The organism is Neobacillus sp. PVCKKU3, from assembly GCF_058323225.1.
Map to the genome: position 1 here is coordinate 1 of NZ_JBLVQN010000020.1, position 56,073 is coordinate 56,073.

The window sequence follows — 56,073 nt, forward strand, 5'->3', positions numbered from 1 at the left end:
ATGAAAAATGGTTTAGAAGTTAGAAAGAACATAAAAATAGAGAGATGCATCTCTATTGAGGAAGATTTGAACGAACTCTCAGCACTTCTTATTCAAGTTGTTGAAGATGGTGCTTCGATTGGATTTTTACCGCCATTAGAGGAAAACGAGGCAAGGAAGTATTGGGAATCTGTCTTAAATCCAATGGTAATCTTATTTGTTGCTAAGATAAATAATACCATCGCCGGAAGTGTTCAATTACATCTATGTTCAAAGCAGAATGGCAAACATAGGGTTGAAATTGCCAAGCTCATGGCTCATCCGAATTTTCGCCGAATTGGTATTGGTCGTTTACTAATGGAGAAGGCTCATGAAACCGCCATTCAAATGGGGAGAACGCTAGTCGTGCTTGATACCAGGGAAGGTGATCCATCTAATAGACTTTATAATTCCCTTGGTTACATTCAAGCTGGTCGGATTCCAAACTTTGCAATGTCTGAAAATGGAAAATTAGATACGACGGTTATATACTATAAAAATCTTAATTAATAGTTTAGGTAAGGATGGGGGCGAAAAACTTTCTTCGCTCCTTTTGTTTGATCTAAAAGAAATGATGAAAAATAGCTGCAATCAATCTTCCTAAAAGCTGAAAGATCCCTACAACCAATCTCCAGAACAGACCTAAAATGCCTTCAAAAACAAACTCAATAATTTCTTCAAACACATAATGACGTATTTTTTTCTTATGTTTTTCTTTTTCTTTAAATGGTTTCATATGTAAAACCCTTTCTAGAGCAAATTAACTGGTTGAATTGTATTTATTCGAATTTCGGTTCCTACATATGATGTGCTGTGGGAGATGATTCAAACTTCCTTGCCACAATTTTGCTACGGCAAATAAATTTATATTAAACCTCAATAATTCAAAATATTATTAACAAAAAATAAAAGCCTAGCATTTGCTAGACCTCATAGATGTTAGGAGCATGTTTAAAGGTCTTGACAAATTCGGTCAGGCAGGTTTCACAGAGATTGAATTTCCATACCTCTTCATCAAACATTGAACCATATCCAAAGGACAGGGAGAAAGATTGGAGTTCTCCACATTCCCAGCCATCTTTGGATATTTTTTTCGATTTACCACATTTGTTGCATGTTATGCCGATTGTTATTTTTTTCTTTACTTGTATTTCTTCAAATTCTTTCATAATTAAATGACTTCCATCCTATGATTTGATATGTATTTGCTTCATTTTTCCATATTAATAGAATATCCTCTTAATTAGTTATTTGGCTATTCCTGAGCATTTTGAAGTGCACCTCATAAGCACCGACCGAACTTTCGATTCGAAAATTTTTAAAAAAAATCTTGTACATAGATTTTCTATGTATTAACATATTAAATATACATAGAATTTCGATGTATATAGTGTAAGGAGGGATGAAATGCTAGTTGGTTTCATGATGCTCATATTTTTTTCCATTCCCGTTTATGCTTTCATTAGAATGATCCAAAGTTTTTCAAAGAAAGCAAATAAAAAAGCGGCAAATGGCGGTTCTGTAAAAATAAAAATTATAGATGCTATGTATTCAGCAGCCATTTTTTGTTTATGTTTGGTGGGGTTCTTTCTCAATTCTCTAGGACTGGAGGCTGGCGAGCCGATTCAGATTTATTCGATTGGCAGTGCGAAAGCCAATGGCTATGCCTCCCTCGCAAACGAGCATGTATTGTCAGTGGTCGTTTTATTGATTTTAGGAATGTTTAGCTTTTGGCTGATTGGTTCCTATCAAGGGGTACTTTCGCCGATTGTATATGTAATCTGTAGCACGGTTGTAATTGGGAATATCTTGTTTGCTATTGTCTATCTGACTCATACATTCTTGCCTGAAGATGGGATGGAATTTTCGATTCCTCTCTTACAGGCAAGTTTCGTATCGTTACTATTTTTGTATATCGCTCGGTTAAAGGAATCACTATCTTACTTTCTTGAAAAACAGAAGGAAGCAGCGGTAGATTACAAACAACCGATATTAGTTTACTTATACAAAGTCAGTTCAAGCTATCAGAAAATGCCTAAGCTATGGGCCATTTTCCTGTTTCCTGTGCTCATCGTAATCCAGCTACTTCTTGTTTTGTTGGGACAACGTCCTGATAGTTTTATCCGCGTGTTTCTTGACACAAGCTCTTTTCATTATTCGAATATTCCTACGCCGGAACCAGTGATGATTGAGGGAGACGGCCATTACTTGTGTACAGTTTCAGCAAGGGGGCATCAAAAATTGGTGAAGCCAATCAGGGCAGGAATAAGGGGAGGTAATCGAATTGTGGTAAACCGGCAATTATTGATTGCCAATGCCTTTGAAAACATTCTTGAGCAATATACACCAGCCTGCCATAAAGTGATTCGCCACTTTTACGACAAGTACGGATATCCACTTAGCAGGCATATTAACACAAAGTGGTCTGCAGACCTTGTCTACCTCATCATGAAACCATTAGAATGGTTCTTTCTAATCGTCCTATATACCGTCGACCACAAACCGGAAAACCGGATTCATATTCAGTACAGTGAGATAAGAAAATGAGGCATGGGGACGGTTCTCGTGCCTCACTTTCACTAGAAAAATGGGGGGGAGAAGAACCGTCCGAGACTAGTGAGAAATACATACAAAGAAGCTTGAGTGGTCTTCTTTTCTTAGGGTGCACGGGCAAAATAAGTGGCTTATTTTTACCGGAGGGACACTTTTATTGTGCTCGCGGGAAGAATAGCTGGCTTATTTTTACCAGTGCTCCATTTTTCTTGGATTCATGGGAAGAATAGGCGGCTTATTTTTACCAATATGCTACTTTTCTTACGCTTTCAGGAAGAATAGACCGGTTTATTTTTACCGGATGACTGCTTTTCTTGCGCTTACGGGAAAAATAGCAGGCTTATTTTTACCAGAGCGCTGTTTTTCTTGCACTCACGGGCAAATAGAAAGCCAATTTTTACTTTCACCTTCAACCGAGGCCGTTTTATCTTTATGAACCCAAACATAGGAGTGTTTTTCAGCGGTCTCGGACGGTTCTCGTGCCTCACATTCCCAGAAAATGAGGCAAAAGAACCGTCCCCATGCCTCATTTTTTTGGGATTATGGGAAATGCTATTGAATGTGCTTTAGGAAAGGTGGCACGAGAATGAGTTATTTTTCTTATAATTTGAGGAGGTTTGCAATGGGTATTTTGAGTGGAAATCCTAAGGAAGAGCCAATGCATTATGGAGAGGTATTTGATCTTTGGGCATCTGTTCTAGCTGGTAATGGTATGATTGCGGGTTATCAAACGATGATAAACCATGCGGGTGACGACGATTTAAAAAAATTATTAAAAGAAGCCATTGAACTTTGCCAGCAGGAAAAGAAACAAGTGGAAGAACTTTTAAAGGAAAATGGAGTTGGTTTACCTCCAGCGTCACCCGAACCGCCGGAAGCTTGCTTAGAGGATATTCCGGTTGGAGCGCGTGTTCCGGATCCCGCTATTGCTGCCGTACTTTCGGCCGATATAGCTGCAGGATTAGTGACTTGCAGCCAAATTATCGGTAAATCCATTAGGGAAGATATAGCCATGATGTATGTGCAAATCCATAACCAAAAGGCAGCGCTTGGCGGAAAAGTTCTTCGGTTAAACAAAGAAAAAGGCTGGCTGATCCCGCCGCCATTACATCCAAATAAACATGGTGATTGTTAAGGTTGCAGGATGAGGACATGGTCTTCATCCTTTTTTAATTTTTATGCCTGAAAAATAGAATATTTTTAATTTTATAACATATTAGATGAATTTCAGAATTAGAAAAAGTATAATTAGGCCATATATGGACGAAGCGTTTTCCAAGGAGTGGATATACATGAAAACAAACCTGTTATATGGCCAAACCGGAATGGACATAGAAGTACCTGAGTATTCATTTATCGTAGAACCTAAAGACCTTCCTGCAATGGAAAATGAAGTGGAAGCAATTGAACAGGCATTAAGGAATCCGATTGGAACACCTCCTTTAAAAAAAATGGTCAAAGCGACGGATACTGTTGCCATTATCATAAGCGATATTACGAGACCGACCCCAAACCATATCCTTGTCCCAATGTTAATAGAAGAATTGAACCATGTGCCTTTGGAGAATTTCGTGGTGATCAATGGAACAGGGACTCACCGCGATCAAACCAGGGAAGAGTTTGTGCAGATGCTCGGTGACTGGGTTGTCGACAATATCCGGATTATCAATAATAACTGTCATGAAAAAAGCACACAGGTCAACCTTGGCAAAAGCAAATTTGGTTGTGATGTGTATCTCAATAAAGACTACGTAGAAGCCGATTTCCGGATTGTCACAGGATTTATTGAACCGCACTTTTTCGCCGGTTTCTCCGGTGGACCAAAAGGAATCATGCCAGGTATTGCCGGGATTGATACGATCATGACGTTCCACAACGCCAGAATGATTGGCGACCCTCTTGCTACATGGGGAAATATGGTCAATAACCCAGTCCAGGACATGACACGGGAAATTAATGGTCTTTGCAAACCGCATTTTATGTTAAATGTTACACTGAATAAACAAAAAGAGATCACAAACGTATTTGCCGGAGAACTTTACGAGGCACACGATCAGGGATGTGCCTTCGTCAAAGAACACGCCATGGTCCGGTGTGATGACCGGTTTGATGTCGTCATCACCTCAAATTCCGGCTACCCGCTTGACCAGAATCTGTACCAGGCCGTTAAAGGAATGAGCGCTGCACAGAAGATTGTCAAAAAAGGCGGGGCCATTATTGTTGCTTCAGAATGCTCAGATGGACTCCCAAGCCATGGGAATTACGCGAAAATTTTTGAACTCGCCGACAGCCCGCAAGGCTTGCTTGACCTTATCAATAGTCCAGAATTTAAAATGTTTGACCAATGGCAAGTGCAAAAACAGGCTGTCATCCAAGTTTGGTCTGATGTCTACGTCTATTCTAAGCTAACAGACGAACAGGTGAAGGGTGCCATGCTTAAGCCGACACACAATATTGAGAAAACCCTTGAAAAACTTAAACAGATTTATGGCGAGAATATGACAGTGGCTGTTTTACCGCTTGGGCCGCTGACAATTCCATATGTGGAAGAGTAGTAGTTTGATATAAAAAAGTCACAAAATGTTCACAAAAAATAAGAAATATGTTATCTTATAAAATGTTATGAAGAAATAGAATGTTCATTGATGAAATGTAACATGGTGTTGCACTTTCATTCTGTTATTCTGTTATAATGGCGGGAAGGATTTCTAGTATTTTTTAATGCTTAGATATTAGCCCATCATAAACGGTTTATGTCAATTTATTTGCATGAAACCGCTTTATGGTGGGCTATTTTTATTTTTAAAAAAGTACATAATGGAGGAAAACATATGGCATTTCATAGTCCTGATCAAATTGCCCGAAAAGTAGTTGAAGCGGGCGCGAAGAAAGCAGTAATGCCGATTCGTCATGCCCTGCTGTTAGGTTTCTTAGGTGGAGCGTTTATCGCATTGGGCTTTCTATTAGACATACGTGTGATTGGCAATTTACCAAAAGAATGGGGGTCATTTGGGTCATTTCTCGGTGCTTCGGTGTTCCCGGTCGGCCTCATGCTGATCATTATTGCCGGCGGTGAACTGCTGACGGGAAATATGATGGCATTGCCGTTGGCGGTATTAGCTAAGCGGGCAACGACCATACAGCTGCTGAGAAATTGGCTGCTGATTGTTGTCAGTAACTTTGTCGGTGCTATCTTTGTGGCTTATTTCTTTGGCCATGTAGTCGGCTTGACAGAAACAGGACCATTTTTGGAAAAAACAGTGGCAATCGCCCAAGCAAAAACAAGCGAAACCTTTGTTCAAGCATTAATTTCTGCAGTCGGCTGTAACTGGCTAGTCTGTTTAGCGGTGTGGATGGCATTTGGTGCTGAAGACATTGGTGGAAAAATGTTTGCGATATGGTTCCCAATCATGGGATTCGTTGCGATCGGTTTCCAGCACGTCGTGGCCAATATGTTCGTGATTCCAGCGGCTATTTTTGCCGGCAGTCTTAGCTGGACCGATTATTTTGCTAACTTAGTTCCAGTATTTATTGGCAATGCCATTGGCGGAGGAATATTCGTCGCTTTGATCTACTGGATGGTATATAAAGAGGCATTACGGACTAATGCTTCGCAAGCATTAAACAACATAAAGAAAGCCGTCTAGCAATCTAACATGCTTTAGTTCGCAAAAAATACAAATTTATGATATATTCATAGTGTTAATGTTTAAAATTAGTGAAGAATGCATTGAAATCAGGTAACAGTTGTTGCTTTGATTTCCTGCGTGCTCACAAATAATATGGCGGGAATGATCGCTAGTATATAAAATATGCTCAGAAATTCTCCCCCCATGAAACGGTTTATACCAATTAGGTATAGCAACTGTTTTATGGGGGGTTTTTTGTTTAGGAGGGACGTATTTTGTCGGAAAAAGTGAATGTGTTTATTAATGGAACCGCCCGTGAGATTGAGGCGGGAACTCGAATCTTGGATTACCTTATTTCACAGGATATCCAGCATCCACATGTTTGTTATTCAGAAATTCTTGGGCCAGTCCAAAGCTGTGATACCTGTATGTGTGAGGTGAACGGCAGCATTATGCGGGCCTGTTCAACTGTCGTGGAGGAAGGAATGAATATCCTGACCGCTTCTGAAGTGGCAAAAAAGGCTCAGGAAGAAGCAATGGACCGGATTTTAGAAAACCATTTATTATACTGTACGGTCTGCGATAACAATAATGGGAATTGCCGTGTCCATAATACAGCGGAAATGATGGGAGTCGAGCATCAAACACGTCCGCACCGCTCAAAGGGGTATGAAGTGGATATGTCTCATCCATTTTATCGCTACGACCCGGACCAATGTATTTTGTGCGGACGCTGTGTAGAAACCTGCCAAGACCTTCAGGTCAATGAAACATTGACGATTGACTGGGAGACCCAGCAGCCACGTGTATTATGGGATGGCGGTAAAAGCATCAATGAATCCTCCTGCGTTTCCTGCGGTCAGTGTGTCACGGTTTGTCCATGTAATGCCTTAATGGAAAAATCCATGTTAGGTAATGCTGGATTCATGACAGGAATTGAAGATGATTTACTGACACCAATGATTGACCTTGTCAAAGCGGTAGAGCCGGATTACCAAACCATCTTTGCTGTTTCCGAAGTCGAAGCTGCCATGCGAGAAACACGCATTGAAAAAACAAAAACGGTTTGTACCTTCTGCGGCGTAGGCTGCACATTTGAAGTGTGGACAAAAGATCATGAGATTTTAAAAATTGAACCATCTGAAAATGCACCAGTTAACAGTGTATCTACATGTGTAAAAGGGAAATTCGGCTGGGATTTTGTTAATTCAAAAGAACGGATTACAAGCCCATTGATCCGCAAGGGCGATGTGTTTGTTGAAGCCTCTTGGGATGAAGCCTTAGATCTTGTGGCAGAAAAATTGGGCGGCATTAAAGATACGTACGGCAGCGATGCACTTGGATTTATTGCTTCTTCAAAAATCACGAATGAAGAGAATTACTTGATTCAAAAATTAAGCCGGCAGGTATTCGGCACTAACAACGTGGACAACTGCTCCCGTTACTGCCAATCGCCTGCTTCTTGGGGCTTGCAACAAACCGGCGGCATTGGTGGTGACTCCGCAACGATTCAAGACATCGCGGGCGCGGGACTAGTCATTTTAGTAGGCTGTGCTCCCGCAGAGGGACACCCTGTTCTTGCTACACGGATTAAGCGTGCGCATAAGCTTCACGGACAAAAGCTAATCACCATCGATGTCCGCAAACATGAAATGGCCGACCGCGCTGATTTGTTTGTGCGTCCAAGACAAGGGACGGATTATGTATGGCTGTCTGCTGTAACAAAATACATCATTGACCAAGGCTGGCATGATGAAGCGTTCATTCAAAAGCATGTCAACCATTATGATGAATTCTTAAATATGATTACTCCTTATACGCTCGAAGAAGCAGAAAGAATGACTGGCATCTCGCAGGAGGCATTAATCCAAATCGCTGAAATGATTCATGAAGCAGACGGGACCGCCATTTGCTGGGGAATGGGCGTCACTCAAAATATCGCTGGTTCGCATACATCTGTTGCCATTGCCAACCTTCTTCTTGCAACAGGAAACATGATGCGCCGTAATGCAGGGGCATTCCCACTCCGTGGTCATAACAACGTCCAAGGTGCAAGTGACATGGGAACCATGCCAAATATTTTCCCAGGGTATCAGCAAGTAGCTAATGACGAGGTTCGTACCAAATTTGAAAAGGCTTATGGAGTAACACTGCCAGCACAGCCGGGGCTCGATAATATCGAAATGCTTGAAGCAATTGATAAAGGCGAATTAAAAGGCATGTATATTGTCGGTGAGGATATGGCCTGGGTGGATGCTGATTCCAACCATACACAAGCGATGCTTGCGAAGCTTGATTTCCTTGTGGTTCAAGAAATCTTCTTAACGACAACGGCTCAATTTGCTGATGTGATTTTACCAGGGGTGCCTTCCCTTGAAAAAGACGGGACGTTCACCAATACAGAGCGCCGAGTCCAGCGTTTGTATAAGGCGCTAGAAACAACAGGCGACAGCAAGCCTGACTGGTGGATCCTCATGCAGGTTGCGAACCGCATGGGCTTTAACTGGAACTACACGCATCCAAGTGAGATTTTTTCTGAAATGGCTGGCTTAAATCCATTCTTTACACATTGTAATTACGACGTTCTTGAAGGCTGGAACAGCTTTACATGGGGATCGCCGGACGGAACTGACACACCTGTTCTTTATCTGAACGGCTTTAACTTCCCTGACAAGAAGGCTCGGTTTGGTTTGTTTGACTATGTACCTCCGGTGGAATTCCCGGCTGAGTTCGACTTGTCGCTTGATAACGGGCGTTTGCTGGAACATTTCCATGAAGGGAACCTAACGCATAAATCTGAGGGGCTTCAGTACAAGTTCCCGAAAGTCTTTGTCGAGGTTTCACCTGAGCTTGCCAAAGAGCGCGGGGTGAAGGATGGCACGCTTGTCCGCCTTGTTTCACCGTATGGTGCGATTCGTCTGCCAGTTCTCGTCACAGACCGGGTGGAAGGAAAAACTGTGTATGTTCCAATGCACTCCTCCAGTCATGAGAGTGCGGTTAATTTACTGACGGGCGGGGCAGTCGATGTCGTGACCCATACACCTGCATATAAACAAACGAAAGTGCGAATGGAAGTGCTGGAAATCAAGGGAGAAAATCCGCTTCCAAGATTCAACCCGCGCAACGCCACACGGACGCCGCAGCTGGGTCTTGAGATTTACCGGAAATGGGAACGCGGCGATTATGTGCCAATTTCAAGCGTCAATGAACATGTACAGCCTGGCCTGTATGACAGGAGGAACGCATAATGGCTCAGCCAATTAAAATCATTAAAAAGGTAGAATTGACAGAAGAGCAACAAAAAGCGCAATCCTTGGAGAGTCTTATCTCCGAGGTTGCGCAAAATAAAGATTCCCTGCTGGATACACTTCAACTGTTGCAGGAGCTTCACAACAGCGGCATTTTAGAGGCCATGAACAGTCTCGTCAAAGCCAAAGAGAAAGTGGCAAAAATCGCGGTTGGCCAAATGACGCGAGAGCCTGTCACGAATCTCATCAATAATGCGATGGCAGCAGGCGGCGCTTTGACGACGCTTGATCCCGAAATGACACAAAAGCTGATGAATGGCGTTGCAAAAGGGTTGGAAAAAGCAGAACAAGGGCTTCAGTCTAATTCAAAAGTAGGTATACTAGATTTATTGAAGGTATTGAACGATCCGGATATCAATCGAGCAATTGGTTTTGGTTTGAATCTCTTGAAGGGTGTCGGGGAAGGCTTAAAGGATTAAAAGGAGGGGGAAACCCATTTGATGATTTTAAAAAGAAGGGGTTTCCTTGTTTTAATCGAAAACTATTCTGAGACGACAAATGAAGGGGAAGTCGATAATGGGTAAAAATTTAGAACACCAATTTAGTATGCTAGTTCGGGAAATCAGAAAAGAGTACGTTGGAAATGGCCCAAAAGAAATTAGCACCCGATTCGTGGAAAACTGGGCGATTAGTGAAATGAAAGGCAACCTTACGAATGTAGAGAAGTTTATGATTAACTCTGAACAAGGAAAGCAAACCGTTCATGAGGCTCGGACCAAGTTGGTAAAGGAAATCTATAAGAGACAAGAGGTTGTGGATAAGTTTGAAACCTTAATGGGAGCAAAAGTGCTGCGGCTCTTTTCCGATATTAATATTGATGAAGATATCGCCATGACTGTTTTTGTTTTTGATAAATCAATTGATCAAAAAGGTAAATGAGGGAATAAGGGAGACAGGAGTATGGACCAGCAAATGCAGGTAACAAACCAGGTGCTGCGATATGAAAATGGTGTCGTGCAGCTTGTCGAGGATGTGGTTGTGACGGAATATCCGATCACGATTATGTTAAATGACCAAGAATTTGCCACCCTCGTATGCAGCCCGGAGGATATTGAGGAACTTGTCGTCGGATTTTTGGCGTCAGAGGGGATAATCAACCGCTATGAGGATATAAAGGAACTGCAAGTGATTGAAACACTAGGGAAAGCAATCGTAACAACACATCGAGTGAATAAGTTGAATGAAATGTTCCACTCCAAGCGCATTGTAACATCGTGCTGCGGGAAAAGCCGGCAGAGTTTTTATTTTTATAATGATGCCAGAACAGTTAAGCCGATTGAAGTGAATAATGAAGTCCTTTCTGTAGAAGATTGCTTCCGTCTCATGGGAATGCTTCAGGAATCATCGACCATTTTTCAAGATACAGGCGGTGTCCATAATGCGGCTTTATGTGACGAGAATGGCATCATTGTTGCGAGAACCGATATTGGCAGACATAATGCCCTGGATAAAATTTATGGTTATTGTCTGAAGCATCACATTTCCATTGAGGACAAAATTATTGCCTTTAGCGGCCGTATTTCCTCGGAGGTATTATTAAAGGTTGCAAAAATTAAGTGCGGAACGGTCCTGTCCAAATCGGCCCCTACCGAACTGGCATTGCGGATGGCAGAAGAGCTTGGCATTACTGCAGTCGGCTTTATCCGCAACAACGCCTTAAATATATACACAAATCCAGAAAGAATAATAACGCCTGAATTAGCGTAATAAAGATACCGCTCTGTTGTGCAAAGCGGTATTTTTTATCAAGAGAAAATGGTAAATCATTTTGACTTTTTGGGCTTTTGGGCTTTTTTCAGGGCTTGTGGGGCTGCTCCCAAACCGTCTACGACAGGAGGGACTTCAAATATACTTAGATATAACTTACCGCAAGACTCATCAGAATAACCGCTAGCTTTGAAGAAATAGGTTTGTCCCTGAATGGCATCAAAGAAAACAACGGAGGTTTGTTGGACGCCGCTGTCGTCATCGCATGCTACCTCAACTAAAGCATCACAGTTCCCTGTGTAGACACCTAATGTTGTATCATAATTGCTAAGAATGGTATTGGCACTGATTCTCATATTTCGAGGAGCTTTAAACCCGAACCAGACAGAATGGGTATCACCCCCTGCACAGACTGGATCTGCTGGGTTTGCTGTTGCAGAACATGTAAGTTCGATGGCAGAATAGGGCAAATGACGAATTTTGATGGCAGTAGTGCACTCATCATTTTCCGGACAAGCAATAAATCTCGGTTTACAATCAGACATAATTGCACCCCCTTCCTTTTAGAAAAAATTTTTACTAGAAATATAGATCGAAGCTCTCAAAAATGAGTTTATTCGATCGGCAAAATCGTAAGATAAAGTGTTCCGCACGACTTCCTAGAAGCACCGCTTACCTTAATGAAATAGGTTTCTCCTGCTACTGCATCGAAGAATAACAAAGATGTTTTACAAGCACCGCTGTTGTTATCACAGGCAACCTTGGTTAAAGTACCGCAGGTTCCTGTGTAGACACATAATCTTGTATCATAGTCACTATGTGCTGTGCTTACAGCCAAAGGGCCAGTCGTATCGGAAACTAATCTATACCAAACGGAATGAGGGCCATCCCCGGAACTGCTTGAACCAGAGGACCCATTGGAATCAGAATCTTCAGAATCGGCTCCGCATGTCATCGCAATCGCGGCAAAAGGTGTCGTTTCAATTAAAGTTGCATCGTCGCACTCGTCATTAATAGGATCACAATGTTTACTATCAGACATCATTTTTCCTCCCTTCATAATCATACTGAATACTATGAAAGAAGTAGTTATGTTGACAAGGCTAATCCACTATACTTGTCCAATTTTTTTGAACATTGGTGCACTCAAATTTTGACTTTCGTTTTTTAAAAAGAAATATCCTTATGATAAAATCCATCTAAGAGTTCATAACGGGGGTGTTTTCAATGGAATTACGTCAATTAAATCTATTTATGGAGGCAGCGAAGCATAAAAGTATTACCAAGGCAGCGGAGAGTGCCCATATTTCACAGCCTGCTTTGAGCAAATCAATTATGTCATTGGAAGAAGAGTTGGGTATGACCTTAATCATCCGCGGCAATAAGACAACGAATCTGACAGACGCAGGGAATGTGGTGCTGGAGTATGCCCAGAAGATAACCGGCCTGCTTGATGAAATGACAAAGACGTTAATTGACATGACAGATTTGAAGAGAGGCGAAATAAACATTGGACTGCCGCCGTTTATCGGAAGTTTATTTTTTCCAAAAGTGATGGCTAAGTTTCATCAGGAATTTCCAAATATCAAATTAAATATTACCGAGTACGGTGGAGCGAGGGTGGTCAAGAGCGTTGATGAAGGGGAATTTGAGCTTGGTGTTACCGTTCTGCCTATTGATGAGCAGGATTTTCAAGTTTACCCGATTGTAGAGGAAGAAATGATGCTGGTGGTTCACAAAGACCATCACCTTGCTGCCCGTAAACAAGTAGAGATCAAGGCATTAGCAGATGAGGAATTTATCTTTTACCATGAAGAATTTTCATTAAATCAGATCTTAAGGAATCAATTCTTTATAGCTGGTGGTTTTGAGCCGAAGATCTTATTTAAAAGTACGCAATGGGACCTGATGTCGGAAATGGTGGCAGCCAACCTGGGGATCACCGTTCTACCGCAATCCATTTGCAATCGGTTAATGAATAGGGATTTAAAAATCATTACCCTCAGGCCAGTCATCCTATGGAAGCTTGCCGTCATTACCAAAAAAGACCGCTATATTTCCAGTGCAGGGAGAACCTTTATTGACTTTATTTTGAATGAATCATTATAACTTTGAGTTATGAAAACCATTCTAAATATGTATTTTACGAATGGTAAAATTCGTCGTAACATTACTCTATAGTTTAAATCGAGAAGTAAAAGGAGCATGAAGAAATTTCCTTTTTCTTCTTTTGGAGAGGATTTTTACGATGAAAATTGGGGTTATTATTTTACAAATATTATTCATACATGTCTTTTTATTTCTCGGAGCCGCACTAAAAGAAATCGTTCCACTGCCGATACCTGCTTCGATGTTTGGCTTGTTCCTTTTGTTTTTGGCACTTTGCCTTCACATCATCAAGCTGGAATGGATCGAAAAAGGAGCCAATTGGCTGCTGGCAGAGTTGCTGCTATTCTTCGTACCGTCTGCAGTCGGGATTGTGAATTATGATGAAATTATTAGCTTTCAAGGGGCCGAAATCGTCGTATTGATTGGGGTCAGCACCGTCATTGTGATGGGAATAACGGCCTTAATTGCTGAAAAAGTAACAAAAAGGAAAGGAAGTGAGCAGCTATGATGATGGTAATTTGTATTGTAGGAACTTACCTTATTTATCGGTTATCCAAGAAAATTTATGCTAAATGGGCGTTTCCTTTATTCCATCATTTACTGCTTGCGCCAATTCTGTTAATCGTGTTAATTTCAATCATGCATGTGTCCGCAAATCAATATTTGGATGCAACGAAGTGGCTGACACATATGCTCGGGCCAGCTACAGTTGCGTTCGCGGTACCGATATATAAGCACTTGCCAACGGTGAAAAAATATTTAGGAACAATCATTCTCAGTACCATAACAGGCTCGTTGGTGGCGATTTTTTCAACATTTGCTTTATCAAAAATCATCCATTTGAAATATGATTTTATGACGTCCATTCTTCCAAGGTCCATTACAACGCCATTTGCCATTGAGGTTTCCAAAGAGATTGGCGGCCTGCCAACATTAACAACCGTGTTCGTCATCTTGACCGGCGTGATTGGCGGTGTTGTCGGCCCTTCTGTTATCAAATGGCTGTCAATCCAGACGCCGATTGCCAAAGGTCTAGCGCTTGGAATGAGCGCACATGGTGCCGGAACGAGTAAGGCGCTGGAATATGGGGAGCAGGAAGCGACATTTTCATCCCTGGCGATGATTTTCGCCGCCTTTATTACCCTGCTGTTGGGGGCACTGCTGATACCTGCGATGATTTAGTGGCAATCCCCCATAAAGAGAGCATTCCTTACGAATATGTTTATATGTAAAAAAAAACATGGGGACGATTCTTCTGCTGCTGAAGCAGAAGAACCGTCCCCATGCATCATCGGAGAGAAGAATTATGACAGAAGAAAACTATCAATCTCGTGAGGAACGAAGGAAAGCGGAGAACACAAGGGAAAGCCGCCAAATAAGCAAAAAATTGCCCGTAAAAGGGTCGTTGTTAAGAAAAGTCCTTATTGTCTGTTTAGTGATAGGGCTTGTTTCAACCGGGGCAGGGGCGATCACGTTCGCATCGATGGTGAAGGGTACACCTGAACTGGATGCTTCCAAATTAATCGACCCTCTATCGACGAAATTTTATGATAAAGATGGAAACTTCATTTATGAATACGGGAAGGAAAAGCGGACAAAAATCTCGTATGAGCAAATTCCGGAGGTGCTGGAAAATGCGTTCATTGCCACGGAGGATTCCCGCTTTTATGACCATCATGGCATTGACATCAAAAGGACGGCCAAAGCCATTTTTGTCAATGTAACCGGTGATTTCGGATCTCAGGGCGGGAGTACGATTACGCAGCAGGTTATCAAAAACTCATTTTTGACACCTGAAAAAACATTGAAGCGGAAGGTGCAGGAATGGGATTTGGCGTATCAGCTGGAGAATAAGTATTCAAAGCACGAAATCCTAATGATGTATTTGAACAAAATCTACCTGGGCAACCGCTCATACGGAGTGGCGGCCGCAGCAAAGAACTACTACGGGTTAGAGCCAAACGAATTGAAAAAGTTAACTCTAGCGCAGGCCGCCATGCTAGCCGGACTGCCGCAGAGTCCCAATAATTACGACCCAAGCAAGCAGGAAAACAAAGAAGCGGCTACCAACCGCCGAAATCTAGTCTTAAGCTTGATGCACCGGCATGGCTATATTACGGAAAAACAGATGGAAGAAGCCTCAAAAGTTCCGGTCACAGAAGGGCTTGTCCCAAAAAGTGAGCAGCAGGGAATGCCGTATGAAGCATTTTTGGATGCAGTGGTAAAAGAGATTAAAGGAAAGCTGAAGGATGTTGACGTTAGTGCAGATGGGTTATCGATTTATACGACACTGGACCCGAGAGCACAGGACTATGCCGACAAAATGATGAACACCAATGAAATCATTGCTTACCCGGATGCGAAGTATCAGGGGGCGTTCGTTTTTATGGATACAAAAACGGGGGAAGTCAGGGCGATTGGCAGCGGCCGAAACGACTATCAAGCCGATTTTCTTGGCCACAATTTGGCGGTTGATATCAATCGCCAGCCGGGTTCCACCTTTAAGCCGATTCTTGATTACGGTCCCGCAATTGAAAATTTAAAGTGGTCCACGGCCCATTTAATCAATGACCAGCCGACAACCTATTCAACTGGCCAGCAGATTTCTAACTGGGATCATCAATATCATGGAATGCTGACCATCCGCTCCGCGCTGCAAAATTCTTATAATATCCCAGCCCTTCTCACACTCCGGGAGGTTGGTCTTGATAAAGCGAGGAGCTTTGCCGAACAGCTTGGCATTACGTTTAAGAATAATCAGGTCTATGAGTCTTATGCAATTGGAAGCAATACCGTCAGCCCTCTAGCCATGGCAGGTGCCTACAGTGCCTTTGGAAACGGCGGAATCTACAATAAACCGCATTTTGTCCAAAAGGTTGTCTTGGCAGATGGCACAACGGTAAATTTCGCAGAGAAACCAAAGCGAGTGATGCAGGATTACACTGCCTATATGGTGACTGATATGTTACGGACTGTCGTTGATGCCGGAACAGGTACAACCGCTAATATCTCTGGTTTGGATGTCGCGGGAAAAACGGGTACAACCAATTTTGATGCCCACACACGTGCGAAATATGGATATCCCGACAACGCGACAAATGACAGTTGGTTCGCCGGGTATACACCACAATACACAATGGCAGTCTGGACCGGATATGCACAAAACGGTTCTGGCAACTATCAGGCTGGAAATACGACGAAAATTGCCCAATATATGTTTAAAGCGATGATCCAATCATTTGGAACGGATTCATCAAACTTTAAGCAGCCAAGCAGTGTATATGAAGTAAATAATGAACTGTATATAAAAGGTGTCGCTTCTGCAGAAGTACCGCCAAAGCCAATTGAAAAAGTAAAAACAGAAATTGAAAATGGCTGGAATAATTGGAAAGAGAAACATAAAAAAGATGAATGGAAAAAGGAAAAAGAAAAGGGAAAAGAAAAGGGAAAAGGCAAGGGCAAAGGGAAAAATAAAGAAGATTAAGATTGTACTATAAGGATTTTCGGGGCTGTCGACTAAGTCGGCAGTCTTTTTTGTTTTAATGCTTAAATTCAAAAGCCAATAAAAAAGGACCGTTCCCAATTAACGATCCTTTCATTAATCATGTTCCTCATCAAGAGGCAATTCGATGAAAATTTGAATGACTTGATTTTTATATTCAACATGAATGGTCCCTTGATGCAATTCAATGATACTTTTTGTGATGGCTAAGCCTAATCCAGCCCCAGACTTGTTGGAGGAGCGTGAGGGATCCACACGGTAGAAACGATCAAATAATCTAGCAACCTCCTCCTCAGAAAGGGAATCACATGGATTTGAAACAGAAATCTGAACAGAATGTTCGTTTTGGACCAAATGAACATTAATTTTTCCAGGAGGGGTACTATATTTGATGGCATTTGTTAATACATTTTCCAACGCGCGTACCATTTGATTCGGATCAATCTCCATCAGGATCGGTTCTTTTGGGAGGTTGCTGCTAAACATGACATCGTGATCTTTTGCAATCGGGTCAAGTTCATCCATTAGCTGTCTGAGCATTTGGTTTAGGCTAACCTTTTCTCTTTTGAGCTGGTTACCTTCATACGTTAGAAGGGTAAAATCGAATAAATTCTCGATTAAATTCTTTAATTGCTCTGATTTCCCATAAGCGATATCAACGTATTCATCCAATTGTGCCTGGTTTTTATACTGATGGTCTTTTACTAGTCTCATATAGCCCATGATCGAAGTTAGGGGTGTACGTAAATCATGGGAAACGTTGGTGATCAGCTCATCCTTTAATTTTTCAGTATGTCTTTGTCTTTCCATCATTTCGGTTAATTCAAAAGCCATGTAATTAATGTTGGTTGCAAGCGAACCTACTTCATCTTGACTTTTCTCCCGTATCCGATAATGCAAATTTCCCTTGGCGATTTCCGTTAAACCTAGCGCAATCTCCTCTATTTCCCTCATCTTTCGTTTGGTTATGAAATAATAACAGAGAATAAACGCGATAAGTCCAAGTAGGTAAGGGGTAACTCCCGTTTCTTTTTCATAAACAGATGTGGCTTTAGGGACGCCGCTTACAATTAAATAGCCTTTCCCGCCAGCATTGGTAATTGGATACATTCTTGTAATAATGGGCTGCTCATCATGCACCTTTTCACCAAGAGTCTTTTTGGCACTTTTCATTTCTTCGGAAAGATTTACTTGAGTATCATGTGCTCCTGCTGATTTATTCACAACCTTACCATCCGAATCCGTAACCAACACTTTGAGATTATTTTGTTGCTTTGGTGTGTTAATTAAATATTGGATTAATTCATTCTTGGTTATTTGATAGAAAGCTTTCCCATTGTAAGGGACGATTAACCAGTCGTTTTCTTCTTTCACAGAAGGCGGTGCAGGCTGAAGGAATTGACTTTTAAAATCAGGATCTTGATCCCCTAATTCCCTTACGAGTTCGTTGATATCCTGGTTCATTTGGTTGAATTGTTTCACCAAATCACGTGCACTTTCCTCAATGGTGACAACTCCTTCGGTAAAATCGAGCCTGCGGTCCTCGCTAACAAAGAAGGGGCTTGTGGCAAAACCGACCAATAAGGAAACAAGCGTACAAAAGGCAAATGCCATGATCAACTGAATGCGAATGCTTGTCTTTACTAAATGGACAAGTTTGCCAGAATGCCTGCCATTTCGATACGAGGAAGGGAACTGGTTCTTATTGTTCAATTTTATAGCCCACCCCCCAAACCGTTTTGATATACCGTGGTTTCCGCGGGTTATTTTCCAGTTTCTCTCGCAAATTTCGAATATGAACCATGACGGTGTTTTCCGATTCATAAAACGGCTCATTCCATACCTGTTCATAGATTTTTTCGGTACTAAACACGACTCCAGGATTGCGGGCCAACAGCTCTAGAATGGCAAATTCCCTTGGTGTTAGCTTTATGTCTTTCCCATCCACTTTAACCTCGTGTGTAGGAATATTAATGACAAGCTCATCAATCGAAATGACATCCTGCTGTTGGACTGTAGTTGCTTGTAGGCTTCCGTCCGTTTGATTTAACCGAAGATAACGACGAAGCTGCGACTTGATTCTTGCGACTAATTCCAAAGGCTGAAACGGTTTTGTGACATAGTCATCCGCTCCGGTAGTTAACCCCATGATCTTATCCATATCCTGCGATTTCGCAGATAACATGATAATCGGAACATTTCTGCTTTCTCTTATTTTCATGCAGGCTTGAATTCCATCCAGCCGCGGCATCATGATATCCAATACAACCAAATGAACATTGTTCTCCTCTAGGTACTGTAACCCCTCGATCCCATCTGCTGCTTTTAAAACGTGATAACCTTCATTCGTAAGATAAATCCCGATTAAATCACGAATTTCCTTTTCATCATCAATAACGAGGATGGTTTCTTGAGCCATGTAAACCTCTCCTTTCTAACTTCCTAAAGTTTACTCCATTCCCCTTAAGAAAAAACAATAGAAATTCTGAAGAATTTCTGAAGTTTACCTTTATATCTTAAGAAAATCTTCAGAAGGAATGGCATTTTTCCTTAAGAAGTTTTTTGTAACATTATTGGTGTGATAGCCCGCTAATTGATGTGGGCACCTAAAATCATAGAACAAAAACACTTCAACAATATAAAGGAGTGGAGATGAATGAAAGATAAAATTTTAATTTTAACAGGTAATTATGGTGATGGACATATTAAAGTAGCTCAAGCGCTGCATGAAGCGATTGCGGTTCGATATCCTGATTTAGAACCGGTGATTGTTGATTTTATGGAATGGGTTCATCCTTATTCTAATCAAGTGAGTCGGTTTCTCTACCTACAGGGCGTGAAAAAATTCCCGCAGCTGTATGGCTTTATTTATCAAAAAACACGCAAGGCGAACACTTTTTCTAAAATGATGAAATCGATTTTCTCTACCGGACTCGGGCGGATGTTAGCATTGCTGGAGGAAGTGAAACCGACTGTTGTAGTCAGTACATTTCCTTTGGCAGCGGCAGTGATGTCCAAGTTGAAATCCTTCGGTTTAATTGATATTCCAATCGTCACAGCTATTACAGACCATACCAATCATAGTTGCTGGATTTATCCCTATACGGATCAATATATTGTTGGCTCTAAGCTGGTCCGTGATTCTCTGGTTGGTTTAGGAGTTGAAGAAAATCGCATCGCTGATACGGGAATTCCGATTCGGCAGCAATTTTCTCAGTTCATCGAACAGGAGGAAATTTTTCGAAAATATGATTTAGATCAGCACCTTCCTACAGTATTAGTCATGGGCGGCGGCTGTGGAATGATTGGTGATGGAAATTCCACCATACAGGAGATTGATGCATTACCGAATCCGGTACAATTAATCATTGTTTGTGGGCATAACGACAAGCTTCGTTTGCAATTAAAGGAAAAACTGAAGAATTCCAAGCATCGTATCCATCTCACTGGTTATATTAACTACGTTCATGAGTTAATGGCTATTTCTGATTTAATGATTACAAAGCCGGGTGGAGTCACAACGTTTGAAGCATTTGCAATGGAATTACCGATGCTTCTGTATAAACCAATCCCCGGTCAAGAACAGGATAACGCCAGATTTTTAGTTCAAGCAGGGGTGGCCGTTCAAGCTAATACGGACCGTGATTTAAGCAAGCATTTGTCAAAATTACTAAGCAATCACGACCTGCTTCAACAGATGAGCGAGAATTCAAAACGATTTCATCCGAAAGAATCTGCGTTTGCATCAGCCGAAGTGATTAAGAAAACAAAAGAAAACAATAGCAGCCTGCAGAATCTAATCTATCTTTTTGGTTGATTAGCCGCTAAGAAGGTGAAACATGGAGAATGTAATGAAAGAATCATCCAACATAAAAAATCCAATGGCTCGTTTACTATCATTTGGAAGTTTGTTGATCTTTTTACTACTAACCGGACTTTATTTATATTTCCTTCATACAGGAACGGCAAAAGAATGGCTGGAATCTATCCGCCAGCTAGGGTTTTTCGGAATCATCCTGGGGATTATGATTCAAACAGTTGTCAATGTCATACCGGCACCCGGCGAATTCGTTTCGCTTTTTCTGATTGAAATATACGGACCCGTTGCGGGAGGTTTGTATTCCTGGATTGGCGGAATCGCTGGGGCAGTCCTTGCCTATTATCTAACTAATTGGATTGCCCGGCCAATTATTGAACCTTTGGCCAAGCCTTACCTGGAGAAAATAGATCGCTGGCTTCAAAGACGAGGCGATGCTGGACTTTTGTTCATCCGTTTTGTCCCATTGGTGCCGTATCATTTTATTAACTATGCGGCAGGTATATTAGGAGTAAACAAAAGGGCTTTTATCTGGACAACAGCCTTGGGGATATTGCCCTATACGATTTCGGTAAGCAGCCTATTTGCAGGGCTGCGATATGGAAAATTGATGCCGTTTATCCTTGGCGGCACACTGTTTATTTTATCAACTGTGTTAAGTTTGGTTTTTAAAAGAAAGTTGGATTAGAAGGGGCGATTGAAGGATGTTTAACCTCGTTCTTCTCATTTGTAGTTTTCTTTTTATATATTGGTTAATTCCTTATTTTCTAACGGCGGGATTTGGGATTGGTGTGTTAAAACGGAAATGTGCCTCTGAAAAAATTGCCTTTACCTTTGACGACGGTCCGAATCCGATTTATACCCCACAGCTCTTGGACTTGTTAAAAATAAATAATATAAAAGCAACATTTTTTGTCGTGGCATCGAAAGCAGAACAATACCCGGAGTTAATCGAAAGAATGCAAGCAGAGGGACATTTAATTGGCATTCATAATTACGTTCATAAGTCTAACTGGATCATGGATCCATGGATGGTTCGGCGCCAGTTAGACAAGAGTGCTGCCGTCATTGAAAGAATTACAGGAGAAAGGCCGATCTATTATCGTCCGCCGTGGGGATTGTTAAATGTATTTGATTTTTTTCTTTTGAATCGATATAAAATCATTCTATGGTCGTTGATGGCAGAGGATTGGCGCAGTAAAGGCGGCAGTGAGAAGGTGGAAAAAAGGCTTTTACATGGAATGAAAAATGGTGACGTCATCCTTTTACATGATTGTGGAAAAACCATTGGTGCCGATGAAGAGGCTCCCGTGAATACCATTCATGCATTAAAAGCGGTTTTTAAAGAGGTCTCAAGCCGAGGTATTTCTTGTGTAAGAATTGATCAAATATAGCCGGAAATATCGACCAACTCCATCGGTAAGAGTTGGTTTTTTCGTTACCCAAATCATTTGCATACAAATCACTTGTATACAAATGAATTTGGATATGTTATATTCTTGCTAATCAGAAAATTTGAATAATAATGGTGGTGAATTATGGAAAAAGCCGATATCTGTGTTCATTTTCTACTTGGAAAAGCATTGCAAAAGGTGAATCAAGTAAGTAAATCCAAATTATCCCCGTACGGTGTGACACCAGTTCAATATGCACTGCTTCGTCAGCTGTGGAGAAAGGATGGACAATTTGGTTTTGAATTAGCTGAACGACTTCTGCTAGACAGTGCGACCATAACAGGGATTATCGACCGCTTGGAACAAAACGGTTTTATCGAAAGGCAAGTGGACTCCAATGATCGTCGCAACAAGCTAGTTTTTCTGACGGAAAGAGGAAAATCGCTGGAAGTACCACTATGTCAGAAGATGGATGAGATGAATGAGGAAGTGATGTCTAGTATAAAGGTTGAAGAGATTCAGCGATTTAAAAGAATACTTTATGACATTGGAATTGCGAACAAATAAAGAAGTTTTGAAAAATAGAAATTTAATTGCAAAGGATGGTTTCAACTTGAACGATAGAATTATTATCCCCGTATGGGCAATCGGGTCATTTTTGGTCCTCATGAATACGACGATGTTCAACGTTGCCCTGCCAACCATCATACACGAATTACACATAACAGCCGGTGAAGGCTCCTGGATTGTGTCAGGGTATTCCATTGTGTTTGCCTTATCAACAGTAATCTTCAGCCGATTATCCGATTATGTGCCGATTCGGAAGCTGCTGTTCGTTGGTCTAATCCTACTAGGGGCGGCATCCATCGTAGGCTTTTTCACGCATAGTTTTGGTATTCTTATGGCTGCTCGTTTGATACAGGCAAGCGGTGCCGGTGCCGTGCCAGGATTAGGTATTGTCTTGGCAAGCCGTTACGTGCCGTTCGAGCGCCGTGGACGGGCAATTACAATTATCGCATCAGGGACATCTCTTGCTTTTGCTTTGGGACCAGTGATTGGCGGAGTAATCACCCAGTTTATTGGCTGGAATGGACTTTTTCTTATCACCTGCATGGTTATTCCATTGGTACCGGTATTGTGGAAGCTATTGCCACCAGAAATCCCCACTGAATTCAGATTTGATATTTCCGGCGCAGCCCTTACTGCCATTGCAGTGGTATCGCTGTTGATTTGCGTCATGCAATTGTCCCTATGGTTTCTACTCCTAAGTTTTGGTGCACTCGCCGTGAACATATGGCACTTACGCAAGGCGAAAAATCCATTTGTACTCCCCAAACTGTTTCTGCATCATGGTTACCGAAAACTTCTTGTGGTTAGTTTTTGTGCTTTTATACTGAATATGTCAATGCTCTTTATGCTGCCTTTATTGTTGGCAGATGGGTTTCATTTGCCTGCAGGAGCTGTAGGATTGATGATGTGTCCAGGATCACTATTATCTGCCATTATGATTAGGCGGGTCGGAAGTTGGATTGACCGGTATGGCAATTATCGCTTCCTGATAATCGGGCATTTTCTCATGGCCGCAAGTATGATCTTTATGACAATGCTGGTACAGGTATCGCCTTACATCGTAATGTTTGGCTATATCATATTCGCTCCGGCTCTTTCAACGATAATATCCGCCTTGTCAAATGAAGTATCTCGCATTTTAGCCAAAGACCAAATTGGTTCTGGTATGGGGTTAAGTCAACTCAGCCAATTTTTTGGAGGCTCTTTAGCTGTCGCAATATGTGGCGTATTAATCAGCTTTCAAGCTAAAATACCTTTTATTTCCACATTTCAGCACATCTATTTGCTGCTAATAATCGTTCTCGTAGGTTCTCTCTTCATCCTTATCTGGTATGGAAAGAGGGCACATAAAGGAGAAATCAATATTCAAGTTTAATAGAATTAAATCTTTAAAAGTATATTTGGAAGGTGAATAGTATGAGTCGCTTAGAAGGTATGAAGAAAATGATGACAGGTGAAGTACCAATTTCACCAGTTGCGGAAGTCCTTGGGTTTCAAGTGGTAGAGGTGGAAGAAGGCAGAGTTGTGATTGAAATGGAAGCTTCTGATCGATTACATAACCCAATGGGGACGCTGCACGGCGGGATTCTGTGTGACATTGCGGATGCTGCGATGGGATATGCTTTTGTCACAACGCTCTCAGACGACGAACTGTTTACGACAGTTGAAATTAAATTTAATTTCCTTAAACCGATTTTTAAATCGAAGCTTCGAGCAGAGGGGAAACTCATTAAGAAAGGCTCTACAGTGGGATTGCTGGAATGTCATGTATATGATGAAAAAGGAAGTCTAGTCGGGCATTCTACTAGTACATGTATGATATTAAAAGGAAATACGGAACGAAAGCGAGTTCAGCTAAAATAAAACATGGGGACGGTTCTCATGCTTCCAAAACATAAGAACCGTCCCCGTGCGTCACCACTTGTGAATTTTGGTGGGGATTAATCGTAGCGGACTTGGTCTTCTCCCTCCAGAATTAACTCCAATTCTGTTAAAAAGTTGAGTTGAAGCGGTGCCGGTAAACGCTCGATTATATCACTGATTTCAGGAAGATTTTCTGCATCATCGATAGTGGCTGGCGGTTGGACCAATTGCTGATACCAAATCTTTAATTCGTCAATAAACTCATAAAAATGCCTTTCAAACCGTTCGGCACATTCTTCGCTTTCATCCTCTGAAGCGGTCTTCATCATTTCCCAATCCAGAAGGGCAGCCTCCAATTTCTCGTAAACACGATTTATCACATTATCACTCCTTGGCTATTAGTATCTAAGCGAAAGCCTAACAACAAGGCGTTCCTTGAACAAATACTGCTATGGTTTTGAGTATACAGAAGCAAGCCTTTTAAGACAAAGGATTCGTCACTTGTTATGACTTTTGGTCTAATTCGTAATGGAATTTCCTTCATGTAGGAGGTTCAGGGGCTCAAATGTTTCAAGCACTGACGCTGGGGCCTTGGTTCTCCCTCTTTGGAAATAAAAAGATGGGCAGCTTTTTACAGAGGCAGAACCAAAGTGATTTAAATTTGATAAAAGGGCTTATCGAAGCTGGAAAAATTACACCAGTCATCGATAAAAGGTTTAAATTAAGCGAAATTCAGGAAGCATTCAAGTATTTCGAACAAGGGCATGCTCAAGGTAAGGTAGTTATTACAATTTGAAAACTATTAATTAAAAAATGCACCGTTTTGGCTGTGCTTTTGAATTCTAATTCTGTTTAATAGGAAATGTAAGTTGAAAGGTAGTTAAGTGATTATCTGACATACATTCTATTTCACCGTGGTGTTTCTCAACAATATTCTTACAAACGAATAAGCCGATACCTGTGCCTAGTTTCTTAGTAGTGAAGAAGGGTTCGAAAATTAAATGTACTGCTTCAGGATCGATAGTAGGGCCATTATTAGAAATACGAATCTTAATTTGGTGATCATCTATATTTGTTTGGATATTAATTTTCCGCAGATTTTCTTCTTCCCACACAGCGTCAACTGCATTTATTAATAGGTTTAGAAAGACTTGTTTTAACTCATTCCGATCGCCAGTAATACAAATATCAGCATCGATATTTGTATGAATTTGGACATTGCCATCGACGATGCTTGGATAGAGGAAATCAAGCACTTCTTCTATTAATAAATGGATGGTAATGTCTTCATTCTGGCTTTCTGCCAGCATGTTCAGTTTAGATGTATGAAGGAACTGAGTAATTCTGAACTTAAGTTGATCTAATTCTTGGCTGACGACATCTAAATACGGTAGATTAGGATGCTCGTGTTTTAATAGTTTTATAAAGCCCATAACGGAAGTGAGCGGGTTGCGAAATTCATGAACAAAGCTCGAAGACATTTGTCCAAGAATCGCCAACCGGTCCTTATGTGTTTGGGAAATAAATAAATTTTGTTCTTGTAGTTTCTTATCTTTGATTTCGGTGTACTTAGAAACAGCAAAGTAACAGAATAAATCGAACTGTTTATTGACCAAATCAATAATTGCCTGGAGATCTTCTGGCATGAGTCCAGATTGGTTTAAGTATTTAATAATAATACTCCTACCCAGATTAACATTATAAACAAACTCCCCAATATTGATATTAGCCTCGACCCGTTCTAGGGCTACTTTGTGCGCCAGTAATTTAACATCTTCTTCCGAAAATCCATTTAACATAGAATTAGTTATAAGATGGTACATTAAATGACCGTTCTTTAATATTAGCTCTGGATTATCCCGGTAATAATGGATAATAATTTGCTCTTCCCAAAAATGTATAAACTTTTGTTCATTCTCAATTAGAAATTGGCCTACTTTTTTATCCATACACAGCCTGCTTTCCACTATATTAAAGTGATTATAGCATAAAAATTTGATGCATGGGGACGGTTCTCGTGCCTCAAAATAGGTGTAAATAAGAAATATTTCAAAGCAATTTGATGAAATGTACGAGCAAATAAAGTTTGAAATGTTTGACTTTTTAGAATAAAATGTTACCATATATCCATATAAGGTAATCTTTTCAAATGAATATGAATCAAATCCGCTAGAGGTGCCTTTTTGAAAAGGCTGAGATTGAAGTGTGACTTCGGGACTCTATGAACCTGATCTGGTTAATGCCAGCGTAGGGAAGTGGACAACGGGATTTTTGGAGAGCAAAATTTTTATTTCTAAATTTCGGCCACTTTCTTACAAAAGGAAGTGGCTTTTTGTTTTGCCTGTTTTGCGCTTCCTTAGACCAGCGAAATCCATTCAAAGGGGGGAGTTGTATTTTTACTAGTCTAAAAGAAAAAGAGTTGCATCTTATATCCAATGGTAAAATGCCGATCGACCAATTGGCTGAAATAGCGAAGGATATTCATCCATTTGTAACTGCGCTACACTTGCGGGAAAAACAAAAATCAGCAAAGGAGCTTTTTCAAGCAGTCGAACTTTTAACAAATGCAAACGTCCCTCCATCAAAAATCGTGATTAACGATCGGGTAGATGTTGCAATCGTGGCAAAAGCCCTTGGTGTTCAATTAGCCTATCATAGTTTAGATACAGCCTGTGTAAAAGAACATTTTCCTCAACTTAGGGTCGGGACCTCCATTCACTCCTACGAGGAAGGACAAAATGCAAAGGAGAAGGGTGCTGATTTCGTTCTATACGGTCATGTCTTCCCTTCGCAATCAAAACCAGGAAAGACCCCAAAAGGGCTAGAGGAATTAACACGGCTGTCACAGCTGAACATTCCGGTGATTGCCATTGGCGGGATAACGCCGGAGAATACGGAAGAGGTCCTACAGGCAGGGGCAACGGGTATCGCTGTCATGTCAGGTGTTTTAGATGCTCGTGACCCCTTATTAGCCGTAAAGTCTTACATACATGCATTTTGAGATGGAGGTGGGAAATATGGATCATACATTTGATGTTGCCATAATTGGAGGTGGTGTTAATGGAGCCTCGATTGCCTATCAGTTATCAAAGCAAGGAAGAAAAGTCATCATTATTGAGAAAGAACAAATCGGCTGCCAAGCATCAAGTGCTGCCGCCGGAATGCTGGCTGCGCAAGCTGAACTTGAACATGAAGGTCCATTATTTCAGTTGGCGATAAAAAGTCAAGCAATGTTTTCGGCTCTCGCAAATGAATTATTGGAAACGACTGGTGTGGACATCGAGTTTGTCAATAAAGGGATGTTAAAAATTGCAGAAACCGAAGACATAGTAGAAGAAGTAAAAAAACAGGTCACCTTTCAAAAGAAATGGGATCCAACCATAAAATGGCTGGATGCGAAGGAATTACGAGAAATGGAACCGTCACTTTCACCAAGCGTACCTGGAGCGATGTATCTACCGAACGACGGGCATGTACAGCCTGCAAAGCTAACGCAGGCGTTCGCAAAAGCGGCGGTCCATTTTGGTGCTAAAATACTTGAAAATACCGAAGTGCTATCCTTTCTTTATCAAAACGGTCAGGTGATAGGGGTGCAAACCACAAACGGAACCATCCTTAGTGATAACTTTGTTGTTGCGGCCGGTGCTTGGGCGGCCCAATTAATGCGTGAATTTGATTTAGAGATGAACATGTATCCTGTTAAAGGTGAATGCTTTTCCGTTAAAACAGAAGGGCCAATTATCAATAGAACCATTTTTTCAGATAAACGCTGCTATCTTGTACCAAAAAAGAATGGAGAAATTTATATTGGTGCGACCATGATTGAACATACATTCGATAAAAAGGTAACAGCAAAAGGGATTGCCACTTTGCTGGAAAGAGCAACCCAAATCATACCGCAAATTAAAGAGGCAGCGTGGGAGCGGGTGTGGGCTGGAATTCGGCCACAGACAGGTGATGGACTGCCTTACATTGGCGCACATCCGAGGTGGAAAAATTTGTTTGTGGCAGCAGGGCATTTTCGCAATGGGATTCTACTTAGCCCGATTACAGGGAAACTAGTGGCTGAATTAATCGAAGGCAGACTGAAAGATGAGAATCTGCTATCAGCTTTCCGGCTCGACAGAAATATGTTGGTAGGAGGTAAACCATGAAGGTATTATTAAATGGCGAATGGACCCAATTATCAGACAGTATGGTATTTGTGTCAGATGTTCTTCAGCATTTTGAAATCCATGATAAAGTCGTTGTGGTCGAAGTAAACGGTGAAATTTTAACCAAGCTGGAACACCAAAGTACTAGACTAGCAGATAATGACCGAATTGAAATAGTCCATTTTGTAGGAGGCGGTTGATATGTTAAAAATTGGTCCATTATCCTTCCAATCTCGTTTATTGCTTGGGACAGGGAAGTATCCAAGCTTTGACATCCAAAAGCAGGCGGTCGAAGTGTCAGAAGCAGAAATCCTTACATTTGCAGTTAGACGGATGAATATTTTTGAAGCCAGCCAGCCGAATTTTTTAGAGCAGCTAGATACCAATAAATATACGCTGCTGCCAAACACAGCAGGAGCGAAAACAGCTGCAGAGGCTGTCCGAATCGCTAAGTTAGCGAAAGCATCAGGCTTATGCGACATGATTAAAGTGGAAGTGATCGGCTGTGATAAAACGTTACTTCCTGACCCGATTGAAACGCTAAAGGCCACCGAAGAATTGGTGAAGGAAGGCTTTATTGTACTCCCTTATACCTCTGACGATGTGGTGCTAGCCCGGAAACTTCAAGAAGCAGGCTGCCATGCTGTTATGCCAGGGGCTTCGCCAATCGGTTCTGGTCAAGGGATTATCAATCCGGTAAACCTCCAGTTTATTATCGAACAATCCGTTGTACCAGTGATTGTTGATGCGGGAATCGGCTCACCAGCCGATGCCGCTTATGCGATGGAGCTAGGAGCAGACGGTGTGTTATTAAATACCGCAGTTTCAGCAGCAAAGGATCCGGTTAAAATGGCAAATGCGATGAAATTGGCGATTGAAGCGGGAAGGCTGGGTTATGAAGCGGGCAGAATCGAGAAAAAGCGATATGCGACAGCCAGCAGCCCTAAGGAAGGAATGAGTATCGGGTGAATAATCGATACTCTAGGCAAGAGTTATTTCCGCCGATAGGAAAAGACGGCCAGCTGCAAATTTCCAATAAACATGTCCTCATCATTGGAGTTGGAGCACTTGGATCTGCAAGTGCCGAAGCACTCGTCCGGGCTGGCATCGGCAAAATCACCATCGTGGATCGTGATTATGTCGAGTGGTCCAATTTACAGCGGCAGCAGTTATTTACAGAGGAAGATGCGAAAAATCGAATTCCAAAAGTGATCGCCGCCAAAAATCGGTTAACAGCGATAAACTCATCTGTGAACATTGAGGCCATCATTGCAGATGCTTCAGCCCTAGAGCTTGAAGACTGGGCAAAAGAAGCGGATCTGATGATAGATGCAACGGATAATTTTGAAACAAGAATGATGATAAATGATGTCTCGCAAAAAGCTGGAGTTCCCTGGATTTACGGTGCTTGTGTGGGCAGCTACGGCATTTCCTACACGATCATTCCTGAAAAAACGCCTTGCCTTTCTTGTTTGCTTGAAACAGTTCCTCTAGGAGGGTTAACCTGTGACACAGCCGGAATAATTAGTCCAGCCGTAAACATGGTTGTCTCGTTCCAAATAAGTGAAGCATTGAAAATCTTGGTCGGAGATGTGGACTCATTAAGAAACAAGCTCGTTTCCTTTGATTTATGGAAAAACCAATATAGTGCCATTCAGGTAGATAAATTGAAGAACAAGGATTGTCCTTCTTGCGGACCGCAGCGCTCGTACCCTTATTTATCCTTTGAAAATCAAACAAAAACGGCGGTACTTTGTGGAAGGGATTCGGTTCAAATCCGTCCCTCCGTTCCAATGGTGCGCGACCTTGAAGCGTTAGAAAAAATATTAGCGAAACAAACTGGAGCTGTACAGAGGAACCCGTACCTTCTCTCCTATACCGTGAATGCTAACCGCTTAGTCATTTTTAAAGACGGAAGAGTTTTGGTACACGGCACGAAGGATGTTTCGGAAGCGAAAGCGCTGTACCATAAATATTTGGGGTAAAGGGTAGTGAAACAATCGGGAAATTAATTCTCACTAAGTGAACCTAGTTAAAGAAAAACTTTATCAAGAAGGGCGATGTTCACAAGAAGCATCGCCCATTCCCTATTTTATAACTCACTGCTTTTCAGTTCTTCCTTAACCATTTCGTCTAACCGCTCAATCATTTTTATGGCTCTATCTCGATCCATTTTTCGATAATGGTGCATTCCGCCTTGCTCCTCGTCCATCTCATCGGCTAATTTGACGATTTCTTGCAACGGGGTCCGATTGATAAAACCTTCCGGCATGTAAGAATCCGTATGGAATAAAACGGCCAGTGCGATTTCTTTAGCTATAATCGGATTTTCTCCCAACCGAATCAATAATTTATGTGCCCTTTCCGCACCCTTAATTGCATGTATATCATTCTGTTTATATAAATCATAATCCCATTTGCCGTTGCGATACCAAGTGTAATGACCCATATCGTGCAGCAATGCTGCTTTTGTTGCCAGATCAACCGAAACGCCGCGTTCTTTTGCCAACTTAAAGGCATGGTAGGCACAAGCAATAGCATGTACAATTCCAGACCGGCTCAAATATTTTTTTGCAATATGATGATTGAAAATTTGAATTAATGTTACCTCTCTCATTTTAATCACCTTCTTAAAAATTATTATTTTGTATTATAAAACAATTAATGTTGTTTTGTTAGGAAAAGTTTGTAATTATAAGGAAAAATATTTTGGAATATTTGAGACAGCGGGGAAACCAAGAGGGGATTTAACCTATTTTCTCTTTTACTTTTCATAAAATTCTGTTAGAATCACACAGATAGGAGGTGTCTTACATGAGTAACAACTTAACCGAACTACTAGGTCCTCCATACGATCAACTTATGGATGCCAAGGTAGATAAAAGTCCTAGTGAAGTCGTAATTACGAATAACGATGGCGAAACTTATTACATAATTTCGGCTGAAGAATACGAAAATGGTCCGAAACAACAAGGGTATAAAATCGTTGTGGCAGATGGGGAGTAATTTTTTACTCCTCTTTTTTATTTTTTGATTTCATTTTCAAAAATATCCTTCAATCAAATTTCTTCCATGTTCATTTTTTGGACGAATAAACGGAATAATAAGTGTGGAGGTGATTGTATTGGAAAAAGAAAACAAATTTCCTGAAGTGATGAATGATATGGGGACACCCGCTGAAATGAGCCCTGTCAAAGACATAACGGATGCAGATTCAAAGGCACCAATGGTTGAAGTTAATCAACCGATTGATGCACAAGATCCACTTGAAATAAGAAGCCGCGGGTCAGTGACTGTTTTATAAACCAAAAATAAAAACAGGTAAAACAAAAAGTTTTACCTGTTAAGAGAACTTTTATTAAAATTTGCACATGAAATGGCTGTAAGCCAGGTTTTGTTCTTCCGTACTGCAAACAGCGTCAAGCCTCGTACAGGAAGCAGTAGTCATCTATCTATCAACCAATGGTTGATCCATCCGTTAGGTTCATTTCCCGCAGGATGATGCCCCGACCAAAATTTGGGTTGCTCGCTCGTGGGGTTTACCCGTTCCACCTTTTCCGTTTCCAGAAAAGCATCGTCACTGTGGCACTTTCAGGTTATTCTCAGCATATCTCTAGAGACTTAGCATGATTTCACCGCCGTCAGCCAATATCAAGATTGACTGCCCACCTTTGCAGATGGCACGAACACTACAGGCATCTCAGCACTGTGCGAGCCTGGACTTTCCTCAGCTCCTATAAAGGAACCGCGACTACTCACCATTCCATGTGTCCTTCGCTTAGAAGCGACAATAACTAATATAACAGGAATACTAATTAAAATCCATGGTAGTTTAATTCCATTGTTACCAATTTCAGATTCGATTAAAAGTGAATCAATGAAACAATTGTCGACCAATGTCGGTTCCATCGTATTAGCGCCATTACTTACATAGTATTATTCTTTGCTGGACTAATAGCATAAAATCCGCAAATTGAAAATATTTATGTAAGAGGTACAAGCAATGTCTCCGCCAAAAGCTTCTGAAAAGGGCTGATATCTTGAACAAAAATAATAATGTGCTGATTGTCATGTTTTTATTATTAATCTTATTGATTGTTCTTATAATCAATGTGATACTTCACGTTAAAATTTATGTCGTATACAGTTCCGGTGTTGGCCCCATTTTCTTAATAGGCTTAATCATTTTTTTAATTGCTTTATTTTATTTCAAAGGGTAAAACCTTACAAAGCCAGGCATTCTGTGTATGCCTGGCTTTTTATTTTTTATAAAAAAATCCACTGGAAGGTTAGAAAATTCTAGAAATTATAGTAAGATGGTATATATCATCTTAAATATGGTAATAGAGAGTTTTGATTTTTAAAAATGATTAAATAGAGGTTATGTAGCATGAGCATCGATTTGCTTGCTAGACTCGAGGAAGAGAAGAATCAATGGTTACATAAAGCGATGGATCGCTTTAATGAAGAGTTTACGTGCTTTGATGACAAGACAGTACTCAACCCGGAAAATCAAATAATGCAGATGAAAAGCATTCATAGACAGAACAATCTTGATTTGGACAGGATGGAAAAGGAAATAAAGCTGATAAAGGATAGCATCGAAGAAGAAGAGCAGGTTTATCAGCATTTGACCAAGGCCGTCCAGTATTTACAGGAGGAAATAATCCATTATGAATGGCTGCTATCGGAGTTGGCTACTATTCAATTGGAAAGATTTAACTGCCTCTTACATACGAAATTTGAATTTGATTCGAAAAAAAATCAAGTCGTGTTTAAGGATAGGAAAACGACCAGACTGATAGAGGGCTTTAATGAGGTAGAATCGGAGATGGCGGAATTCTATCGAAAGCAGCTGGATGATAATGAAAGAAAATTAGCGCGAATTTTTCGCGATGCCGATCCTGACACAAGTTATGTATTCCAATCCAATCCGCAGGCGTCCAGCCTTTCCTTGAAGCATGGCCGGGGACTTGACCAGTATATAGTCCTGAAAAACTTTGAAGAGGATTATCGGATTGTTGCAGATACATTAAATGAAAACAACATGTTAGTTTACGAGTATTATATAAACCAATTGAATCATGTTAAGCAAATTGGAAAAAGAGATCTTTTGCAGCAGTCTGCGGCTAAAAAGGAGCAGCATCAAATGGCCTCAGAAAAAGCAGCCGAACTACAAGAGCAAAAACGGCAAAAGGAATTGAGCTTGGCAGCGTTAGAAGAACAACTTACGAGGGCGATCTGGGAACAAAACCAAGAATTAGAACGGCTCGAAAAGCTGGATGAATTTTTAAAAGAAGAATTTGTAAAAGCCGTTTCTAAATGGCAGGTTAAATTGTTTGGGGAGCAGACGCCAGATGTGGAACGCTGGTTGTACCATCAATACAGCCAGATGATTTTAAAGCAAGCAGAAAGGATTATTGGAAATGAGCACTTCTAACAGAACCGTGGATGAAAAGTATAATGAAGCGATTCAATCGTTAAAAAAAATCAATAACCTTCTTTTTTATGATGAATTAAAGACACTATTAAAAGACCGGGAACAAACGATTGCCGAATTGAATGGGGAAGTATTTGAGACTGTTGAAAATATGCGGCAGTCACTAAGTCAGTTTCCTTTGAATATCAGCGAGCAGCTCAAGGAAGACATCATCGCACCCCAGTCGGAATTGTTTGACAGCAGGATGCACCATTTTAATGAAACGTTAACCCTATTGGAAAAAAAGATTGCCATGTGGCATCAGCAATACCAAGAATATTTATCGAAGACGGAACAGCTGCTAGAGGATTTAAAAGAACGGCAGCGCAACGATAATAAGTTCATGGAGATGCAAACCGAAAAGGTCCTAGAGGCCATTCGGTCATCTCAGGAGCAAATTGGTGTTCTATTTACCCAGGGAATTACTGACCAGGCCTCCATCACGAATATAAAATATGAAGCCATGAGTGAAAGATTATCGGATCTTTCTAAGAATCTTCATCATGTTGAGGCCAGCCTGATGGCTGAGGTGGAGCAATTGACCCTAAAGCAGTGGCAGGACCAAAAGGATTTCCAGGAGCAATGGGAAGAAAAATGGAAACTGAATGCAGATGCCACTGCGAAGAAGGAACAGCAATTTAAGAAATGGCTGATTGGGCTGGCTGTGGGGCAGGGAGTTTCGATTCTATTAGTGTTGGTGGTACTGTTTTTTAAGTAATTGACCGATTTAGCCTGTTGTGGAAGGTTAGGTTCGCTGCTATGCAAGGTTCATAACGACCGGGCGAGTGGAATAAACGGTATTCCGGTCGTTATAAAGGGTTTATAACGCCCGAGGGAGCGGAGGAAACCGAGACTCGGTCGTTATGAAAAGGTCATAACGACCGGCTAATCGGAATAAACAGTGCCCCGGTCGTTATGAAAGGGTTATAACGCCCCAGCAAGCAGAGGAAACCGAGACTCAGTCGTTATGAAAAGGGTCATAACGACCGAACAAGAGGAAGAAACCGTGTTTCGGTTGTTATAAAGGGCTCATCGCCCAAGCGAGAAGAAAAGTCCAAGTCCCGGTCGTTATGAAAACCCAATCTGTTTAACGTTGTCGTGCAATTATATATCCGTTTTCTATTTTCTTAAACCCAATACGCGGATAATATTCCATCGCAATCGGAGAGGCGAGCAATATGAGCGTCACTTCATCTCCGATTTGTTCTTGCAACAATCTCACCAGTTCCTTGCCAATCCCCATTTTTTGATAGGCCTTGTCTACTGCTAAATCCGATAAATAGCAGCAGTAGTTGTAATCGGTAATAGCTCTGGCGACTCCAGCCAGTTTTTCATCAACCCAAGCCGTAATTGTAAGATCAGCATGATCAAGCATCCGCTGCAATCGAGGTAAATCGTCAACCGGCCGCTTAATGCCGGATGCTTTAAAAACGGTAGAAAGCTCTTCCGCACTTATTGGAACATTGATTTTGTACGTGATTTGTAAAGAATCATTCATTTTTCCATCCTCCAATTTGTTAAGATGAAATAATTGTAATGGATGGATGGCTCCCCAAAAAGTACCAGAACGAAAGGTTTTAATGGTGCCAGTTATCTATATTATGAAACATCTTCATACTGCCAACCCAAATCATCCACCCTAAAGTTTGACCCATAGTAATTACTTCCATCAAAAAGTCTGATTTCGTCAATCATAGGATTGTTGAACTTAATTACTAGTCTATGTTTGCTTTCAAAAACAATATGATTTAATTGTTCCTCTAGCAATCTATCTAAATAAACCTTCTCGTCCCAATACAATCTCATTCCAATCACGGATTTTAGCCAGTTCTCATCCACGATATTTGGATTACACGTATGATGATGCGTATTTCCCTGACATACCCACTTACCTGGATTTCCGGGCTTTCTTCTAAATGGTTTCATACAAAAATTACAGTAGATTTTTCCTGCAAAAAATGACATAAGAACCACTTCTTTCCCTTTTTTAAACTATTATATGAACAAGAATCTATCATTATTCATTAATAATAGAGTAATTTAGTAGATGAATTTGTCCTAAATATCTGTAAAGCATGTTTACCGAATCGAACGAGGTATCCTAAAATTATAGATAATGAGTTGTTAATTTCCAATAAAATGAAACTCAGGATTAATAAATAACGTATAAGGTATTAAAAGGATAAAAAGGGGGAGCCGCCTAATGCCCACTTGCCAAAACTGTAGAGAAAAATGGTCTTGGTTGGATTCAATCAAAAAAATATTAACATTCCGTAAAAGTATGAAATGTAATCATTGTGAAGAGATCCAATATCAAAGCAAGTCTTCAAGAAACGCCACATCTTTATTGGCTTTATTCCCGATAATAACTATTCCGGTTACTGTAATGTTTAATTTATCTTTAACATCCATGCTAATATTAGAACTTCCGATAATATTATTGGTACTGTTTACAATGCCATTATTTTTAAAATTAAGTGAAAAAGATGAGCCACTTTGGTGAGTGAAGGCTCCATTTAAACTAGTACAAGTTACCCTCCCGCAGGCCCGCTTCTAAGCGTTTTTTCTAAAAACTAATATTGTATTTTTTAATGCAGCATAATTGCCAATTGCAGCATATCCATAAAACCATCCCATAAAGATTCCTGCCTTCAAGCTGTGATGGTGGCTAATAAATATTGCAAATATCAACCCAAGTGCCAATGCGACTACAGGGACATATTTTTTTGATATTTTAAAAAATACTTTCAAGAGCTGTGTTAAAATCATGACAACTGGAACAGCAATGACAGCATCCCAAAAATTTGTATAAATTGTGGGGAAATCCATATAATGTCACCTCTATGTGATAATCTATCCTTAATTGACAGAGGTGATGCATAGGGACGCTTCTCTTGCCTCACTTTTAAAGGAGAATTTATGGTAGATTACGAAGTAAAGCAGATAAATAATTTGTTTAGCTATGATTTGAATCTGTTAGTCAAACAAAGTAAGGAGGAAGGGTTTCGCTTCCTAGAAAGATTAGTAAATGATTATAAAGATGGTATAAATACATTTAATAGCGCTGGCGAAGTCCTATTTGGCGTCTTTAATGAAAAGGATGAATTGGTTGCTATTGGAGGACTAAATATAGACCCCTATTCCAATAAACAAAATATTGGCAGACTCAGACGATTTTATGTTCATAAGGAGTATCGAAGGAGAGGGTTGGGCAGCTTGTTGTTAGGAAGGATCCTTGATGAAGCCAAAAAGTTCTATAAAATTGTTGTCCTTCATACCGATACCGAACAGGCTGATCATTTCTATACTTCATCGGGATTTTCAAAGGGACATCTTTTTCCAAATTCAACGCACTTCATGGAGTTAAAATAAACTTAGAAAGTGAACCAGTTGATAAGCAAAAATCGAAAAAAGGTTATTGACAAAAAGTATTTTAAGATTTATGATTATCTCAGATTCGAGATAACTTAATTCGAGATTTTAAGGGGAAGTGAAGGAAATGAACAGGAAATGCTCGAATTTGCCCTTTCTAATATTGATGCAAACATCGAAATCTATTCATGATCGCATTAAAGATGAAATCGCAAAAAATAATCTGGGTATTACGGAGTTTTCTGTTCTGGAGGTACTTTATCAAAAAGGGAAACAAACCATTCAACAAATTGGCAATTGCATATTAATCTCAAGTGGTTCGATGACCTATGTAATAGATAAGCTTGAAAAAAGAGGTCTGTTATGCAGAAATGCCTGTCCGGATGACCGCAGGGTGATTCATGTGACCCTAACGGATGCTGGAAATGGATTGATGGATGAAATCATGCCAAAATATCATGAGTTCGTGAATTCCATGTTTGATTCGTTAAGTTCGGATGAGGAAGAGACATTGGTCCGGCTTTTAAAAAAAGTAAGAGATAAAGTGTAGATTTTAAAAATTTTTATAAAATATCTCAAATCCGAGATAAAAAACAATTAGGAGGCTTTTAATATGTTAAATATCGGTTTATTAATTATTCGTTTGGTAATTGGTTTATTATTTGTAGGGCATGGTGCGCAAAAATTGTTTGGTTGGTTCGGCGGTTACGGCCCGAAAGGCACGGGTGGATGGTTTGAATCTATTGGCATTAAGCCTGGCGTAACTATGGCAATACTTGCAGGCTTGGCAGAGCTTATTGGCGGATTATTGTTTGCTTTAGGATTTTTAACCCCGCTTGCAGGAATTTTGATTGCAGGAACGATGGCAATGGCGATTATCAAGGTTCATGCAGCGAATGGATTATGGGCAACAGCAAATGGATATGAATTTAACCTGACTTTGTTGGCTGTTGCTATTGGTGTAGCTTTAATCGGTCCTGGTCAGTACGCTTTAGATTCCTTTTTATTCTAAAGTATCTTGAATTAAAGAATCTTAAATTTATAATAAGAGTAAATAGATTTTAATTATTGGACTATGAACAAAATAAAGTATCGAAATCATTTAATTAACTCGCAAAAAAGGGAGTGTAAAAAAATGAGTAAGAAAACAATGGGTATACACCATATCACAGCCATTGTTGGACATCCACAGGAAAATGTAGATTTCTACGCCGGCGTTTTAGGGCTGCGCTTAGTCAAGCAAACGGTCAATTTTGATGATCCGGGTACTTATCATCTTTATTTCGGAAATGAAGGTGGAAAACCAGGGACCATCATAACTTTCTTTCCTTGGCCAGGTGCGCGTCAAGGAATCATTGGAGACGGCCAAGTTGGGGTAACATCCTATGTGGTTCCTAAAGGAGCGATGGGATTTTGGGAGCATCGATTAGAAAAGTTCGAGATTCCTTTCACAAAAATTGAGCGATTTGGAGAGCAATATTTAGAATTCGATGATCCACATGGACTTCATTTGGAAATTGTCGAAAGAGAAGAAGGGGAAGCTAATACATGGAGCTTTGGGGGAGTAACACCTGAAGTGGCGATCAAAGGATTTGGCGGAGCAACCCTTTTATCGGAACAGCCTGATAAAACAGCGGAATTGTTAGAAACGGTAATGGGGCTCGAATTTGTCGGTAAAGAAGGCGATTTAGCCCGTTATCGTTCAACAGCTGAAATCGGTAATATTATTGACCTGAAATTAGCTCCAATTGGACTCGGGCAAATGGGTGTAGGTACCGTACACCACATTGCATGGCGAGCAAAAGATGATGAGGATCAATTAGATTGGAAGCAGTATGTAAAGCGCCATGGATACGGGGTAACACCAGTACAGGATAGAAACTACTTTAATGCAATTTACTTTAGAGAGCATGGGAAAATTCTGTTTGAAATCGCAACAGATCCTCCAGGATTTGCACATGATGAATCACAAGCAACAATGGGAGAAAAATTGATGCTGCCTTCCCAGTATGAACCACATAGAGCACAACTAGAGCGAGTGCTGCTTCCAATTGAAGTAAGGCCATTAGACTAATTTATCGAGGGGACTGATTTCTTTGCTTTCGATTGATCCTGCAACAATTACCGAAAGAGAAAATTATAAATTCTTGATAGGAAGCATTATCCCAAGGCCAATTGCGTTTGTCACATCGATTTCAAAGGATGGGGTGTTGAATGGTGCACCATTTAGCTACTTTAATATTGTGTCAGCCAACCCCCCAATGATTTCTTTATCCATACAACGTTCAGCGGGGAGGCAAAAGGACACAGCGCGAAATATCCTGGAGTCCAAGGAATTTGTAGTCCATATCGTTGACGAACAAAATGTTGGAGAAGTAAACAAAACAGCGGCAACTCTTCCGCCTGACCAAAGTGAAATAGATTTAACGAATTTAACTCCAGTGGAAAGCGTGAAAATTTCAGTTCCGGGAGTAAAGGAAGCGAAAGTCAGAATGGAATGTTTAGTAGAGCATTCAATAGAATTGGGAGGAAATTATTCTCCTGGGTGTGATTTGATTATCGGAAAAGTTGTTCAATATCATGTTGAAAGCAGCATTTATGAAAATGGAAGAATAGACCCGAGGGGACTATCTGCTGTCAGCCGATTGGCGGGAAATAGTTATGCCAAAATTGGTGACATTTTTGAAATCGAAAGACCTAAATAGTTCCACGTTCTGGAGGGAAAACAAGGATGAAACATATATTCAATAAAGGGCAAGACCAAACAAAACCCACCTTTTTATTGCTTCACGGAACCGGTGGCAATGAATTAGACCTTCTGCCACTTGCCGGCATGATTGACGAAGAGGCCAATGTTCTAAGTGTTCGCGGGAATGTATTGGAAAATGGAATGCCGCGCTTCTTTAGAAGACTAGCAGAAGGAGTCTTTGACGAAGAGGATCTTATTTTTCGAACAAAAGAACTAAATGAGTTTCTGGATGAAGCAGCTGAAAAGTATAGTTTCGACCGAAGCAATATCGTTGCGATTGGTTACTCAAATGGAGCAAATATTGCAGCAAGTTTATTATTTCATTACCAAAATGCCATAAAAGCTGCCATTCTTCATCATCCAATGGTACCGCGAAAAGGAATTGAGCTTCCTGATTTGACTGGAACGTCCGTGTTTATAGCTGCGGGGACGAATGATCCGATCTGTTCACCAATGGAATCTACTGAACTTCAATCGTTATTACAGAACGCTAATGCAGAAGTAGAGCTTCACTGGGAAAATCGTGGACATCAATTAACGGTGGATGAAGTGAAAGCCGCTGCAAATTGGTATCGGAAGGTAATAAACAAATAATTTGGTGACAACATCTGTTAGAAGGAGGCGGAAACCTTGAATGAAAAGAAAATAGTGGGAGAACTAGCAGCTGATTTCGTTAAAGATGGGATGGTAGTTGGGCTTGGAACTGGTTCGACCGTTTATTTTACACTTAGGAAACTTGGAGCGCTAGTGGAAGCGGGGCTTTCCATTCATGGGATCCCAACCTCGGTTCAAACAGCAGAATTAGCAAAAAAATTGCAAATCCCATTAGCCAATATGGACGAGGTTAAGAAAATTGATATCGCAATAGATGGGGCCGATGAAGTCGATTCTAACCTAAACCTCATTAAGGGTGGCGGCGGAGCGCTAGTTCGGGAAAAAATCGTAGCCAAGGCAGCGGAAAAATTTATTGTAGTGGCTGACCCTTCGAAAATGGCGAAAACATTGGGAGCCTTTCCGCTTCCTGTGGAAGTCGTTCCTTTTGGGGCGATGCAGACTGAGAATTATATTAGGGAATTACAAGGGGAAACAAAATTGCGTTTAATGAACGGAAAGCCATTTCAAACGGATAATGGCAACTTTATCATTGACTGTTCATTTCCGAGCATCTCAAAGCCCAAAGAGTTGGAATGTATCCTAAATAACATTCCCGGTGTGGTCGATAATGGCTTGTTTGTTTGCATGGCAGATATGGTGATTACAATAGATACCAGTCATAAGACGGTTTTACTAGAAAGAGAACAACATTATTAAATGGGAGGAAACAATCATGAACAAATTAAAGGGTGTACATCACGTTACAGCCATTACAAGCAGCGCTGAAAAAATTTATGAATTCTTCACATATGTTTTAGGGGTGCGTTTAGTTAAGAAAACTGTGAACCAAGATGATATTCAAACGTATCATTTATTTTTTGCGGATGATGTAGGCGGTCCAGGGACGGATATGACATTCTTTGACTTCCCAGGAATTCCAAAAGGAGTTCATGGGACAGACGAGATTTCAAAAACATCCTTCCGTGTACCGAATGATGCAGCATTAGAATATTGGGTAAAACGGTTTAACCGGTTAAATATAGAACATACAGGAATTAAAGTACAATTTGGCAAAAAAACCATTTCATTTGTTGATTTCGATGATCAGCAATACCAATTGATTTCAGATGAAAACAATCAAGGGGTTGCAAGCGGCATTCCATGGCAAAAGGGACCGATCCCATTAGAATATGCGATTACAGGATTAGGGCCGGTCTTTGTCCGTGTCTCCAACTTCGATTATTTTAAAGCAATTATGGAAGAGGTATTACTTTTTAAAGAAATTGATAAAGATGGCTCTTACCATTTATTTGAAACAGGGGAAGGCGGAAATGGCGCCCAGGTGATTGTTGAGTATAATGCCATTCTTCCGCGGGCGCGCCAAGGGTTTGGAACTGTGCACCATGCTGCATTCCGAGTTGAAGACCGTGCTGAAATAGATGAATGGACGAAACGCATGCAATCCTTCCGCTTGCCGAATTCCGGATATGTGGAACGATATTATTTTGGTTCCTTATATACAAATGTTGCACCGCAAATTCTGTTTGAAATTGCAACAGATGGACCGGGCTTTATGGGGGATGAACCATATGAAACACTTGGTGAAAAACTATCATTACCGCCATTTTTTGAAGCGAAACGCGAGCAAATTGAGAAACTGGTCCGGCCGATTGATACAGTAAGAAGTACAAAAGTGTTTGAAAAAGAATAGAATTCGCCGGTATTACTGATAAATAATTTTTAAAAAGTTCAACTGCTTTTTTTGACAATAAAAATTACTTCGATTACAATTATCTCGAATTAAAAATAAAGTAGCAGCAAAGGATGGTATCAAAATGACTAAAATTGGAATTTTACTTGGTTCTCTACGGAAAGAATCATTTTCTAAAAAAATTGCCGCAAATGTTGCAGCTTTATTCCCAGAAGGAATGGAAGCGGAATTTGTCGAGATTGGCAACCTGCCTTTATATAATCAGGACTTTGATGATGAAAATAATGTTCCTTCAGAGTACACAACTTTCCGTAACAAAATGAAGGACATTGACGCTGTTTTATTTGTAACGCCTGAATACAACCGATCTGTACCTGCTGTATTAAAGAATGCATTAGATGTAGGATCACGTCCATATGGGGCAAGTGTATGGAGCGGCAAACCGGCTGCCATTATTAGTCAATCACCTGGTAATTTGAGCGGCTTTGGTGCCAACCATCATTTACGTCAGTCACTTGTATTCTTAAATATGCCAACCGTTCAACAACCAGAAGCTTATATCGGCAATGTTGCTGCTTTGTTGGATGAAAACGGCAAATTGAAAGACGAGAATACGGTCCAATTCTTACAATCTTTCGCAGATGCATTTGTTGATTTAATTAAGAGAAACCAAGCATAGAGTTTTATCCAATCATATAAAGTGGTCCCTGATTTGGATAAGGAAGGGGTTGGAGAATGTAGTGGAAGAAAACCTGCTATATTTTCCAACTTTTTTATATTTCATGAAGACGATAAATTTTCATTGAAGGAGTGACAGAAATTGATTCAGCTTTATCCTGCAAGTGCACGTTACACAGTAAAAAATGACTGGCTGGAGAGTAATTTAAGTTTTTCATTTGGAGAGTATTATGATCCATCCAATATCCGATTCGGCCCGCTTCGTGTCTTTAACGACGATACAGTACAGCCGGGGCGGGGCTTTGGCATTCATCCGCACCGTGAAGCGGAAATTGTCTCAATTGTTATAAAGGGGCAGCTGAAGCATGAGGACAACTTAGGAAACGCTGGAATTATCGGCACTGGAAATATTCAGCGTATAAGCGCCGGAACCGGAGTGCTTCATTCTGAATTTAACGCGTCAAACCAGGAAGAAGTCCAATTCCTGCAGCTATGGTTTTCCCCGGATGAAAAGAAGTTAACGCCTTCCTATGAGGATATTACATATGACTTAAAGCAAATGCACAATCAGCTCTTACCAGTTATCTCTCATACCGGTTCGGAGCGGGTTGCTAAAATTCATCAAGATGTAACCCTTTATTTATCCAGGCTGGATGGGAAGGAGACACTGACCTTTCGGCAGGAAGAAGGCAGGAGAATATACGTCTTTACGATTGATGGAGAAATATCAATTAATAACGATAACATTTTAAAGTCCAGGGATGCTGCCCGAATCACAGATCTTCCGGAAATTACGATTCAAGCAAGTAAAGATAGTTTCTTTTTATTAATTGACTTACCTGGAGGTGAATTCTAATGTTAATGATTCGCCACTCCATCGGCAGCCGATTGCTATGTCAATCGGAAACTTACACAATTGAAGAAAAAGGGGATCATTGGCTGATCTCGCTCCCTATCGATGAGGAAACCGCTTCGAAGGTGTTGGAATTTCAGGATGAGTTAAACATATTCGTAACAAAGGAAAAGGAAAAAACTTGGTTTTACTCCTCAGATGCCCAAATTAAGTTCCTTCCTAAGGAAAATCAATTGGTGATACTTGCTGATCATAAAACGGTTTATCCGGTTTAGTGATGGTGCGAAAACATTTGGATGAATAAGAATTATAATTGAAAAATGAAATTTTAACCCGCCATTTAGGAGAATGGCGGTTTTTTTATCCCCTTTTGAAAAACGGAATCCTTTTTTCAAATAATACATCTATTTTTCTTTTATTAAAGAAAGATAAAGATTCCTTTAAGTCTTATTCAATGCGAGCTCAATCGACAAATTCCTAAAAATCGCCTCTTTATAATGGCATTTATGGGAAAGGGGGAGATGGTCCTTAACACTACACCCTGCCTTCCATCAATTGCAGTAAATGTAGAAGACAACTAATTACTATTATTTTTTGAAAAACGGGAGGTTTCTGTTTTGAAAAATTTACTTAGAACTGTGGTTAAGCAAAGAAGACAATTTCTGATGGATCAGCTTGTTCAATCAGGTGTTTATAAAAAGAATAATAAGCATCTATATGAATGGACTTTGAGCGATTTAGAGGAAGAGTACAACTATGTTTATACAAATAATTTGGAATCTGGAAAAAAAGAGCATTCACAAAAATATCATCAACCTTAAATAGGAGGAATGTGATGTTAACCAATCAAACGGTAGCTTTTTTAGGGGCTGGTTCCATGGCAGAAGCCATGATTTCAGGTGTGGTAAGTACTGGTAAAATTCCTTCCGAGCAAATAATGGTTACCAATCGAAGAAATCATAAACGTTTGCAGGAGCTTCAGGATACTTACGGTATAAAGGGAATAAGCAGGGAAGAGTTAAACTTTGATAACATTGACATCATTATTTTAGCGATGAAGCCCAAAGATGTAGAATCCTCGTTACAAGTCCTTTCAAAAAAACTTAAGCCTAATCAGGTCATTCTATCTGTTGCCGCGGGGATTCCGACGAACTGTATCGAGAGACATTTTCCGGAAGGGCTGCCTGTTGTTAGGATCATGCCCAATACATCAAGCATGATTGGTGAGTCGGCAACAGCCATTTGTCCAGGAAAATATGCTTCAAAGAATGTTGTGACGATGGTGATGGAATTATTAACCTGTTTGGGGACCGTTTATCTCATTGAGGAAGATAAAATGGATATCTTTACAGGGATCGCTGGGAGTGGGCCTGCTTATTTTTATTACTTAATAGAACATATGGAAAAGGCAGGAAAAGAGTGCGGCCTTGATACCGCTACAGTTAGGCAAATAAGTGCACAAACCATTTTGGGTGCCGCAAAAATGATGATGCAGGAAACGGATACGCCGGCAGAGCTAAGAGAAAAAGTGACATCTCCGAATGGCACCACGGCTGCCGGATTGGAGGCATTGGAGAAGTATGGAGGAGGAAGGGCTATTATGCAAGCTGTTAAAGAAGCAGCAAAACGTTCCCAGGAAATGAACAGCCACTATCAAAGACGCCAAATAGGAGTGATTGGATGACCTCAGGCTTTAAAAAGAGAGTTGTTGTCAAAATTAGCAGCAGCTCACTCACAAGCCTTCGTGGTGAAATTAGCCGCAGGAAATTGGAAAAATTGGTGGAAGAAGTTGTGCAATTAAAGGATGAAGGCCATGAGGTGCTGCTTGTTTCATCTGGTGCCGTAGCAGCGGGCTATCGAAAACTTGGTTTTACTGAACCACCGAGCGGGCTGCCGGAAAAGCAAGCATCCGCCTCGATTGGCCAGAGCCTATTGATGGAAATCTATTCTGAGTTATTTCTATCCCACGGCTATGTTGCTTCACAAATCCTCATCACTAGAGAGGATTTATCGGACGAAAACCGTCATAATAATGCCAGAAATACAATAAATGTCTTACTTAATCGCGGAATTGTTCCAATAATAAATGAAAACGATACGGTGACAGTCAATCGCTTAAAGTTTGGAAATAATGATGTTCTTTCCGCCAAGATAGCAGGACTCATTGATGCCGATATGTTAATTATTCTTTCGGATATTGATGGAATGTATAATGGCGATCCTCGCCAGATGAGCCACGCTGTTCGGCTGGAACACGTTCATGAAATTACCATGAAAATCGAAGAAGCAGCCGGCGGCTCTGGAAGCTCTGTTGGAACAGGCGGAATGAAATCGAAAATCGATGCCTTTAAGATCGCCATGGCATCCGGAATCCTTTCCTTTTTAGGGAAAGCAGGGACTCCCAATATTTTAAAAGATGCCGTCCATCAAAAAGCTACGGGGACCTATTTTATCAAACGTGAAATGGTTTCGAAAACAGGCGGATAAGTTTCATTTTATTCAATAGGAGGGATTTGATGGTTCTTTTAAGAGAGGATTCTACAAAAATTGAAATTCAGGCAATCAAGGCGAAAAAGGCAGCCAAAAGGTTAGGCATCTTATCGACAGAAGAAAAAAATCATGCCCTCAATCTGTTAGCAGATCAGCTCGAAGCGAATGCCGAGGAAATATTGAAAGCCAATCAAATCGATTTAAAATATGGAAGAATCGAAGGGTATAGTGAGGCCTATTTGGACCGGCTTACCTTAACAAGAGAACGAGTTTTTGATTTTACTAGAGGACTGCGGGAGGTCGCCAAGCTATCAGATCCTGTTGGCGATACCCTTTCCGAACGGACACTTGATAATGGGCTCTTTGTTAAAAAAGTACGTGTCCCTTTGGGAGTTATCGGTATGATCTATGAGGCACGGCCGAATGTGACTGTTGATGCAACAGGCCTTGCTTTGAAATCCGGAAATGCGATTCTTCTGAAGGGTGGTTCATCAGCAATCTTTTCAAATAAAGCTATTTTTAAAGTGATTCAGGAAACGCTGGATAAGACGGCGATCCCGAAAGAGGCGGTTCAACTGATTGAGAGTACGGACCGCACCGCCACTCAGCAGCTGTTTACGATGAAAGAGCATATAGATGTGTTAATTCCAAGAGGCGGGGCTTCGCTCATCTATTCAGTTGTTAATGAAGCGACAGTACCTATTTTGGAAACGGGAGTGGGCAACTGTCACCTATATATTGACCGGGACGCGGATGTGGAGAAGGCGCTGAACATACTGGTGAATGCAAAAACCGATCGTCCTGCTGTATGTAATGCGGTGGAAACGGCGATTATTCACCAAGAATGGCTGGAGATCAATAAACTTGCGTTGATGGAAACGTTGAAAGATCACAATATTACTGTCCATGCTGATAAAAAAGCCACTGGTGTCATTCCTGGGGCTGAGTTGGCAAACGAAGAGGACTGGGCAACAGAATATTTGAGTTTGGATCTTGCCGTAAAGACAGTGACCAGTGTGGAAGAAGCGATTGAACATATCGATAAGTATGGAACTAAACACTCGGAAGCAATTATTACTGAAAACTGTAAAACTGCTAAGAAGTTTATGGACTTAGTGGATGCAGCAGCAATCTATCATAATGCTTCTACCAGATTTACGGACGGCGGGGCACTTGGGCTTGGGGCGGAAATCGGAATCTCTACCCAAAAGCTGCATGCCCGCGGACCGATGGGATTGGCTGAATTGACCACGACGAAATATATTATGACCGGAAATGGCCACGTTAGATAGTGGAAAGAAGCTGATTTAAAAGCATATTGCGTGCTTTTAGATCAGCTTCTTTAAGGTTTATAACCTTATTACTGGTGAATTTTGTACACCTAAAAAAAGCGGAGCCGCCGAAGCAGCTCCGCTCAAGGTTAATTTTTCGAAAGATTGCTCTTCCGTTTACCGTAAATAAAATAAATAACAAATCCCACCAGCATCCAAATTACAAATCGTATCCAAGTGATTGATGGCAGACTGATAATCAGATAAACAGAAAAACCAATTCCGATGATCGGGACAAATGGAACAAACGGCGTTTTAAATCGTCTTTCCAAATTAGGCTGCTTGATTCGCAGCACCATGATGGAAGCACAAATTAGGATAAAGGCTGATAGAGTTCCGATGTTAACAAGTTCTGCGACCTCATTAATGGGGGTTAACCCTGAAACTACTGCAGTTACCACACCAATAATCAGTGTAGGGCGGTAGGGGGTCTTATATTTAGAATGAACCTTCGCAAACCAGTTTGGCAGCAAACCATCCCGGCTCATCGCAAACCAGATGCGTGAACCTGCAAGCATAAAGGAAAATAGGACCGATAAAATCCCGGCAATTGCTGCTGCAGAAATAATCAGGGTAATCCAATTCAATCCAACCTGACTAAAGGCCTTTGCAATCGGAGCTGCATTCCCCAGCGTTTCGTATGGAGCCATCCCAGTAATGACGAGGGACATGCCTATATAAAGACAGAGTGCAATCGTCAAGGACAAGACCACCGCCCGCGGCAAGTCACGCTGCGGATTTTTCGCTTCCTCTGCGGCCGTAGTTAATGTGTCATATCCAAATACAGCAAAGAATACCAGTGCTGCACCGCCCATCACGCCATGAAACCCAAACGGCATAAACGGGTGCCAGTTTGCAGAATTAACATAAAAACTGCCAATTGCAATGACAACAACCACTATGCTTAACTTAATGATGACCATCAAGTTGTTAAACCGTGCCCCCCATTTCATCCCAAGGGTAAGCAGCCCGGCAATGGCTAAACTGATGATCATGGCAATCAGGTCGATTTTATGGCCGGCACCGGTTCCAGGGGCGCCTTGTGCCCAGACTGGCATATGGATGCCGATCTGCTGCAATATTTCTTGCATATACCCTGACCATCCAATCGCCACTACTGCAATGACCAGGGTATATTCAAGCAATAAATCCCAGCCAATCAGCCACGCCGCACCTTCTCCCAGCACAGCATAACTATAGGTGTAAGCACTGCCTGCTACCGGAATTAAACCGGCGAATTCTGCATAGCATAATGCCGCTGCCGCACTGGCTAGCCCCGCGATAATAAATGATAGGATTACCGCAGGTCCAGCATGTTCTGCAGCTGCGACTCCAGTTAGAACGAAGATTCCTACACCAATGATTCCTCCTAACCCGATGGCTGTCAGCTGCCATAATCCTAAGATCCGTTGGAGCCCTGCACTATTCGTACTTTCCTCTTGTAAATGTTCAATTGACTTCCTTCTCATAAAAGATTTCATTGATTACCTCCATTTCTACCTTAAAAAGTAACAACCTATTATTTTGATTGAAGTTTTTAAGGTTAATAAAACAACTATGTTTTAAAAAATGGAGATATACAAAAGTTGCCTAATACTAATCTGTTTGAAAAAAATGAAGCAAACCTACAAAAATGTTTTCACGAATACGTAATACTTGTAAAACTTTTATTTGACCGCTTGTTTTTTGGATGAAAAAGCCTAAAACATGCCAGTAAATGAAAATTTAGATTTGAAATATCTGAATTTTTTAATTATAATAAATACATAACACTCGACTGTCGACACAAAAATCAAAACGAATTTAAAAGTGGAAAAGAGGTGTGCAAATGTTGGAATGCAATCCATTGCAAAAGCCGTTACCTTATTATCAACAAATTCAACAATCGATAAAAGAAAGCATCTTCAATGGTACATATAAACCTGGCGATCGCTTGTATGAAGCACAAATTGCAACGTTTTATAATACTAGCCGCAGTCCGGTTAGGGAAGCGATTCGGGCACTGGTAATTGAGGGGCTGCTGGTAATGGATCTAAAGTCACAAATATCCGTCTACAAACCAAATTTACAGGATGTACGGGATATTTACGAATGCAGGATTTCCCTTGAATCCACTGCTGTTGAACTAACAGCGGAACGAGCAACAAAGGAGCAGCTGCAGGAGTTGGAAAAAACGTTAGAAGAAACAGAGCAAGCAATAAATGAAGATAAGCCTGAAACTATAGTAGCGTGTAATGCCCATTTCCATGAACAAATTATCCAGTATAGCGGGAATACAAGATTAAAGATGCTTGTAGAAGGTTTAAATGGCTTAATCCATTATTACCGTGTTTTAAACATCCAAGGGGAAGACCGCGCTTATGAGATTTTAAAAGGACATAGGGATATCTACCTAGCGATTAAAGAGAGAAATCCAAAAAGAGCAGTTGATAGATTGAGAGAGCATACGCAAGAGGACCTAAAAAACATCGTTCATGTAATTGAACAACTTGAGGAGAGATAATTTTTGCGAATCGTTCATGTAGATCAGATTGTTGAAACCGTTGCCAAGCTTTGCTGGGAGGCCTGCTATTACCTGCCTGAAGATGTATTAGCGGGATTTAGAAGGGCTGAGAAGACAGAAGCTTCCCCCATTGGGAAAACCATTCTTCAGCAGCTTCTGGAAAATGCCGAAGAAGCTAAGGTCAATCACATGCCGTATTGTCATGATACTGGGATGGCCGTTGTGTTTGTAGAGGTAGGTCAAGATGTCCATATAACAGGCGGGAACTATTTGGATGCGATTCAAGAAGGTGTTCGCACCGGATATCGAGAGGGTTATCTGAGAAAATCAGTTGTTGGGGACCCGCTCATTCGCGTGAATACTGGGGACAATACACCGGCTGTTGTACATACTGACATCGTTCCCGGAGACCAAATAAAATTCACGGTCCTACCTAAAGGCGGGGGCAGTGAAAATATGAGTGCGATGAAATTCTTGCTTCCTGGTGAAGGGATGCAAGGGGTTAAAAATTTTGTTTTACAAACGATTAAGGAAGCAGGCGGGAAGGCCTGTCCGCCTGTCGTCGTCGGAGTTGGCATCGGCGGAAGCTTTGATAAAGTAACCTCACTGGCGAAACATGCCGTTTTGCGGGAAATCGGTGTTCATCATCATGAACCGCATATTGCTCAGCTGGAAAAAGAACTCCTCGAGGAAATTAACAACACAGGAATAGGGCCGCAAGGGTTAGGCGGGACTAGTACGGCGCTATGGGTGCCAATTGAAACATATGCCTGTCATATAACCGCCCTGCCGGTAGCGGTAAATATTCAATGTCATGCTGCCCGTAAAAAGACGGCTGTGTTATAGGAGGGGATTTTAATGGCAGAATACCGGTTAAAAACACCGCTGACAGATGAAGATATCCAAATGTTGCAGATAGGGGACCAGGTTCTTTTAACAGGGACCATCTATATGGCCCGTGACGCCGCCCATAAAAGAATGGTAGACCTGCTTGAAGCAGGCCAGTCCTTGCCAGTTGATTTAAGGGGCGAAGTCATTTTCTATGCCGGTCCGTGTCCGCCAAAACCGGGGCAAATTATTGGGCCGGTGGCTCCGACAACCGCTTATCGGATGGACCCTTATGCTCCTGCCATGTATGAATATGGGGTAAAAGGAACGATTGGTAAAGGGCCAAGAAGAGAAATGGTCAAAGAAGCGTGTAAGCAATATGGAGCCATTTCCTTTGCTGCCGTCGGCGGGCTCTCTACGATTTTAAGCAGACGGGTAACATCAGTTGAGGTAGTGGCCTATGAGGATTTAGGGCCAGAAGCAATCAGACGGCTTGAGGTGGAAGATTTCCCATTATTGGTTGCCTATGATGCGCACGGTCAAGATTTGTATGAACAGGAAATAGCCAAGTATGAAAATTACAATAAAAATGCAAATAAGGAAGTAGGTATATAATATGAAGAAACTAGAAATTGCTGTTATTCCAGGGGATGGAATTGGGAAAGAAGTAGTGCCGGTTGCAACAAAAGTTCTAGATACAGTGGCTGAAATTCATGGCGGTTTGAAATTTGAGTACAAAGAATTTCCATGGAGCTGTGATTACTACCTAGAGCATGGAAAAATGATGCCAGATAACGGACTAGATATCTTGAAAAACTTTGATGCTATTTTCCTGGGGGCAATTGGAAACCCTCAGGTTGTTGCAGATCATGTTTCTTTATGGGGTTTATTAATTAAGATTCGCAGAGAATTTGAGCAATCGATTAATATTCGCCCAGCCAAATTTTTTAAAGGATTGAAATCACCTTTAGTTAATCCAAATGACTTTGATTTAATCGTTGTCAGGGAAAATAGTGAGGGTGAATATAGTGAAGTTGGCGGAAGGATCCATCAAGGGGAAGATGAAGTCGCCATCCAAAATGCGGTTTTCACTAGAAAAGGTACGGAACGGGCCATGCGTTATGCATTTGAACTGGCGAAACAGAGAAGAGGCCATGTCACATCGGCAACAAAATCAAACGGGATTGTCCATTCGATGCCGTTTTGGGATGAGGTCTTCAATGAAGTAAAAACAGATTATGCGGATATTCAAACTGCTTCCTATCATATCGATGCGCTCGCAGCCTTTTTCGTGACAAGACCGCAAATTTTTGACGTGATTGTCGCTAGTAATCTATTCGGGGATATTTTAACGGATATTGGCGGAGCGATCATGGGAAGTATCGGGATTGCGCCTGCTGCCAATATAAATTTAAATGGAAAGTACCCATCCATGTTCGAGCCTGTTCATGGTTCAGCGCCAGATATTTATGGTAAAGGAATTGCCAATCCAATCGGTCAGGTGTGGACTGCGAAGATGATGCTCGATCACTTTGGCGAGCAAGAACTGGGCCAAAAGCTTTTGGATGCGATCGAAGATGTTACCAACGAGGGAATTAAAACTCCGGATATTGGCGGCACATCCTCTACCAATGAGGTTGGAGAAGCTATTTGCAGTCGGTTGAAAGAAGTTTGTTCAGTGTCTTAATATCATAATTTGAAAAGTGAGGCTGTCTCAATGTGCGTTATTCGTTAACGACATTGGGCAGCCTCATATTAATTTTTGGTCTAATGTCATGAGCATACCGGATAGGGAGCGCCAACTGTCGGAAAGGGTGGGGGCAAACTGTCGTAAAGCAAGCGCCAACTGTCGCATAAGGAGGTCCAACTGTCATATAATTGCCCTCTAACTGTCGCAAAGCATCCATTCCAAACAAAAACCCCTAATCTATAAAAACCACATAGATTAGGGGCTTGCACTAACTATTATTTATTCTTGCTTTCTGCATCCTTAATGATATCTTCGCCGATTTTCTTAGCCCATTCATCATAGACTGGCTGAAGTTCTTTCTTAAATGCTTCAATTTCAGCTGGTGAAAGCTCATTAATCTTGGTTTGGCCGCGATCTTTTAGTTTTTTCAATGCATCTTCATTTAATTTTTCCGCAGAATCACGCGCAACCTTTGTTCCTGCTTCCACACCTTTTTGAACAATGGCTTTCGTTTTATCGTTCAGGCCGTCCCAGAATTTCGTATTGGTTAATAAAGCGTAGTCAACTCGAGTATGACCCATTACAGTTGTATACTTCTGTACTTCGTCGAATTTCTTTGATTCGATATTACTAAAAGTGTTTTCTTCGCCATCAACCGTACCTTGCTGGAGGGCAGTGTAAAGCTCGTTGAATGGAATGGATACGGAACCAGCATTAAGCTTGCCGTAAATTTCTTCAAGCAACTGTCCGCCTTGAGTCCGAATCTTTAAGCCTTTTAAGTCTTCCGGTTTCGAAATGGCTTTCTTGTTATTTGTCATGTGTTTAGCGCCATTTGGCCACATGGCTAGACCAAGCACGCCGTCCTTTTCTAAGCGTTTAAAGATCTCTTGTCCTTTTGCGCCATCCCAGAAAGCTTCTGCAGCTGCATCATCTTTAAACAAGAAAGGCATCGCAGGGACGTTAAAGCCAGGGTCGTTACCTACCATTTTGGACATATCTGGAATAATGAACTGGACGTTATTGGCTACTAAATTCTGATATTCATCTTTATCACCGAACAGCTGGCTGTTTGGATAAACCTGAACCTTGATTTTACCGCCGGATTCTTTTTCAATATATTCCTTCATCGCAAGGGCACCGGATTGCTTAGGTGTGTTCTCCGCTACAACGTGGGAGATTTTGATTGTCAATTCTTGAATGTCATCACCAGATTTGGCCTTTTCACCGCTTGAAGATTTGCTGCTGCTTGTTTCTTTTGAGGAAGAGCCGCAGGCTGCAAGGCTAAATACCAACAGAAGTGTTACTGCTACTACTAATAGTTTCTGAATCTTTTTCATTTGATTTCCCCCTTAATAAATAACTTGATACAAATTGATAGATTTCTGTATGGTCCGCATCCTTATCTAGTGCAACACTTGCTTCATGGAATTTGTCAAACACGAGCTGCGGCAGATTTGTTGCCGCCTCCGCATTTAAAAATAGTCCATTCGCCATTTCTAGATCTTTTCTTAACAGTTCCAGACTAAACCCAGAATCAAAACTTTCCGGTAAGATAAAGGATGGGAATTTATACTCTGTTGAACCGCTTCGGCCTGTACTATGATTAAATACATGAATAGCTTTCTCCGGTTCAACATCAAACCTCTGAAGCAATTGAACAGCCTCACAGCTAGCTAATAGATGAGTAGCAGAAAGATAGTTATTAATGGCCTTGATTAAGTGACCGCTTCCAATTGGACCAACATGAAAGAGGTTACTGCCCATCGAACCTAGCAAACGCTTACATCTAGTAAATGATTCCACCGGTCCTCCGATCATGATGGTTAACTGAGCAGTGACTGCTTTCTTGACCCCGCCGCTGACGGGTGCGTCGATAAATTCAATATTTTTTTCTGTTAATTTTTTAAAATTCCTTCTCGTTTCATCAGGGTATGAGCTGCTCATATCAATGATGACTAATGGTTCTTGGTGAGTGTGTTGATCTAAGGAGTAATGGTCAATAATTTGGTCTATGACTTGATTTACGATCTTAGATGAAGGAAGCATAAGAATGATACTTTGTACATGGTGAATCCAATCAGTAACATAGCCCGGTTTCCCGCCATAGCTCTGGAATTCATTGATAGCGGCTTCGTTAACATCACTGCCGTAAACAGTAAATCCGCTATTTAATAGGTTTTTTGCCATAGGCAAGCCCATTTTACCAAGCCCGATAAAACCTATCTTCTGAATCATGAAGGAAAAACTCCTTCAAGCTCTTTATGTAAAGAGCCAATCCGCGGGTGAGCACGTCCGCTCGTAGTAACGACAGCGGCGATGATAATTTCATCGTTCCGAGGTGCATCAGGAATCCTAGTTTCAAACGTCATGTGATGGCTGCGAATCTTTGCATCCATTTTGTGTTTAATCGCTAGGTCTAGACTGCTGCCAGCGGCACCTCTTTTCTCGGCAGAAGGAAGAAGGGTTTCGGCATTCCCACAAAGTGAACGAAATGGATTTCCAAACGTTAGGGTATGGATGATAGCAGAACCGTGTTCAATTTCGCCATCAAGTCCAACCAGTGCACCTTTTCCATAACCTTCAACTTCATCTCCTGTGACACCTAAAGCTTCCATTGCCTTCTTTGGCAATAGTTCACCGAGCTGTTCAGAACAGGCTTTGATGAGCGGAAGAAGATCCTCTACATATTTGCCGGCATAAGGATTCTTAATGACGGCTAAGGCAGCAGCTACCCGAACAGGCTTATCTGCTTTTTTGAAACCTTCTATAAAGGTCTCCTCCGAGATGGTCACAATTTTTCTTATTTCTAATTCCATCTTCAACCTCCTAATTATAATGGATTTTGGATACAATCTACGCTCGAGTTGTCTCAACAAATGCTGATATTTCCACTATAACAAAAACAATAAATGTTGGGAATACACAAAAAATATAAAATAAAAAAAATTTTCTGTTTATTTTTTGAAAACTATCTTGTATATTTTAAATTAAGGTCCAGTTGTATATTGGATACAATCTACGGAATAAGGAGTTGATTTCTATGAAGAAACTCTTTAAATGGCTTGATCACCTCGAAGAAGGTTTGGCAGGAGTGCTATTTATTGGAGGAGTAGTCGTAAGTTTGTACGGAGTTTTTACAAGGTATGTTCTTAATGCACCAGAATCATGGAT

The 56,073-nt window shown here is 41.0% G+C and carries 65 protein-coding genes, 1 other RNA gene, 1 pseudogene and 1 riboswitch (1 of these 68 only partly in view); of the genes and pseudogenes, 50 read left to right on the forward strand and 17 right to left on the reverse strand.

All coding sequences use genetic code 11. The annotated features are described in order from the left end of the window. Entirely contained in the window at positions 1-528 is a 528-nt protein-coding gene (locus tag ACNQGS_RS14650; RefSeq protein WP_491487961.1) for a GNAT family N-acetyltransferase, read from the forward strand. 52 nt (positions 529-580) lie between these two features. Here the strand turns inward: ACNQGS_RS14650 and ACNQGS_RS14655 are convergent, their stop codons facing one another. Both ACNQGS_RS14655 and ACNQGS_RS14660 read right to left on the reverse strand, forming a co-directional pair. Further along, a complete protein-coding gene (locus tag ACNQGS_RS14655; RefSeq protein ID WP_491487962.1) occupies positions 581-754 on the reverse strand; it encodes a hypothetical protein in 174 nt (57 codons plus the stop codon). Positions 755-941: 187 nt separating this feature from the next. Next, positions 942-1,187 carry a hypothetical protein gene (locus ACNQGS_RS14660; RefSeq protein ID WP_491487963.1) on the reverse strand — a complete coding sequence of 82 codons (246 nt, stop codon included), beginning with the start codon at positions 1,185-1,187 and terminating at the stop codon, positions 942-944. A gap of 238 nt (positions 1,188-1,425) precedes the next feature. Between ACNQGS_RS14660 and ACNQGS_RS14665 the strand changes: the two genes are divergently transcribed. The 8 genes from ACNQGS_RS14665 (at position 1,426) to fdhD (ending at position 11,215) form a co-directional block, all read left to right on the forward strand. Further along, positions 1,426-2,565: a DUF6688 domain-containing protein gene (locus ACNQGS_RS14665; protein WP_491487964.1), complete on the forward strand. Its 1,140-nt coding sequence runs from the start codon at positions 1,426-1,428 to the stop codon at positions 2,563-2,565. 628 nt (positions 2,566-3,193) lie between these two features. Beyond that, the gene (locus ACNQGS_RS14670; protein ID WP_491487965.1) at positions 3,194-3,706 is read left to right on the forward strand and encodes a DUF3231 family protein; all 513 of its coding nucleotides are present in this window, start codon (positions 3,194-3,196) and stop codon (positions 3,704-3,706) included. A 157-nt stretch (positions 3,707-3,863) separates the two neighbouring features. Further along, positions 3,864-5,126 carry a nickel-dependent lactate racemase gene (gene larA / locus ACNQGS_RS14675; protein WP_491487966.1) on the forward strand — a complete coding sequence of 421 codons (1,263 nt, stop codon included), beginning with the start codon at positions 3,864-3,866 and terminating at the stop codon, positions 5,124-5,126. A 276-nt stretch (positions 5,127-5,402) separates the two neighbouring features. Continuing rightward, the gene (locus tag ACNQGS_RS14680; protein WP_491487967.1) at positions 5,403-6,218 is read left to right on the forward strand and encodes a formate/nitrite transporter family protein; all 816 of its coding nucleotides are present in this window, start codon (positions 5,403-5,405) and stop codon (positions 6,216-6,218) included. Positions 6,219-6,472: 254 nt separating this feature from the next. Then, positions 6,473-9,448 carry a formate dehydrogenase subunit alpha gene (fdhF, locus tag ACNQGS_RS14685; RefSeq protein WP_491488059.1) on the forward strand — a complete coding sequence of 992 codons (2,976 nt, stop codon included), beginning with the start codon at positions 6,473-6,475 and terminating at the stop codon, positions 9,446-9,448. Next, positions 9,448-9,927, forward strand: coding sequence for a helical membrane plugin domain-containing protein (locus ACNQGS_RS14690; protein WP_491487968.1), 480 nt, complete (start codon positions 9,448-9,450; stop codon positions 9,925-9,927). The genes fdhF and ACNQGS_RS14690 overlap by 1 nt, the downstream gene beginning before the upstream one ends. Before the next feature lie 97 nt (positions 9,928-10,024). Further along, positions 10,025-10,387 (forward strand): Na-translocating system protein MpsC family protein, encoded by a 363-nt coding sequence (locus ACNQGS_RS14695; protein ID WP_213145478.1) that lies wholly within the window; start codon positions 10,025-10,027, stop codon positions 10,385-10,387. A 21-nt stretch (positions 10,388-10,408) separates the two neighbouring features. Continuing rightward, positions 10,409-11,215, forward strand: coding sequence for a formate dehydrogenase accessory sulfurtransferase FdhD (gene fdhD / locus ACNQGS_RS14700; RefSeq protein ID WP_491487969.1), 807 nt, complete (start codon positions 10,409-10,411; stop codon positions 11,213-11,215). A gap of 56 nt (positions 11,216-11,271) precedes the next feature. Here the strand turns inward: fdhD and ACNQGS_RS14705 are convergent, their stop codons facing one another. Continuing rightward, positions 11,272-11,760, reverse strand: a complete 489-nt coding sequence (locus ACNQGS_RS14705) for a hypothetical protein (protein ID WP_491487970.1) — start codon at positions 11,758-11,760, stop codon at positions 11,272-11,274. Between the two features lie 68 nt (positions 11,761-11,828). Beyond that, positions 11,829-12,257, reverse strand: coding sequence for a hypothetical protein (locus tag ACNQGS_RS14710; protein WP_491487971.1), 429 nt, complete (start codon positions 12,255-12,257; stop codon positions 11,829-11,831). Positions 12,258-12,442: 185 nt separating this feature from the next. On the opposite strand from ACNQGS_RS14710, the gene ACNQGS_RS14715 reads away from it, so the two are divergent. From ACNQGS_RS14715 to ACNQGS_RS14730, 4 genes are all read left to right on the forward strand, one after another. Next, the gene (locus tag ACNQGS_RS14715; protein WP_491487972.1) at positions 12,443-13,324 is read left to right on the forward strand and encodes a LysR family transcriptional regulator; all 882 of its coding nucleotides are present in this window, start codon (positions 12,443-12,445) and stop codon (positions 13,322-13,324) included. Positions 13,325-13,463: 139 nt separating this feature from the next. Continuing rightward, positions 13,464-13,832, forward strand: coding sequence for a CidA/LrgA family protein (locus ACNQGS_RS14720; RefSeq protein WP_491487973.1), 369 nt, complete (start codon positions 13,464-13,466; stop codon positions 13,830-13,832). Next, positions 13,829-14,506: an LrgB family protein gene (locus ACNQGS_RS14725; protein WP_491487974.1), complete on the forward strand. Its 678-nt coding sequence runs from the start codon at positions 13,829-13,831 to the stop codon at positions 14,504-14,506. The genes ACNQGS_RS14720 and ACNQGS_RS14725 overlap by 4 nt, the downstream gene beginning before the upstream one ends. A gap of 58 nt (positions 14,507-14,564) precedes the next feature. Next, positions 14,565-16,808 carry a transglycosylase domain-containing protein gene (locus ACNQGS_RS14730; RefSeq protein WP_491487975.1) on the forward strand — a complete coding sequence of 748 codons (2,244 nt, stop codon included), beginning with the start codon at positions 14,565-14,567 and terminating at the stop codon, positions 16,806-16,808. A 114-nt stretch (positions 16,809-16,922) separates the two neighbouring features. Here the strand turns inward: ACNQGS_RS14730 and ACNQGS_RS14735 are convergent, their stop codons facing one another. Beyond that, positions 16,923-18,539: a sensor histidine kinase gene (locus ACNQGS_RS14735; protein ID WP_491487976.1), complete on the reverse strand. Its 1,617-nt coding sequence runs from the start codon at positions 18,537-18,539 to the stop codon at positions 16,923-16,925. After that, the gene (locus ACNQGS_RS14740; protein ID WP_491487977.1) at positions 18,529-19,245 is read right to left on the reverse strand and encodes a response regulator transcription factor; all 717 of its coding nucleotides are present in this window, start codon (positions 19,243-19,245) and stop codon (positions 18,529-18,531) included. Before ACNQGS_RS14740 ends, ACNQGS_RS14735 begins: the two co-directional genes overlap by 11 nt. 237 nt (positions 19,246-19,482) lie before the next feature. Here ACNQGS_RS14740 and ACNQGS_RS14745 point away from each other — a divergent pair, with 237 nt between their 5' ends. The 6 genes from ACNQGS_RS14745 to ACNQGS_RS14770 all read left to right on the forward strand — a co-directional run bounded on the left by ACNQGS_RS14745 (position 19,483) and on the right by ACNQGS_RS14770 (position 24,470). Then, positions 19,483-20,643 carry an MGDG synthase family glycosyltransferase gene (locus tag ACNQGS_RS14745; RefSeq protein WP_491487978.1) on the forward strand — a complete coding sequence of 387 codons (1,161 nt, stop codon included), beginning with the start codon at positions 19,483-19,485 and terminating at the stop codon, positions 20,641-20,643. Positions 20,644-20,665: 22 nt separating this feature from the next. After that, positions 20,666-21,331: a TVP38/TMEM64 family protein gene (locus ACNQGS_RS14750; RefSeq protein ID WP_491487979.1), complete on the forward strand. Its 666-nt coding sequence runs from the start codon at positions 20,666-20,668 to the stop codon at positions 21,329-21,331. A 16-nt stretch (positions 21,332-21,347) separates the two neighbouring features. After that, the gene (locus tag ACNQGS_RS14755; protein ID WP_491487980.1) at positions 21,348-22,037 is read left to right on the forward strand and encodes a polysaccharide deacetylase family protein; all 690 of its coding nucleotides are present in this window, start codon (positions 21,348-21,350) and stop codon (positions 22,035-22,037) included. 144 nt (positions 22,038-22,181) lie between these two features. Then, positions 22,182-22,604, forward strand: a complete 423-nt coding sequence (locus ACNQGS_RS14760; protein ID WP_491487981.1) for a MarR family winged helix-turn-helix transcriptional regulator — start codon at positions 22,182-22,184, stop codon at positions 22,602-22,604. Between the two features lie 46 nt (positions 22,605-22,650). Continuing rightward, positions 22,651-23,982, forward strand: a complete 1,332-nt coding sequence (locus ACNQGS_RS14765) for an MFS transporter (protein ID WP_491487982.1) — start codon at positions 22,651-22,653, stop codon at positions 23,980-23,982. A gap of 41 nt (positions 23,983-24,023) precedes the next feature. Further along, complete coding sequence (locus ACNQGS_RS14770) at positions 24,024-24,470, forward strand: PaaI family thioesterase (protein WP_491487983.1); 447 nt, start codon at positions 24,024-24,026, stop codon at positions 24,468-24,470. 77 nt (positions 24,471-24,547) lie between these two features. On the opposite strand, the gene ACNQGS_RS14775 is transcribed toward ACNQGS_RS14770, so the two are convergent. Continuing rightward, positions 24,548-24,850 carry a hypothetical protein gene (locus tag ACNQGS_RS14775; RefSeq protein ID WP_491487984.1) on the reverse strand — a complete coding sequence of 101 codons (303 nt, stop codon included), beginning with the start codon at positions 24,848-24,850 and terminating at the stop codon, positions 24,548-24,550. Between the two features lie 185 nt (positions 24,851-25,035). On the opposite strand from ACNQGS_RS14775, the gene ACNQGS_RS14780 reads away from it, so the two are divergent. Continuing rightward, positions 25,036-25,266: a zinc-binding dehydrogenase gene (locus ACNQGS_RS14780; protein ID WP_491487985.1), complete on the forward strand. Its 231-nt coding sequence runs from the start codon at positions 25,036-25,038 to the stop codon at positions 25,264-25,266. A gap of 46 nt (positions 25,267-25,312) precedes the next feature. Here ACNQGS_RS14780 and ACNQGS_RS14785 read toward each other — a convergent pair whose 3' ends face one another. Continuing rightward, positions 25,313-26,593 (reverse strand): histidine kinase N-terminal domain-containing protein, encoded by a 1,281-nt coding sequence (locus ACNQGS_RS14785; protein ID WP_491487986.1) that lies wholly within the window; start codon positions 26,591-26,593, stop codon positions 25,313-25,315. 38 nt (positions 26,594-26,631) lie between these two features. Continuing rightward, a riboswitch (TPP riboswitch) is annotated at positions 26,632-26,741 on the forward strand. Positions 26,742-26,889: 148 nt separating this feature from the next. Here ACNQGS_RS14785 and tenI point away from each other — a divergent pair. Genes tenI through ACNQGS_RS14810 form a run of 5 tightly spaced genes read left to right on the forward strand, consistent with a single transcriptional unit; the run spans position 26,890 to position 30,609 of the window. Further along, positions 26,890-27,471, forward strand: a complete 582-nt coding sequence (gene tenI / locus ACNQGS_RS14790; protein ID WP_491487987.1) for a thiazole tautomerase TenI — start codon at positions 26,890-26,892, stop codon at positions 27,469-27,471. A gap of 16 nt (positions 27,472-27,487) precedes the next feature. Beyond that, on the forward strand, positions 27,488-28,624 hold the full coding sequence (gene thiO, locus ACNQGS_RS14795) for a glycine oxidase ThiO (RefSeq protein ID WP_491487988.1): 1,137 nt from the start codon (positions 27,488-27,490) through the stop codon (positions 28,622-28,624). After that, positions 28,621-28,824, forward strand: coding sequence for a sulfur carrier protein ThiS (thiS, locus tag ACNQGS_RS14800; RefSeq protein WP_491487989.1), 204 nt, complete (start codon positions 28,621-28,623; stop codon positions 28,822-28,824). Before thiO ends, thiS begins: the two co-directional genes overlap by 4 nt. A 1-nt stretch (position 28,825) precedes the next feature. After that, positions 28,826-29,593 (forward strand): thiazole synthase, encoded by a 768-nt coding sequence (locus tag ACNQGS_RS14805; RefSeq protein ID WP_491487990.1) that lies wholly within the window; start codon positions 28,826-28,828, stop codon positions 29,591-29,593. After that, complete coding sequence (locus tag ACNQGS_RS14810) at positions 29,590-30,609, forward strand: thiazole biosynthesis adenylyltransferase ThiF (protein WP_491487991.1); 1,020 nt, start codon at positions 29,590-29,592, stop codon at positions 30,607-30,609. The genes ACNQGS_RS14805 and ACNQGS_RS14810 overlap by 4 nt, the downstream gene beginning before the upstream one ends. A 107-nt stretch (positions 30,610-30,716) precedes the next feature. On the opposite strand, the gene ACNQGS_RS14815 is transcribed toward ACNQGS_RS14810, so the two are convergent. Beyond that, positions 30,717-31,241, reverse strand: a complete 525-nt coding sequence (locus ACNQGS_RS14815) for an HD domain-containing protein (RefSeq protein WP_378584861.1) — start codon at positions 31,239-31,241, stop codon at positions 30,717-30,719. A 197-nt stretch (positions 31,242-31,438) separates the two neighbouring features. Here ACNQGS_RS14815 and ACNQGS_RS14820 point away from each other — a divergent pair, with 197 nt between their 5' ends. Then, positions 31,439-31,630 (forward strand): hypothetical protein, encoded by a 192-nt coding sequence (locus ACNQGS_RS14820; RefSeq protein ID WP_378584863.1) that lies wholly within the window; start codon positions 31,439-31,441, stop codon positions 31,628-31,630. 118 nt (positions 31,631-31,748) lie between these two features. Next, positions 31,749-31,928, forward strand: coding sequence for a hypothetical protein (locus tag ACNQGS_RS14825; protein ID WP_213145500.1), 180 nt, complete (start codon positions 31,749-31,751; stop codon positions 31,926-31,928). A gap of 74 nt (positions 31,929-32,002) precedes the next feature. Here the strand turns inward: ACNQGS_RS14825 and rnpB are convergent. Then, positions 32,003-32,387: RNase P RNA component class B (rnpB, locus tag ACNQGS_RS14830), an RNA gene on the reverse strand. Between the two features lie 627 nt (positions 32,388-33,014). On the opposite strand from rnpB, the gene ACNQGS_RS14835 reads away from it, so the two are divergent. Further along, positions 33,015-34,064, forward strand: a complete 1,050-nt coding sequence (locus ACNQGS_RS14835) for a hypothetical protein (RefSeq protein ID WP_491487992.1) — start codon at positions 33,015-33,017, stop codon at positions 34,062-34,064. Then, on the forward strand, positions 34,051-34,821 hold the full coding sequence (locus ACNQGS_RS14840; RefSeq protein ID WP_491487993.1) for a hypothetical protein: 771 nt from the start codon (positions 34,051-34,053) through the stop codon (positions 34,819-34,821). The genes ACNQGS_RS14835 and ACNQGS_RS14840 overlap by 14 nt, the downstream gene beginning before the upstream one ends. A 369-nt stretch (positions 34,822-35,190) precedes the next feature. On the opposite strand, the gene ACNQGS_RS14845 is transcribed toward ACNQGS_RS14840, so the two are convergent. Next, positions 35,191-35,601 carry a GNAT family N-acetyltransferase gene (locus ACNQGS_RS14845; protein ID WP_491487994.1) on the reverse strand — a complete coding sequence of 137 codons (411 nt, stop codon included), beginning with the start codon at positions 35,599-35,601 and terminating at the stop codon, positions 35,191-35,193. A gap of 101 nt (positions 35,602-35,702) precedes the next feature. Continuing rightward, entirely contained in the window at positions 35,703-36,068 is a 366-nt protein-coding gene (locus ACNQGS_RS14850; protein WP_491487995.1) for a recombinase zinc ribbon domain-containing protein, read from the reverse strand. Between the two features lie 238 nt (positions 36,069-36,306). Between ACNQGS_RS14850 and ACNQGS_RS14855 the strand changes: the two genes are divergently transcribed. After that, on the forward strand, positions 36,307-36,606 hold the full coding sequence (locus tag ACNQGS_RS14855; protein WP_491487996.1) for a TIGR04104 family putative zinc finger protein: 300 nt from the start codon (positions 36,307-36,309) through the stop codon (positions 36,604-36,606). Positions 36,607-36,656: 50 nt separating this feature from the next. On the opposite strand, the gene ACNQGS_RS14860 is transcribed toward ACNQGS_RS14855, so the two are convergent. Then, positions 36,657-36,932 carry a hypothetical protein gene (locus ACNQGS_RS14860; protein ID WP_213119075.1) on the reverse strand — a complete coding sequence of 92 codons (276 nt, stop codon included), beginning with the start codon at positions 36,930-36,932 and terminating at the stop codon, positions 36,657-36,659. A gap of 90 nt (positions 36,933-37,022) precedes the next feature. Between ACNQGS_RS14860 and ACNQGS_RS14865 the strand changes: the two genes are divergently transcribed. The 15 genes and pseudogenes from ACNQGS_RS14865 (at position 37,023) to ACNQGS_RS14935 (ending at position 47,842) form a co-directional block, all read left to right on the forward strand. Then, the gene (locus tag ACNQGS_RS14865; RefSeq protein WP_491487997.1) at positions 37,023-37,475 is read left to right on the forward strand and encodes a GNAT family N-acetyltransferase; all 453 of its coding nucleotides are present in this window, start codon (positions 37,023-37,025) and stop codon (positions 37,473-37,475) included. 166 nt (positions 37,476-37,641) lie between these two features. Then, entirely contained in the window at positions 37,642-38,025 is a 384-nt protein-coding gene (locus ACNQGS_RS14870; protein ID WP_491487998.1) for a MarR family winged helix-turn-helix transcriptional regulator, read from the forward strand. 63 nt (positions 38,026-38,088) lie between these two features. Beyond that, entirely contained in the window at positions 38,089-38,487 is a 399-nt protein-coding gene (locus ACNQGS_RS14875) for a DoxX family protein (protein ID WP_491487999.1), read from the forward strand. A gap of 123 nt (positions 38,488-38,610) precedes the next feature. Further along, positions 38,611-39,549, forward strand: coding sequence for a ring-cleaving dioxygenase (locus ACNQGS_RS14880; RefSeq protein ID WP_491488000.1), 939 nt, complete (start codon positions 38,611-38,613; stop codon positions 39,547-39,549). Positions 39,550-39,571: 22 nt separating this feature from the next. Beyond that, positions 39,572-40,180 (forward strand): flavin reductase family protein, encoded by a 609-nt coding sequence (locus ACNQGS_RS14885; RefSeq protein WP_491488001.1) that lies wholly within the window; start codon positions 39,572-39,574, stop codon positions 40,178-40,180. Positions 40,181-40,206: 26 nt separating this feature from the next. Next, positions 40,207-40,818, forward strand: a complete 612-nt coding sequence (locus ACNQGS_RS14890; protein ID WP_491488002.1) for an alpha/beta hydrolase — start codon at positions 40,207-40,209, stop codon at positions 40,816-40,818. A 36-nt stretch (positions 40,819-40,854) separates the two neighbouring features. Beyond that, complete coding sequence (rpiA, locus tag ACNQGS_RS14895; protein ID WP_491488003.1) at positions 40,855-41,535, forward strand: ribose-5-phosphate isomerase RpiA; 681 nt, start codon at positions 40,855-40,857, stop codon at positions 41,533-41,535. 16 nt (positions 41,536-41,551) lie between these two features. Next, a complete protein-coding gene (locus ACNQGS_RS14900) occupies positions 41,552-42,529 on the forward strand; it encodes a ring-cleaving dioxygenase (RefSeq protein WP_491488004.1) in 978 nt (325 codons plus the stop codon). A 124-nt stretch (positions 42,530-42,653) separates the two neighbouring features. Then, positions 42,654-43,208 (forward strand): NADPH-dependent FMN reductase, encoded by a 555-nt coding sequence (locus ACNQGS_RS14905; RefSeq protein WP_491488005.1) that lies wholly within the window; start codon positions 42,654-42,656, stop codon positions 43,206-43,208. A 141-nt stretch (positions 43,209-43,349) separates the two neighbouring features. Further along, entirely contained in the window at positions 43,350-44,063 is a 714-nt protein-coding gene (locus ACNQGS_RS14910; RefSeq protein WP_491488006.1) for a pirin family protein, read from the forward strand. After that, positions 44,063-44,335: a hypothetical protein gene (locus ACNQGS_RS14915; RefSeq protein WP_491488007.1), complete on the forward strand. Its 273-nt coding sequence runs from the start codon at positions 44,063-44,065 to the stop codon at positions 44,333-44,335. Before ACNQGS_RS14910 ends, ACNQGS_RS14915 begins: the two co-directional genes overlap by 1 nt. Positions 44,336-44,677: 342 nt before the next feature. Next, positions 44,678-44,881, forward strand: a complete 204-nt coding sequence (locus ACNQGS_RS14920) for a Fur-regulated basic protein FbpA (RefSeq protein WP_491488008.1) — start codon at positions 44,678-44,680, stop codon at positions 44,879-44,881. A 14-nt stretch (positions 44,882-44,895) separates the two neighbouring features. Beyond that, complete coding sequence (proC, locus tag ACNQGS_RS14925; RefSeq protein ID WP_491488009.1) at positions 44,896-45,744, forward strand: pyrroline-5-carboxylate reductase; 849 nt, start codon at positions 44,896-44,898, stop codon at positions 45,742-45,744. Continuing rightward, positions 45,741-46,511, forward strand: a pseudogene (gene proB / locus ACNQGS_RS14930) (glutamate 5-kinase); the annotation flags it as partial. The gene proC and the pseudogene proB, both read left to right, overlap by 4 nt. Positions 46,512-46,576: 65 nt before the next feature. Further along, entirely contained in the window at positions 46,577-47,842 is a 1,266-nt protein-coding gene (locus tag ACNQGS_RS14935; protein WP_491488010.1) for a glutamate-5-semialdehyde dehydrogenase, read from the forward strand. Between the two features lie 128 nt (positions 47,843-47,970). Here ACNQGS_RS14935 and ACNQGS_RS14940 read toward each other — a convergent pair whose 3' ends face one another. Next, a complete protein-coding gene (locus ACNQGS_RS14940; protein WP_491488011.1) occupies positions 47,971-49,362 on the reverse strand; it encodes an amino acid permease in 1,392 nt (463 codons plus the stop codon). A 347-nt stretch (positions 49,363-49,709) separates the two neighbouring features. On the opposite strand from ACNQGS_RS14940, the gene ACNQGS_RS14945 reads away from it, so the two are divergent. The 4 genes from ACNQGS_RS14945 to ACNQGS_RS14960 are packed head-to-tail and all read left to right on the forward strand — an operon-like array spanning position 49,710 to position 52,899. Then, positions 49,710-50,384 carry a GntR family transcriptional regulator gene (locus ACNQGS_RS14945; RefSeq protein WP_491488012.1) on the forward strand — a complete coding sequence of 225 codons (675 nt, stop codon included), beginning with the start codon at positions 49,710-49,712 and terminating at the stop codon, positions 50,382-50,384. Positions 50,385-50,387: 3 nt separating this feature from the next. Beyond that, positions 50,388-51,230, forward strand: a complete 843-nt coding sequence (locus tag ACNQGS_RS14950) for a fumarate hydratase (RefSeq protein ID WP_491488013.1) — start codon at positions 50,388-50,390, stop codon at positions 51,228-51,230. Between the two features lie 12 nt (positions 51,231-51,242). Further along, the gene (locus tag ACNQGS_RS14955) at positions 51,243-51,827 is read left to right on the forward strand and encodes a FumA C-terminus/TtdB family hydratase beta subunit (RefSeq protein WP_491488014.1); all 585 of its coding nucleotides are present in this window, start codon (positions 51,243-51,245) and stop codon (positions 51,825-51,827) included. Position 51,828: 1 nt separating this feature from the next. After that, the gene (locus tag ACNQGS_RS14960; RefSeq protein WP_491488015.1) at positions 51,829-52,899 is read left to right on the forward strand and encodes a tartrate dehydrogenase; all 1,071 of its coding nucleotides are present in this window, start codon (positions 51,829-51,831) and stop codon (positions 52,897-52,899) included. A gap of 278 nt (positions 52,900-53,177) precedes the next feature. On the opposite strand, the gene ACNQGS_RS14965 is transcribed toward ACNQGS_RS14960, so the two are convergent. From ACNQGS_RS14965 to ACNQGS_RS14975, 3 genes are read right to left on the reverse strand one after another with little or no spacing between them, the layout of a single operon-like run. Next, the gene (locus ACNQGS_RS14965) at positions 53,178-54,239 is read right to left on the reverse strand and encodes a DctP family TRAP transporter solute-binding subunit (RefSeq protein ID WP_491488016.1); all 1,062 of its coding nucleotides are present in this window, start codon (positions 54,237-54,239) and stop codon (positions 53,178-53,180) included. After that, positions 54,184-55,137 (reverse strand): NAD(P)-dependent oxidoreductase, encoded by a 954-nt coding sequence (locus ACNQGS_RS14970; RefSeq protein ID WP_491488017.1) that lies wholly within the window; start codon positions 55,135-55,137, stop codon positions 54,184-54,186. The genes ACNQGS_RS14965 and ACNQGS_RS14970 overlap by 56 nt, the downstream gene beginning before the upstream one ends. Next, complete coding sequence (locus tag ACNQGS_RS14975; RefSeq protein WP_491488018.1) at positions 55,134-55,718, reverse strand: amino acid synthesis family protein; 585 nt, start codon at positions 55,716-55,718, stop codon at positions 55,134-55,136. The genes ACNQGS_RS14970 and ACNQGS_RS14975 overlap by 4 nt, the downstream gene beginning before the upstream one ends. A 224-nt stretch (positions 55,719-55,942) precedes the next feature. On the opposite strand from ACNQGS_RS14975, the gene ACNQGS_RS14980 reads away from it, so the two are divergent. Further along, positions 55,943-56,073, forward strand: the start of a protein-coding gene (locus tag ACNQGS_RS14980) for a TRAP transporter small permease (protein WP_491488019.1). The gene runs 427 nt beyond the window's last position; 131 of the gene's 558 nt are visible here — the first part of the coding sequence; it begins with the start codon at positions 55,943-55,945; its stop codon lies beyond the right edge, outside the window.

Excerpts from the sequence above, each read along its gene's own strand:
- ACNQGS_RS14650 (WP_491487961.1), top strand. The coding sequence starts at position 1 with ATGAAAAATGGTTTAGAAGTTAGAAAGAACATAAAAATAGAGAGATGC.
- ACNQGS_RS14655 (WP_491487962.1), bottom strand. The coding sequence starts at position 754 with ATGAAACCATTTAAAGAAAAAGAAAAACATAAGAAAAAAATACGTCAT.
- ACNQGS_RS14660 (WP_491487963.1), bottom strand. The coding sequence starts at position 1,187 with ATGAAAGAATTTGAAGAAATACAAGTAAAGAAAAAAATAACAATCGGC.
- ACNQGS_RS14665 (WP_491487964.1), top strand. The coding sequence starts at position 1,426 with ATGCTAGTTGGTTTCATGATGCTCATATTTTTTTCCATTCCCGTTTAT.
- ACNQGS_RS14670 (WP_491487965.1), top strand. The coding sequence starts at position 3,194 with ATGGGTATTTTGAGTGGAAATCCTAAGGAAGAGCCAATGCATTATGGA.
- larA (WP_491487966.1), top strand. The coding sequence starts at position 3,864 with ATGAAAACAAACCTGTTATATGGCCAAACCGGAATGGACATAGAAGTA.
- ACNQGS_RS14680 (WP_491487967.1), top strand. The coding sequence starts at position 5,403 with ATGGCATTTCATAGTCCTGATCAAATTGCCCGAAAAGTAGTTGAAGCG.
- ACNQGS_RS14690 (WP_491487968.1), top strand. The coding sequence starts at position 9,448 with ATGGCTCAGCCAATTAAAATCATTAAAAAGGTAGAATTGACAGAAGAG.
- ACNQGS_RS14695 (WP_213145478.1), top strand. The coding sequence starts at position 10,025 with ATGGGTAAAAATTTAGAACACCAATTTAGTATGCTAGTTCGGGAAATC.
- fdhD (WP_491487969.1), top strand. The coding sequence starts at position 10,409 with ATGGACCAGCAAATGCAGGTAACAAACCAGGTGCTGCGATATGAAAAT.
- ACNQGS_RS14705 (WP_491487970.1), bottom strand. The coding sequence starts at position 11,760 with ATGTCTGATTGTAAACCGAGATTTATTGCTTGTCCGGAAAATGATGAG.
- ACNQGS_RS14710 (WP_491487971.1), bottom strand. The coding sequence starts at position 12,257 with ATGTCTGATAGTAAACATTGTGATCCTATTAATGACGAGTGCGACGAT.
- ACNQGS_RS14715 (WP_491487972.1), top strand. The coding sequence starts at position 12,443 with ATGGAATTACGTCAATTAAATCTATTTATGGAGGCAGCGAAGCATAAA.
- ACNQGS_RS14720 (WP_491487973.1), top strand. The coding sequence starts at position 13,464 with ATGAAAATTGGGGTTATTATTTTACAAATATTATTCATACATGTCTTT.
- ACNQGS_RS14725 (WP_491487974.1), top strand. The coding sequence starts at position 13,829 with ATGATGATGGTAATTTGTATTGTAGGAACTTACCTTATTTATCGGTTA.
- ACNQGS_RS14730 (WP_491487975.1), top strand. The coding sequence starts at position 14,565 with ATGGGGACGATTCTTCTGCTGCTGAAGCAGAAGAACCGTCCCCATGCA.
- ACNQGS_RS14740 (WP_491487977.1), bottom strand. The coding sequence starts at position 19,245 with ATGGCTCAAGAAACCATCCTCGTTATTGATGATGAAAAGGAAATTCGT.
- ACNQGS_RS14745 (WP_491487978.1), top strand. The coding sequence starts at position 19,483 with ATGAAAGATAAAATTTTAATTTTAACAGGTAATTATGGTGATGGACAT.
- ACNQGS_RS14750 (WP_491487979.1), top strand. The coding sequence starts at position 20,666 with ATGGAGAATGTAATGAAAGAATCATCCAACATAAAAAATCCAATGGCT.
- ACNQGS_RS14755 (WP_491487980.1), top strand. The coding sequence starts at position 21,348 with ATGTTTAACCTCGTTCTTCTCATTTGTAGTTTTCTTTTTATATATTGG.
- ACNQGS_RS14760 (WP_491487981.1), top strand. The coding sequence starts at position 22,182 with ATGGAAAAAGCCGATATCTGTGTTCATTTTCTACTTGGAAAAGCATTG.
- ACNQGS_RS14770 (WP_491487983.1), top strand. The coding sequence starts at position 24,024 with ATGAGTCGCTTAGAAGGTATGAAGAAAATGATGACAGGTGAAGTACCA.
- ACNQGS_RS14780 (WP_491487985.1), top strand. The coding sequence starts at position 25,036 with ATGTTTCAAGCACTGACGCTGGGGCCTTGGTTCTCCCTCTTTGGAAAT.
- ACNQGS_RS14785 (WP_491487986.1), bottom strand. The coding sequence starts at position 26,593 with ATGGTAACATTTTATTCTAAAAAGTCAAACATTTCAAACTTTATTTGC.
- thiO (WP_491487988.1), top strand. The coding sequence starts at position 27,488 with ATGGATCATACATTTGATGTTGCCATAATTGGAGGTGGTGTTAATGGA.
- thiS (WP_491487989.1), top strand. The coding sequence starts at position 28,621 with ATGAAGGTATTATTAAATGGCGAATGGACCCAATTATCAGACAGTATG.
- ACNQGS_RS14805 (WP_491487990.1), top strand. The coding sequence starts at position 28,826 with ATGTTAAAAATTGGTCCATTATCCTTCCAATCTCGTTTATTGCTTGGG.
- ACNQGS_RS14815 (WP_378584861.1), bottom strand. The coding sequence starts at position 31,241 with ATGAGAGAGGTAACATTAATTCAAATTTTCAATCATCATATTGCAAAA.
- ACNQGS_RS14820 (WP_378584863.1), top strand. The coding sequence starts at position 31,439 with ATGAGTAACAACTTAACCGAACTACTAGGTCCTCCATACGATCAACTT.
- ACNQGS_RS14835 (WP_491487992.1), top strand. The coding sequence starts at position 33,015 with ATGAGCATCGATTTGCTTGCTAGACTCGAGGAAGAGAAGAATCAATGG.
- ACNQGS_RS14840 (WP_491487993.1), top strand. The coding sequence starts at position 34,051 with ATGAGCACTTCTAACAGAACCGTGGATGAAAAGTATAATGAAGCGATT.
- ACNQGS_RS14845 (WP_491487994.1), bottom strand. The coding sequence starts at position 35,601 with ATGAATGATTCTTTACAAATCACGTACAAAATCAATGTTCCAATAAGT.
- ACNQGS_RS14850 (WP_491487995.1), bottom strand. The coding sequence starts at position 36,068 with ATGTCATTTTTTGCAGGAAAAATCTACTGTAATTTTTGTATGAAACCA.
- ACNQGS_RS14855 (WP_491487996.1), top strand. The coding sequence starts at position 36,307 with ATGCCCACTTGCCAAAACTGTAGAGAAAAATGGTCTTGGTTGGATTCA.
- ACNQGS_RS14860 (WP_213119075.1), bottom strand. The coding sequence starts at position 36,932 with ATGGATTTCCCCACAATTTATACAAATTTTTGGGATGCTGTCATTGCT.
- ACNQGS_RS14865 (WP_491487997.1), top strand. The coding sequence starts at position 37,023 with ATGGTAGATTACGAAGTAAAGCAGATAAATAATTTGTTTAGCTATGAT.
- ACNQGS_RS14870 (WP_491487998.1), top strand. The coding sequence starts at position 37,642 with ATGCAAACATCGAAATCTATTCATGATCGCATTAAAGATGAAATCGCA.
- ACNQGS_RS14875 (WP_491487999.1), top strand. The coding sequence starts at position 38,089 with ATGTTAAATATCGGTTTATTAATTATTCGTTTGGTAATTGGTTTATTA.
- ACNQGS_RS14880 (WP_491488000.1), top strand. The coding sequence starts at position 38,611 with ATGAGTAAGAAAACAATGGGTATACACCATATCACAGCCATTGTTGGA.
- ACNQGS_RS14890 (WP_491488002.1), top strand. The coding sequence starts at position 40,207 with ATGAAACATATATTCAATAAAGGGCAAGACCAAACAAAACCCACCTTT.
- ACNQGS_RS14900 (WP_491488004.1), top strand. The coding sequence starts at position 41,552 with ATGAACAAATTAAAGGGTGTACATCACGTTACAGCCATTACAAGCAGC.
- ACNQGS_RS14905 (WP_491488005.1), top strand. The coding sequence starts at position 42,654 with ATGACTAAAATTGGAATTTTACTTGGTTCTCTACGGAAAGAATCATTT.
- ACNQGS_RS14915 (WP_491488007.1), top strand. The coding sequence starts at position 44,063 with ATGTTAATGATTCGCCACTCCATCGGCAGCCGATTGCTATGTCAATCG.
- proC (WP_491488009.1), top strand. The coding sequence starts at position 44,896 with ATGTTAACCAATCAAACGGTAGCTTTTTTAGGGGCTGGTTCCATGGCA.
- ACNQGS_RS14935 (WP_491488010.1), top strand. The coding sequence starts at position 46,577 with ATGGTTCTTTTAAGAGAGGATTCTACAAAAATTGAAATTCAGGCAATC.
- ACNQGS_RS14940 (WP_491488011.1), bottom strand. The coding sequence starts at position 49,362 with ATGAAATCTTTTATGAGAAGGAAGTCAATTGAACATTTACAAGAGGAA.
- ACNQGS_RS14945 (WP_491488012.1), top strand. The coding sequence starts at position 49,710 with ATGTTGGAATGCAATCCATTGCAAAAGCCGTTACCTTATTATCAACAA.
- ACNQGS_RS14955 (WP_491488014.1), top strand. The coding sequence starts at position 51,243 with ATGGCAGAATACCGGTTAAAAACACCGCTGACAGATGAAGATATCCAA.
- ACNQGS_RS14960 (WP_491488015.1), top strand. The coding sequence starts at position 51,829 with ATGAAGAAACTAGAAATTGCTGTTATTCCAGGGGATGGAATTGGGAAA.
- ACNQGS_RS14965 (WP_491488016.1), bottom strand. The coding sequence starts at position 54,239 with ATGAAAAAGATTCAGAAACTATTAGTAGTAGCAGTAACACTTCTGTTG.
- ACNQGS_RS14970 (WP_491488017.1), bottom strand. The coding sequence starts at position 55,137 with ATGATTCAGAAGATAGGTTTTATCGGGCTTGGTAAAATGGGCTTGCCT.
- ACNQGS_RS14975 (WP_491488018.1), bottom strand. The coding sequence starts at position 55,718 with ATGGAATTAGAAATAAGAAAAATTGTGACCATCTCGGAGGAGACCTTT.